This is a genomic window from Rhodococcus sp. BP-160 (assembly GCF_019836205.1).
In the GTDB taxonomy this organism is placed as follows: Bacteria; Actinomycetota; Actinomycetes; order Mycobacteriales; family Mycobacteriaceae; genus Rhodococcoides.
This window is the reverse complement of the sequence record NZ_JABUEK010000003.1, coordinates 279458-334699: the sequence shown is the minus strand read 5'-3', so window position 1 is coordinate 334699 and position 55242 is coordinate 279458. Positions and strand designations below refer to the sequence as shown.

Annotated in this window: 65 protein-coding genes (2 of these 65 only partly in view); 46 read left to right on the top strand and 19 right to left on the bottom strand. The window is 69.6% G+C overall.

Translation table 11 applies throughout. The annotated features are described in order from the left end of the window. A protein-coding gene (locus HQ306_RS13425; protein WP_222631918.1) for a carboxylesterase/lipase family protein crosses the window boundary here: on the top strand, positions 1–87 show its 3' end. Its footprint begins 1380 nt before the window's first position; the window shows 87 of its 1467 coding nt (coding positions 1381–1467); its start codon lies beyond the left edge, outside the window; its stop codon occupies positions 85–87. On the opposite strand, the gene HQ306_RS13420 is transcribed toward HQ306_RS13425, so the two are convergent. Further along, complete coding sequence (locus HQ306_RS13420) at positions 84–902, bottom strand: triacylglycerol lipase (RefSeq protein ID WP_222631915.1); 819 nt, start codon at positions 900–902, stop codon at positions 84–86. The two genes, HQ306_RS13425 and HQ306_RS13420, sit on opposite strands and share 4 nt — an antisense overlap. Before the next feature lie 125 nt (positions 903–1027). Between HQ306_RS13420 and HQ306_RS13415 the strand changes: the two genes are divergently transcribed. From HQ306_RS13415 to HQ306_RS13405, 3 genes are all read left to right on the top strand, one after another. Next, complete coding sequence (locus HQ306_RS13415; RefSeq protein WP_027504492.1) at positions 1028–1783, top strand: phosphoglyceromutase; 756 nt, start codon at positions 1028–1030, stop codon at positions 1781–1783. Positions 1784–1888: 105 nt separating this feature from the next. Beyond that, a complete protein-coding gene (locus tag HQ306_RS13410; RefSeq protein WP_027504493.1) occupies positions 1889–3058 on the top strand; it encodes a cell wall metabolism sensor histidine kinase WalK in 1170 nt (389 codons plus the stop codon). Positions 3059–3074: 16 nt separating this feature from the next. After that, positions 3075–3758, top strand: coding sequence for a response regulator transcription factor (locus HQ306_RS13405; protein ID WP_027504494.1), 684 nt, complete (start codon positions 3075–3077; stop codon positions 3756–3758). 80 nt (positions 3759–3838) lie between these two features. Here HQ306_RS13405 and HQ306_RS13400 read toward each other — a convergent pair whose 3' ends face one another. Then, entirely contained in the window at positions 3839–4708 is an 870-nt protein-coding gene (locus HQ306_RS13400) for a DUF559 domain-containing protein (protein WP_222631913.1), read from the bottom strand. 123 nt (positions 4709–4831) lie between these two features. Continuing rightward, complete coding sequence (locus HQ306_RS13395; protein WP_027504496.1) at positions 4832–5632, bottom strand: hypothetical protein; 801 nt, start codon at positions 5630–5632, stop codon at positions 4832–4834. 154 nt (positions 5633–5786) lie between these two features. Here HQ306_RS13395 and HQ306_RS13390 point away from each other — a divergent pair, with 154 nt between their 5' ends. From HQ306_RS13390 to HQ306_RS13345, 10 genes are all read left to right on the top strand, one after another. Further along, positions 5787–6743, top strand: a complete 957-nt coding sequence (locus tag HQ306_RS13390) for a Ppx/GppA phosphatase family protein (protein WP_027504497.1) — start codon at positions 5787–5789, stop codon at positions 6741–6743. Further along, complete coding sequence (locus tag HQ306_RS13385; RefSeq protein ID WP_222631911.1) at positions 6740–7756, top strand: hypothetical protein; 1017 nt, start codon at positions 6740–6742, stop codon at positions 7754–7756. Before HQ306_RS13390 ends, HQ306_RS13385 begins: the two co-directional genes overlap by 4 nt. Next, the gene (locus tag HQ306_RS13380; RefSeq protein ID WP_231476212.1) at positions 7753–8607 is read left to right on the top strand and encodes a sugar phosphate isomerase/epimerase; all 855 of its coding nucleotides are present in this window, start codon (positions 7753–7755) and stop codon (positions 8605–8607) included. Before HQ306_RS13385 ends, HQ306_RS13380 begins: the two co-directional genes overlap by 4 nt. 104 nt (positions 8608–8711) lie before the next feature. Continuing rightward, positions 8712–9452: a MerR family transcriptional regulator gene (locus HQ306_RS13375; protein WP_261769953.1), complete on the top strand. Its 741-nt coding sequence runs from the start codon at positions 8712–8714 to the stop codon at positions 9450–9452. Then, complete coding sequence (locus HQ306_RS13370; RefSeq protein WP_027504500.1) at positions 9449–10300, top strand: thioesterase family protein; 852 nt, start codon at positions 9449–9451, stop codon at positions 10298–10300. Before HQ306_RS13375 ends, HQ306_RS13370 begins: the two co-directional genes overlap by 4 nt. Positions 10301–10361: 61 nt before the next feature. Then, the gene (gene proC / locus HQ306_RS13365) at positions 10362–11177 is read left to right on the top strand and encodes a pyrroline-5-carboxylate reductase (protein WP_056441616.1); all 816 of its coding nucleotides are present in this window, start codon (positions 10362–10364) and stop codon (positions 11175–11177) included. 123 nt (positions 11178–11300) lie between these two features. Next, positions 11301–11546, top strand: coding sequence for a helix-turn-helix domain-containing protein (locus tag HQ306_RS13360; RefSeq protein ID WP_027504502.1), 246 nt, complete (start codon positions 11301–11303; stop codon positions 11544–11546). Positions 11547–11809: 263 nt separating this feature from the next. Next, positions 11810–11911: a 30S ribosomal protein bS22 gene (locus HQ306_RS13355; RefSeq protein WP_003402602.1), complete on the top strand. Its 102-nt coding sequence runs from the start codon at positions 11810–11812 to the stop codon at positions 11909–11911. A 190-nt stretch (positions 11912–12101) separates the two neighbouring features. Then, complete coding sequence (locus HQ306_RS13350) at positions 12102–13214, top strand: NAD-dependent epimerase/dehydratase family protein (protein WP_261769952.1); 1113 nt, start codon at positions 12102–12104, stop codon at positions 13212–13214. Further along, entirely contained in the window at positions 13211–14317 is a 1107-nt protein-coding gene (locus HQ306_RS13345) for a lysophospholipid acyltransferase family protein (RefSeq protein ID WP_222631906.1), read from the top strand. The genes HQ306_RS13350 and HQ306_RS13345 overlap by 4 nt, the downstream gene beginning before the upstream one ends. Here the strand turns inward: HQ306_RS13345 and HQ306_RS13340 are convergent. Together HQ306_RS13340 and HQ306_RS13335 are read right to left on the bottom strand one after the other, a co-directional pair. Beyond that, on the bottom strand, positions 14314–15804 hold the full coding sequence (locus HQ306_RS13340; RefSeq protein ID WP_308115352.1) for a phytoene desaturase family protein: 1491 nt from the start codon (positions 15802–15804) through the stop codon (positions 14314–14316). The two genes, HQ306_RS13345 and HQ306_RS13340, sit on opposite strands and share 4 nt — an antisense overlap. 50 nt (positions 15805–15854) lie before the next feature. Beyond that, on the bottom strand, positions 15855–16820 hold the full coding sequence (locus HQ306_RS13335) for an HAD family phosphatase (protein WP_222631034.1): 966 nt from the start codon (positions 16818–16820) through the stop codon (positions 15855–15857). A gap of 180 nt (positions 16821–17000) precedes the next feature. On the opposite strand from HQ306_RS13335, the gene HQ306_RS13330 reads away from it, so the two are divergent. From HQ306_RS13330 to HQ306_RS13265, 14 genes are all read left to right on the top strand, one after another. Continuing rightward, positions 17001–17261, top strand: coding sequence for a glutaredoxin family protein (locus tag HQ306_RS13330; protein ID WP_222631902.1), 261 nt, complete (start codon positions 17001–17003; stop codon positions 17259–17261). A 200-nt stretch (positions 17262–17461) separates the two neighbouring features. Further along, positions 17462–18343 carry a redox-sensing transcriptional repressor Rex gene (locus HQ306_RS13325; RefSeq protein WP_037184687.1) on the top strand — a complete coding sequence of 294 codons (882 nt, stop codon included), beginning with the start codon at positions 17462–17464 and terminating at the stop codon, positions 18341–18343. Next, positions 18340–19734 carry a glutamyl-tRNA reductase gene (locus HQ306_RS13320; RefSeq protein ID WP_056441625.1) on the top strand — a complete coding sequence of 465 codons (1395 nt, stop codon included), beginning with the start codon at positions 18340–18342 and terminating at the stop codon, positions 19732–19734. Before HQ306_RS13325 ends, HQ306_RS13320 begins: the two co-directional genes overlap by 4 nt. Before the next feature lie 29 nt (positions 19735–19763). Beyond that, a complete protein-coding gene (gene hemC / locus HQ306_RS13315; protein ID WP_027504508.1) occupies positions 19764–20762 on the top strand; it encodes a hydroxymethylbilane synthase in 999 nt (332 codons plus the stop codon). Continuing rightward, positions 20755–20964 carry a hypothetical protein gene (locus tag HQ306_RS13310; protein WP_155956936.1) on the top strand — a complete coding sequence of 70 codons (210 nt, stop codon included), beginning with the start codon at positions 20755–20757 and terminating at the stop codon, positions 20962–20964. Before hemC ends, HQ306_RS13310 begins: the two co-directional genes overlap by 8 nt. Continuing rightward, the gene (locus tag HQ306_RS13305) at positions 20961–22523 is read left to right on the top strand and encodes a bifunctional uroporphyrinogen-III C-methyltransferase/uroporphyrinogen-III synthase (RefSeq protein WP_027504509.1); all 1563 of its coding nucleotides are present in this window, start codon (positions 20961–20963) and stop codon (positions 22521–22523) included. The genes HQ306_RS13310 and HQ306_RS13305 overlap by 4 nt, the downstream gene beginning before the upstream one ends. A 69-nt stretch (positions 22524–22592) precedes the next feature. Next, positions 22593–23567, top strand: a complete 975-nt coding sequence (gene hemB / locus HQ306_RS13300; protein ID WP_222631900.1) for a porphobilinogen synthase — start codon at positions 22593–22595, stop codon at positions 23565–23567. Next, the gene (locus HQ306_RS13295) at positions 23564–24229 is read left to right on the top strand and encodes a DUF5336 domain-containing protein (RefSeq protein ID WP_222631898.1); all 666 of its coding nucleotides are present in this window, start codon (positions 23564–23566) and stop codon (positions 24227–24229) included. Before hemB ends, HQ306_RS13295 begins: the two co-directional genes overlap by 4 nt. Before the next feature lie 89 nt (positions 24230–24318). Further along, entirely contained in the window at positions 24319–24456 is a 138-nt protein-coding gene (locus HQ306_RS13290) for a hypothetical protein (protein ID WP_155956937.1), read from the top strand. Positions 24457–24513: 57 nt separating this feature from the next. Beyond that, a complete protein-coding gene (locus HQ306_RS13285) occupies positions 24514–24723 on the top strand; it encodes a hypothetical protein (protein ID WP_027504511.1) in 210 nt (69 codons plus the stop codon). Between the two features lie 52 nt (positions 24724–24775). Further along, positions 24776–25243 (top strand): hypothetical protein, encoded by a 468-nt coding sequence (locus HQ306_RS13280; protein WP_051613085.1) that lies wholly within the window; start codon positions 24776–24778, stop codon positions 25241–25243. Beyond that, positions 25240–25737, top strand: coding sequence for a hypothetical protein (locus HQ306_RS13275; RefSeq protein ID WP_222631895.1), 498 nt, complete (start codon positions 25240–25242; stop codon positions 25735–25737). The genes HQ306_RS13280 and HQ306_RS13275 overlap by 4 nt, the downstream gene beginning before the upstream one ends. Then, positions 25734–25973 carry a hypothetical protein gene (locus HQ306_RS13270; protein WP_156380452.1) on the top strand — a complete coding sequence of 80 codons (240 nt, stop codon included), beginning with the start codon at positions 25734–25736 and terminating at the stop codon, positions 25971–25973. Before HQ306_RS13275 ends, HQ306_RS13270 begins: the two co-directional genes overlap by 4 nt. A gap of 36 nt (positions 25974–26009) precedes the next feature. Then, the gene (locus HQ306_RS13265) at positions 26010–26285 is read left to right on the top strand and encodes a metal-sensitive transcriptional regulator (RefSeq protein WP_027504515.1); all 276 of its coding nucleotides are present in this window, start codon (positions 26010–26012) and stop codon (positions 26283–26285) included. Positions 26286–26380: 95 nt separating this feature from the next. On the opposite strand, the gene HQ306_RS13260 is transcribed toward HQ306_RS13265, so the two are convergent. Together HQ306_RS13260 and HQ306_RS13255 are read right to left on the bottom strand one after the other, a co-directional pair. After that, on the bottom strand, positions 26381–28390 hold the full coding sequence (locus tag HQ306_RS13260) for an acyl-CoA dehydrogenase (protein ID WP_222631893.1): 2010 nt from the start codon (positions 28388–28390) through the stop codon (positions 26381–26383). Between the two features lie 42 nt (positions 28391–28432). After that, positions 28433–28687 carry a hypothetical protein gene (locus HQ306_RS13255; protein ID WP_056441640.1) on the bottom strand — a complete coding sequence of 85 codons (255 nt, stop codon included), beginning with the start codon at positions 28685–28687 and terminating at the stop codon, positions 28433–28435. Positions 28688–28783: 96 nt separating this feature from the next. Here HQ306_RS13255 and HQ306_RS13250 point away from each other — a divergent pair, with 96 nt between their 5' ends. The 8 genes from HQ306_RS13250 (at position 28784) to HQ306_RS13215 (ending at position 36495) form a co-directional block, all read left to right on the top strand. After that, on the top strand, positions 28784–29278 hold the full coding sequence (locus HQ306_RS13250) for a GNAT family N-acetyltransferase (RefSeq protein WP_222631886.1): 495 nt from the start codon (positions 28784–28786) through the stop codon (positions 29276–29278). Positions 29279–29344: 66 nt separating this feature from the next. Then, a complete protein-coding gene (hemL, locus tag HQ306_RS13245; RefSeq protein WP_056441647.1) occupies positions 29345–30682 on the top strand; it encodes a glutamate-1-semialdehyde 2,1-aminomutase in 1338 nt (445 codons plus the stop codon). 95 nt (positions 30683–30777) lie between these two features. Further along, positions 30778–31383, top strand: coding sequence for a histidine phosphatase family protein (locus HQ306_RS13240; protein ID WP_051613157.1), 606 nt, complete (start codon positions 30778–30780; stop codon positions 31381–31383). Next, complete coding sequence (locus HQ306_RS13235; protein WP_222631884.1) at positions 31380–31988, top strand: TlpA disulfide reductase family protein; 609 nt, start codon at positions 31380–31382, stop codon at positions 31986–31988. The genes HQ306_RS13240 and HQ306_RS13235 overlap by 4 nt, the downstream gene beginning before the upstream one ends. Next, entirely contained in the window at positions 31981–32772 is a 792-nt protein-coding gene (locus HQ306_RS13230; RefSeq protein ID WP_027504522.1) for a cytochrome c biogenesis CcdA family protein, read from the top strand. Before HQ306_RS13235 ends, HQ306_RS13230 begins: the two co-directional genes overlap by 8 nt. A 16-nt stretch (positions 32773–32788) precedes the next feature. Beyond that, positions 32789–34432, top strand: a complete 1644-nt coding sequence (locus HQ306_RS13225; RefSeq protein ID WP_222631882.1) for a cytochrome c biogenesis protein ResB — start codon at positions 32789–32791, stop codon at positions 34430–34432. Between the two features lie 2 nt (positions 34433–34434). Continuing rightward, positions 34435–35412, top strand: a complete 978-nt coding sequence (ccsB, locus tag HQ306_RS13220) for a c-type cytochrome biogenesis protein CcsB (RefSeq protein ID WP_056441651.1) — start codon at positions 34435–34437, stop codon at positions 35410–35412. A 33-nt stretch (positions 35413–35445) separates the two neighbouring features. Further along, positions 35446–36495, top strand: a complete 1050-nt coding sequence (locus tag HQ306_RS13215) for a MinD/ParA family protein (protein ID WP_307091221.1) — start codon at positions 35446–35448, stop codon at positions 36493–36495. A 39-nt stretch (positions 36496–36534) separates the two neighbouring features. Here HQ306_RS13215 and HQ306_RS13210 read toward each other — a convergent pair whose 3' ends face one another. Both HQ306_RS13210 and HQ306_RS13205 read right to left on the bottom strand, forming a co-directional pair. After that, the gene (locus HQ306_RS13210) at positions 36535–36744 is read right to left on the bottom strand and encodes a hypothetical protein (RefSeq protein WP_027504525.1); all 210 of its coding nucleotides are present in this window, start codon (positions 36742–36744) and stop codon (positions 36535–36537) included. Positions 36745–36916: 172 nt separating this feature from the next. Then, entirely contained in the window at positions 36917–37126 is a 210-nt protein-coding gene (locus tag HQ306_RS13205; RefSeq protein WP_042574081.1) for a BldC family transcriptional regulator, read from the bottom strand. Positions 37127–37294: 168 nt separating this feature from the next. Between HQ306_RS13205 and HQ306_RS13200 the strand changes: the two genes are divergently transcribed. Continuing rightward, the gene (locus tag HQ306_RS13200) at positions 37295–37612 is read left to right on the top strand and encodes a DUF4229 domain-containing protein (RefSeq protein WP_027504527.1); all 318 of its coding nucleotides are present in this window, start codon (positions 37295–37297) and stop codon (positions 37610–37612) included. Here HQ306_RS13200 and pepN read toward each other — a convergent pair. Continuing rightward, a complete protein-coding gene (gene pepN, locus HQ306_RS13195; RefSeq protein WP_222631879.1) occupies positions 37592–40069 on the bottom strand; it encodes an aminopeptidase N in 2478 nt (825 codons plus the stop codon). The two genes, HQ306_RS13200 and pepN, sit on opposite strands and share 21 nt — an antisense overlap. 75 nt (positions 40070–40144) lie before the next feature. Here pepN and HQ306_RS13190 point away from each other — a divergent pair, with 75 nt between their 5' ends. Continuing rightward, complete coding sequence (locus HQ306_RS13190; protein WP_027504529.1) at positions 40145–40537, top strand: phage holin family protein; 393 nt, start codon at positions 40145–40147, stop codon at positions 40535–40537. Positions 40538–40555: 18 nt separating this feature from the next. Here HQ306_RS13190 and HQ306_RS13185 read toward each other — a convergent pair whose 3' ends face one another. Further along, positions 40556–41038, bottom strand: coding sequence for an FBP domain-containing protein (locus HQ306_RS13185; protein ID WP_222630305.1), 483 nt, complete (start codon positions 41036–41038; stop codon positions 40556–40558). A 59-nt stretch (positions 41039–41097) separates the two neighbouring features. After that, complete coding sequence (locus HQ306_RS13180) at positions 41098–41967, bottom strand: 1,4-dihydroxy-2-naphthoate polyprenyltransferase (RefSeq protein ID WP_222631877.1); 870 nt, start codon at positions 41965–41967, stop codon at positions 41098–41100. Positions 41968–42165: 198 nt separating this feature from the next. Here HQ306_RS13180 and HQ306_RS13175 point away from each other — a divergent pair, with 198 nt between their 5' ends. After that, positions 42166–42360 (top strand): hypothetical protein, encoded by a 195-nt coding sequence (locus HQ306_RS13175; protein WP_037184696.1) that lies wholly within the window; start codon positions 42166–42168, stop codon positions 42358–42360. A 23-nt stretch (positions 42361–42383) separates the two neighbouring features. Here the strand turns inward: HQ306_RS13175 and HQ306_RS13170 are convergent, their stop codons facing one another. The 4 genes from HQ306_RS13170 to HQ306_RS13155 all read right to left on the bottom strand — a co-directional run bounded on the left by HQ306_RS13170 (position 42384) and on the right by HQ306_RS13155 (position 46061). Beyond that, positions 42384–43505: a GAF domain-containing protein gene (locus HQ306_RS13170; RefSeq protein WP_222631875.1), complete on the bottom strand. Its 1122-nt coding sequence runs from the start codon at positions 43503–43505 to the stop codon at positions 42384–42386. A 115-nt stretch (positions 43506–43620) separates the two neighbouring features. Then, positions 43621–44784: an o-succinylbenzoate--CoA ligase gene (gene menE, locus HQ306_RS13165; RefSeq protein WP_222631873.1), complete on the bottom strand. Its 1164-nt coding sequence runs from the start codon at positions 44782–44784 to the stop codon at positions 43621–43623. Beyond that, positions 44777–45139 (bottom strand): VOC family protein, encoded by a 363-nt coding sequence (locus HQ306_RS13160; protein WP_222631871.1) that lies wholly within the window; start codon positions 45137–45139, stop codon positions 44777–44779. Before HQ306_RS13160 ends, menE begins: the two co-directional genes overlap by 8 nt. A gap of 13 nt (positions 45140–45152) precedes the next feature. Beyond that, a complete protein-coding gene (locus HQ306_RS13155; protein ID WP_373425200.1) occupies positions 45153–46061 on the bottom strand; it encodes a 1,4-dihydroxy-2-naphthoyl-CoA synthase in 909 nt (302 codons plus the stop codon). A 51-nt stretch (positions 46062–46112) separates the two neighbouring features. On the opposite strand from HQ306_RS13155, the gene HQ306_RS13150 reads away from it, so the two are divergent. From HQ306_RS13150 to HQ306_RS13135, 4 genes are all read left to right on the top strand, one after another. Next, a complete protein-coding gene (locus tag HQ306_RS13150; protein WP_222631869.1) occupies positions 46113–46724 on the top strand; it encodes a PaaI family thioesterase in 612 nt (203 codons plus the stop codon). After that, positions 46721–47704, top strand: a complete 984-nt coding sequence (locus tag HQ306_RS13145) for an o-succinylbenzoate synthase (RefSeq protein WP_222631867.1) — start codon at positions 46721–46723, stop codon at positions 47702–47704. Before HQ306_RS13150 ends, HQ306_RS13145 begins: the two co-directional genes overlap by 4 nt. A 71-nt stretch (positions 47705–47775) precedes the next feature. Further along, positions 47776–48219, top strand: a complete 444-nt coding sequence (locus HQ306_RS13140) for a hypothetical protein (protein WP_037184699.1) — start codon at positions 47776–47778, stop codon at positions 48217–48219. Between the two features lie 74 nt (positions 48220–48293). Beyond that, positions 48294–50498 carry a glycoside hydrolase family 3 C-terminal domain-containing protein gene (locus tag HQ306_RS13135; protein WP_261769883.1) on the top strand — a complete coding sequence of 735 codons (2205 nt, stop codon included), beginning with the start codon at positions 48294–48296 and terminating at the stop codon, positions 50496–50498. Here HQ306_RS13135 and HQ306_RS13130 read toward each other — a convergent pair. Together HQ306_RS13130 and HQ306_RS13125 are read right to left on the bottom strand one after the other, a co-directional pair. Next, positions 50495–51559 carry an AbrB family transcriptional regulator gene (locus HQ306_RS13130; RefSeq protein ID WP_222631861.1) on the bottom strand — a complete coding sequence of 355 codons (1065 nt, stop codon included), beginning with the start codon at positions 51557–51559 and terminating at the stop codon, positions 50495–50497. The genes HQ306_RS13135 and HQ306_RS13130 overlap by 4 nt on opposite strands. Further along, positions 51556–52149: a flavin reductase family protein gene (locus tag HQ306_RS13125; protein WP_027504541.1), complete on the bottom strand. Its 594-nt coding sequence runs from the start codon at positions 52147–52149 to the stop codon at positions 51556–51558. The genes HQ306_RS13130 and HQ306_RS13125 overlap by 4 nt, the downstream gene beginning before the upstream one ends. 83 nt (positions 52150–52232) lie before the next feature. On the opposite strand from HQ306_RS13125, the gene menD reads away from it, so the two are divergent. Further along, entirely contained in the window at positions 52233–53843 is a 1611-nt protein-coding gene (gene menD, locus HQ306_RS13120; protein WP_222631857.1) for a 2-succinyl-5-enolpyruvyl-6-hydroxy-3-cyclohexene-1-carboxylic-acid synthase, read from the top strand. Here menD and HQ306_RS13115 read toward each other — a convergent pair. Next, positions 53840–54340: a DUF2505 domain-containing protein gene (locus HQ306_RS13115; RefSeq protein ID WP_222631855.1), complete on the bottom strand. Its 501-nt coding sequence runs from the start codon at positions 54338–54340 to the stop codon at positions 53840–53842. The two genes, menD and HQ306_RS13115, sit on opposite strands and share 4 nt — an antisense overlap. A gap of 117 nt (positions 54341–54457) precedes the next feature. Here HQ306_RS13115 and HQ306_RS13110 point away from each other — a divergent pair, with 117 nt between their 5' ends. Further along, the gene (locus HQ306_RS13110) at positions 54458–54907 is read left to right on the top strand and encodes a DUF3592 domain-containing protein (RefSeq protein WP_051613160.1); all 450 of its coding nucleotides are present in this window, start codon (positions 54458–54460) and stop codon (positions 54905–54907) included. Positions 54908–54994: 87 nt separating this feature from the next. Continuing rightward, positions 54995–55242, top strand: the 5' portion of a protein-coding gene (locus HQ306_RS13105) for a glycosyltransferase family 1 protein (RefSeq protein WP_027504545.1). It continues 898 nt past the right edge of the window; only the first 248 of its 1146 coding nucleotides appear in the window; the start codon lies at positions 54995–54997; its stop codon lies off the right edge, out of view.

Here is a 55242-nt window from a genome sequence, read left to right as displayed (position 1 = left end):
CGCACGGTGAAGATGTTCGGGACGGAGTCGGCCGTGGTGAACGACCCGCGGCCCGACACCCGCACGGTGTGGGACGGTGCGCGCTAGCCGGTGAAGGGCGGGACGAACTCGCAGGGCACGGGTCGCGGGTGCGCGGGGTCGAGAGCGTTCAGCACGAACGCCGCGGCCCTCGGCGACCCGACGATGCCGGCATGCTCGGAGAAGTCGACGTCGCACGTGTCCTGTACGACGATGTTGGTCGCGTTCGGAGCCTCGACGTAGCCGTCCGTGTACGGCACGACCACCTCGTCGTACCGCGTCATGATGTTGGTGTACGTGATGCCCGGCGCGTAGCGGTACGACGCGTCGGGCCACGCGAACTGCGACGGGCCCGACCCCTTCCACAGCGGGGCCAGCGAGACGTACCTGTCGATGTCGTCCGCTCCGCCGAGCACCTGCGCGTAGTAGTTGGGCAGCACCGTGCCCTGCGAGTGTCCGACGATGTCGACCTTCTCGGCGCCCGTCGCGGACAGCACCTCGTCGACGAACGCCGCGAACTGTGCTCCCTTCTCGGGAACCGGCCCGAGGCCACCGATCGCGCTGATCGGCCACGCACCCGGCAGCGCACCGTACGTCGGAGCGAAGACGCAGTACCCCTCGTTCTTCAGCAGCGGCGCGTACACGCCCCACCCTGTCTGCTGCCCGGTCCCCGTGCCGTGCACCAGGATCACCGGATTCGGGTGCTCCGCCGTGGGCGCGCACGAGAAGTCGTTGGTTCCGGGCAGCGATCCGCCCGGGTTCGCGATCTCCGCCGGGAAGCCGCTGAAGAAGTTGTAGTCGACGGGCAGCGGATCGGCCGTGGCGGTCGGCGCGCACGCGAGCCACGCGCACGCCGCCAGCGCCACTGTCCAGCGGGTTCTCATCAGCAGAGGCTAGCGGTCACGCCGGTTCGGCTCGGCGGAAGCGCAGTTCCCGCTGCGCACCCCGCACGACCTGCGGCGCGCCCGACCGGTCGTCCCGTCGACGGCATCGTGAGAAACTGGGCGGCATGAGCATCGGAACTCTGATCCTTCTCCGCCACGGCGAGAGCGAGTGGAACGCGTCCAACCAGTTCACCGGATGGCAGGACGTGCGCCTGACCGCCAAGGGTGAGGCGGAGGGGAAGCGTGCCGGCGAGCTGATCAAGGAGGCCGGTGTGCTTCCCGACGTGCTGTACACATCGCTTCTGCGTCGCGCCATCAGCACTGCGAACCTCGCGCTCGACGCGGCCGATCGGCACTGGATCCCGGTCGTCCGCGACTGGCGTCTGAACGAGCGGCACTACGGCGCACTGCAGGGTCTCGACAAGGCGGCGACCAAGGAGAAGTACGGCGACGAGCAGTTCATGCTGTGGCGTCGTAGCTACGACACCCCGCCGCCCCCCATCGAGGTCGGCTCCGAGTACAGCCAGGACGCCGATCCGCGCTACGCCGATCTCGACAGCGTGCCGCTGACCGAGTGTCTGAAGGACGTCGTCGAACGCTTCGTTCCGTACTACGAGGACGTCATCGTCCCCGAGCTGCGGGCAGGGAAGACGGTCATGATCGCCGCCCACGGCAACTCGCTGCGCGCCCTCGTCAAGTACCTCGACGGCATCTCCGACGCGGACATCGCGGGGCTCAACATCCCCACCGGCATCCCGCTGCAGTACGACCTCACGGAGTCGGGCGACAAGCTCGTTCCCACCGTGCCGGGCGGCACCTACCTCGACCCGGAGGCCGCTGCGGCCGGAGCCGCGGCAGTGGCGAACCAGGGCAAGAAGTAACGACTCGATGAACGCGGTGCGAACGTGCGCCGGACGTGCGGTGACGGCCGGAAAACCCGGCCCACCGTGCGTCGGTGCACGGTCGTGTGACCGTACGATCGGCCCGTGACCACTCCGACCGTCGTACTGATCGCCGCCGTCGCGGCGTTCGGTGGGTACCTCGTCGGTGGAGTGCTGATCCCGTATCTGAACTCCCGCCACGTCCTGCGTCAGACCCGCGACAACGGGCTGACGATGTCCCAGGTCCTCGACCTCATCGTGCTGGCCGCGCACAGCGGTATCGCCGTCGTCGACCAGTTTCACGACGTCGTGCTGTTCAATCCGCGCGCCGAGGAGCTCGGTCTCGTCCGCGGTCGGTCGCTCGACGATCGGGCCTGGAAGGCCGCCACCAGGGTCCTCGAGACCGGTGACCACGTCGAGGTCGACCTCACGGTTCTCGACGCCCGCGGGCGCGCCGGCATCGCCGTGAAGGGGCACGCGCAGCTGCTCTCCCAGGAGGATCGCCGGTTCGTCGTCCTGTTCGCCGACGACGACTCCGAGCAGGTCCGCATGGAGGCCACGCGGCGGGACTTCGTCGCGAACGTCAGCCACGAACTCAAGACCCCCGTCGGCGCCATCAGCCTGCTGGCCGAGGCGCTGCTGCAGTCGCGCGACGATCCCGAGTCGGTGCAGCGCTTCGGTGAGCGGATGCTCGACGAGTCCACGCGCCTGGGCAACATGGTCAGCGAACTCATCTCGCTGTCCCGGCTGCAGGGTGCCGAGAAGCTCCCCGATCTCGACGTCGTCGACGTCGACACCGTGGTCAAGAGCGCGCTCTCGCGTTCGGCCCTCAAGGCCGAGGCCACGGGCATCGTCGTCACGACTGACCGACCGAGCGGACTCGAGGTGCTCGGCGATCAGACCCTGCTGGTCACCGCACTGTCCAACCTCGTCGAGAACGCCATCGCGTACTCCCCGAAGGGGTCTCCCGTGTCGGTGACGCGGTCCCTGCGTGACGACGATGCGACGGGCCCACAGAGCATGGTGGCCTTCTCGGTCACCGACCGCGGCATCGGCATCGCCAAGGAGGACCAGGAGCGCGTGTTCGAGCGCTTCTTCCGCGTCGACAAGGCGCGGTCGCGGGCCACCGGCGGTACCGGTCTGGGACTGGCCATCGCCAAGCACGTCGCCGCCAACCACAACGGCCGCATCGAGCTGTGGAGCAAGCCTGGGACGGGCTCGACCTTCACGCTCCTCATTCCTGCTCACATCGAAGACGACGGCGAGCCGTCATGACCGAGAAGGACACCCCATGACGAGCGTGCTCATCGTCGAAGACGAAGAATCGTTGGCCGACCCGCTGGCGTTCCTGCTCCGCAAGGAAGGTTTCGACGCGACCGTCGTCGGCGACGGCCCCTCCGCCCTCGCCGAGTTCGATCGCGTGGGAGCGGACATCGTCCTGCTCGACCTCATGCTGCCGGGCATGAGCGGCACCGACGTGTGCAAGCACCTGCGCAGCCGCTCCGGTGTGCCGGTCATCATGGTCACCGCGCGCGACAGCGAGATCGACAAGGTTGTCGGCCTCGAGCTCGGTGCCGACGACTACGTCACCAAGCCGTACTCGTCGCGCGAACTCATCGCCCGCATCCGCGCGGTCCTGCGCCGCGGATCCGACACCGAGGAGATCGACGACAACAGCATCCTCGAGGCCGGGCCAGTGCGCATGGACGTCGAGCGCCACGTCGTCATGGTCGGCGGGCAGCAGATCACGTTGCCGCTCAAGGAGTTCGACCTGCTCGAGTACCTGCTCCGCAACTCCGGACGAGTGCTCACCCGCGGACAGTTGATCGACCGTGTGTGGGGCGCCGACTACGTGGGCGACACGAAGACGCTGGACGTCCACGTGAAGCGGTTGCGCTCGAAGATCGAGACGGACCCCGCGAAGCCCGTGCACCTCGTCACGGTGCGTGGACTGGGGTACAAGCTGGAGGAGTGAGGCCGTTCGGTTTCGGCGAGTACGTCGAAAGTGTCGCTGCGGATCCGTTGATCACGACACTTTCGGCGTATTCGCGGACATCAGGCGGCGAGTAGCCGGCGGACACGACCGACCAGGACATCAGGTTCGCGCCGCACATCGTCCGACGTGATCTGCAGAACGCGCCAGCCTTCATCAGCGAGCAGCGCAAGACGGGCCTTGTCGCGTCGGACGCTATCGGGCGTTCCGTGGAATTCGTCGCCGTCGTATTCCACCGCGAATCGTCGTGCTGGCCAAGCGAGGTCGAGATAGAAGATGCCGAGTCCGTGCATCACGGGCCACTGCAACTCGGGTGCCGGAAGGTGGCCGTCGTGCAGCACCAGGCGGGTCTCCGACTCCATCGGTGAGCCGGATCTGCAGTCGACGAGCGGTGCGAGGCGGCGGACCTCGACGATGCCCCGCCGGCCCCGTTGCGAGACGACAGCCCGTTCCAGCGAGCGGGGACTACAGCCCACCTGCGCCGCGGCATCGAGAACGGCGAGCGCGCGACCGGGAGAACGTTGCCGTGCGACCTCGACAGCAGTCCAGGCCGGCTCCACGACCAATCGCGTGCCGACCGCCACCAGTGGTGCACCCCGCCGCTGATGCACCACTACCCCTGGTCTGCTCTCGATGCGCCGATCGTCCGGCTCCACCACATGTAATTGCTGCGTCTGGTCGAGGTCGAAACCGTGCATCGCCGCCGCCGTGTCCATGGATGCGGCGACCCGCGTTCCGAGCTCGATGCTCAGAGCGTCGAGTCGCGCCGAGACAGGGAGCGTTCCGACCGCGTACAGCCCGTGCCGTACGCGGGTCAGCTGACGAGTGTGCACCAGCCACCGCACGCGGCTCGGGGACATGCGTCGGAGGAGATCGGTCGTGTGCAGGAAGCCGCCGTTGGCTCTCATTGCGTCGACGAGTGTGGGGTCCATGGCGCAGACCGTCACGAGCTGCACCGACAGGCGCCGCGTCGATCGAGCAACTCGCCAGTGCCGTGGGGATGACGGGGTGCCTGTGGATGAAGCTTGACCAAGCCCCGCGGGGCATTGACGGGACTACGTGCGCTGAGCCTCGCGGGTCGCGGGGTGCACGGCGATCAACCCCAAGCCTTGTCGACGACGGCACAGCGCGGCGAGTTCGGTGTAGACGTCCTTGCCGAGCAGCTCCGTCAGCTCTGGCGCGTACGACTGCCAGACCGCCTTCGAGCCGACGTGTGCGTCGGGGGAGGCGGTGCAGTACCAACTGAGGTCGGCGCCGCCCTCACCCCAGCCACGTCGGTCGTACTCGCCGACGACGGTCTGCAGGATCTCGACACCGTCGGGGCGCGTCACCCAGTCCTGGGTGCGGCGGATGGGCAGCTGCCAGCAGACGTCGGGCTTCACCTCGAGAGGTTCGACGCCGGTGCGCAGCGCCATCCGGTGCAGTGCGCACCCGATGCCGCCCTCGAAGCCCGGTCGGTTGAGGAAGATGCACGCTCCCTTGTACTTGCGGGTGCGCAGCGCCTGCTCGCCTTCGAGATCGTCGACCTCCACGAAGCCTTTCTTGCCGTGTCCCTTGTCGAAGAACTGCCAGTCGTCCGGCGTGAGCATCTCGACGGAGGCGACGAGCTTGGCGTGGTCGTCGTCGTCCGACAGGAACGCCCCGTGCGAGCAGCACCCGTCGTCGGGCCGATCGGGGACCGTTCCCTGGCACGCGGGGGTTCCGAAGACGCACGTCCAACTCGACAGCAACCACGTCAGATCTGCGCGGACGACGTGCTCGGGGTTGGTCGGATCGACGAACTCGACCCACTCGCGCGGGAAGTCCGGCGCCACCTCGGGTGCGGGATCGAGTTTGTGGGTCGCCGCGGGTTCCAGCACGTCCGCGGGCCGTCCGGTGGCCTCCCCCGACCGCCGTCCGGCCTCGTCGCCCACGCTCGTCGTCTGCTTTGCGGCCCGGCCGGCCTCCGGCCTACCCGCCTTCTCAGCACGTGTCACAAGCCACGACGCTAGACCCAGTACGGTGTTCCCTGTGCGGTTAGGGGTGCTCGACGTCGGAAGCAACACGGTTCATCTGCTCGTGGTCGACGCTCACCGCGGCGGTCACCCGACACCGATGAGCTCCACCAAGGCTGCCCTGCGCCTGGCGGAGAACACCGACGACGCCGGTGACATCACCCAGTCCGGCTCCGATCGACTGGTGCGGACGGTCGCCGACTTCTCGTCGATCGCCACATCGTCGGGCTGCGGCGAGCTCATGGCCTTCGCCACGTCGGCCGTCCGCGACGCACGCAACTCGACCGCCGTGCTGAACCGAGTGCGTGACGAGACCGGCGTGAGCCTGCAGGTTCTCTCCGGCGAGGACGAGTCGCGACTGACGTTCCTGGCCGTGCGTCGGTGGTACGGCTGGAGTGCCGGGCGCATCCTCGACCTCGACATCGGCGGCGGATCCCTCGAGCTCAGCACCGGGATCGACGAGAACCCGGACGTGGCGATGTCGCTTCCCCTCGGGGCCGGCCGACTGACGCGCGACTGGCTGGCCGAGGATCCTCCCGGCAAGCGGCGGGTCGCCGTGCTGCGTGACTGGCTCGACGCGGAACTCGTCGAACCGGCGAAGAAGCTGCTCGAGCCGGGGCTGCCCGACCGGGCGGTGGGAACGTCGAAGACGTTCCGCTCGTTGGCTCGATTGACCGGCGCCGCTCCGTCGGCTGCCGGCCCCCGTGTCGTCAGGACCCTGACGGCCGACGGTCTGCGTCAGGTCATCTCGTTCATCTCGAGGATGACCTCGGCGGACCGTGCAGAATTGGAAGGCGTGAGCGCGGATCGATCACGACAGATGGTGGCCGGAGCACTGGTCGCCGAGGCGAGCATGCGCGCGCTGTCGATCGATTCGTTGGAGATCTGTCCGTGGGCGCTGCGTGAGGGATTGATCCTGCGCAAGCTGGACACGGAGACGTTCGGCGATGTGGTGGAGACTCGAGAGACATGAGTGACGACAACAACGGAAGTGGCGCGGCCGACACCGGACAGGTGTCGGTGGCGGAACTGCTCGCGCGCAACGGCGCCAAGGTGGACACGCAGTCCGGTGGCGGTCGACGTCGACGCGGCATGGCCGGCGGTATCTCCGTCGCCGAGCTGACCGGCGAGATCCCGATCGTCCGCGACGAGCCCCCGGCCGAGGCGCCCGACGACGAGACCGACGCGTCGCCCGAGACCGAGTCGCCGCAGGACCAGCCGCGGCAGGCCGAGGCCGAGGAGTCGACCCGCGACGCCGAGCCCGAGCGGCCCGCCCCGGCACCCGAGCCCACACGGACCACGCCCCGGATCGACGACCGCCGCCGTGAGCAGCAGGCCCGCCCGACCCCCGCGTTCGGTGCCGCCCGTTCCGCTCGGCCCGAACCCGCGCTGTTCTCCGGCGCTCCGTCCGTGGCGGTCGACCGCCTGCGCGCCTCCACCGAGGAGCGTGCGCTCGCACCCGAGCGGCCGGCGCAGGAGCGTCCCGCTTCCGATCGGCCCGGCGCTCCTGAGCAGCAGCGGTCGACGCCGGCCGAGCCGGAGGTCGACGCCGACGAGGTCACGGCCGAGAACGACGCGGTGACCACGATCGTCCCGGCAGTGACCGAGGATTCCGAGAACCCGGACACGATCGCCACCGACACGGCCGACGAGGCCGATCTCGCGACCCCCACCGATGCGGAACCCGTCGAGGACGCACCGGTGGCGCCGTCGAAGTCCCGCAGCCCGGTCAAGCAGTGGTTGTCGCTGATCGGCCAGGGCATCGTGGCTATCGTGCTCGGCGCGCTCCTGTTCAAGGGGTTCGAGCGACTGTGGGAGATGCTGCCCTGGGTCGCCCTGGTCCTCGCGTTCTTCGTCATCGTCGGACTCGTGGCCGTGGTGCGTGTGCTGCGCCGCACCGACGACATCGTGTCGATCCTGCTGGCGGTGGTCGTGGGCGGATTCGTCACTCTGGGCCCGCTGGCCTTCATGCTCAGCACCACGTGACGACGCCCGGTCGCCGGCACGTTCCGGTGGGGTTGTCCACGGCCTCGGTCTATCCGCAGAACACCGAGTCCGCGTTCCGCTTCGCCGCGGAACTCGGCTTCGACGGGATCGAGCTCATGGTGTGGGCCGAGCCGATCAGCCAGGACGTCGGTGCGATCAAGCAGCTCAGCCGCGCGTACGGCGTTCCGGTTCTGGCGCTGCACGCACCGTGCCTGCTGATCACCCAGCGGGTGTGGGGTTCGGATCCGGTCTCGAAGCTGGTGCGCTCGGTCCACGCTGCCGAGGCGCTCGGCGCGTCCACCGTGGTGGTGCACCCGCCGTTCCGGTGGCAACGCATCTACGCCGACGGTTTTCCCGACCAGGTCGCCGAGCTCGAGTCCGACAACGAGGGCATGGTCGTCGCCGTCGAGAACATGTTCCCGATGCGTGCGGACCGGCTCTTCGGTGCGGGCACCGGCTCTGTGAAGCGGCTCGAGAAGCGCGGCGGGAAGCCCGGCATCGGGTTCACCGCATTCGCGCCGTCCTACGACCCGACCGACGTGGGCCACCAGCACTACACGCTGGACTTCTCGCACACCGCGACGTCCGGGCTCGATGCCGTGGCGCTGTCCGAGCGCATGGGCGCCGGGCTCAAGCATCTGCATCTCGCGGACGGCCGCGGCGCCTCCGTCGACGAACACCTCGTGCCCGGCGACGGCACGCAGCCGGTCGCGGAGGTCTGCCAGGCGCTGGTCGCGCGAGGCTTCGACGGTCAGGCCGTGCTCGAGATCAACACCCAGAACGCGCGGACCGCCACCGAGCGGTCGGCCGCACTCGAACGATCGTTGGCGTTCGCCCGGCAGCACCTCTGACGTCCCTCACCTCCGAAGTCCGCACCTCTGAAGCCCGCACCCTCGGAAGTTCGCACCTGGGATAGTGGCACTATCCACTGTGGTCTAGAGTTCGACCGGTGCGCATGTCCGAGCTGGTCGAGCGATCCGGGGTCCCGCGACCCACGATCAAGTTCTACCTCCGCGAAGGGCTCCTCATGCCCGGGGTCGGCGCGGCGACGGTGTCCGAGTACACCGACGAGCACCTCGACCGCCTCCGGTTGATCAAGGCCCTGACCGGCGCCTCCCTTCCTCTCGGACGGATCAGGACGGTGCTCGCGGCCCTCGACGAGGCGACCGGCGACGTCCATCCCGCGATGAGCCGGGCACTCGGTGCGCTCCCGCCCTACCTCGACGACGCGGGGCACGACGGACTCGACCAGGGTCCCGCGCCGCGTACGTCGCGGATCCTGGAACGGCTCGGCCACGCCGCCGCCGATCTCCCGACCGACAGTTCGGCGGCTCGTCAGCTCGACCACTCCCTCGCCGCCGCCGACGCTGCGGGCGTCCCGCTCTCGGACGACGACGTCGTCGCGTACGCCCGTGCCGTCCGCGTGATCGCGGAGGGGGAGTGGGCGCGGGTGCTCGACCACACCGAGCCACGCGCCGCCGTGCGCTTCGCCGTCCTCGGGACGGTGCTCTACGAACCGGTGGTCACTGCCCTGCGCCGCCTCGCGCACCACGACCTCGCCCAGCAGCACTTCGCCCCGACCGGCTCTCCCGACCAACTCACCCGGGCGACCTCCGGCCTTCCCGACCAACTCACCCGGCCGGCCTCCGGCCTTCCCGACCGGCCCCACCCGACGACAGATTCGAGCGACCAGTGACCGACGCCCCGTTCCGCACCCTCACCACACTCGACCGCACCGACACGGATCTGTTCGAGGGCAGCATCGACCCGACGTGGACCATCGGCCCCAAGGTGCACGGCGGCGCCATGATGAGTGTCTGTGCCGCGGCCGCCACTCAGCGTCTCGCGCTGGACGACGACCCGATCGAGCTCACTCCGCTCGCCGTCAGCGCCAGCTACCTCGCGGCGCCCGATCCCGGCCCGGTGACGGTCGAGACGACGGTGCTCAAGCGTGGTCGGCGCGTGGTGCACGTCGACGCGGTGTTGCTGCAGAACGGTCGTCCCGCGGTGCGGAGCGTGGTCACGCTCGGCACGCCGGACAGCGGAGCGCCCGTGCACCAGGAGCACGAGTCGTCCCTGGCGTCGGTCCTCGACATGGCCGTCGAGCCGCCGGACTCGGCCGCTCGAGTGGCGCCCGGTCACCCGATGGCGGACGTCGTCCACGTCGCGACGGGCTGCGACATGCGTCTCGATCCCACCGCCGCGCACTTCCTGACCGGCGCGCAGGGGTCGGCGGAGATCCGCATGTGGGTCCGGCCGCGGCCCGACGACGAGAACGATCCCGTCACCGCGGCGCTGTTCGCCATCATGGCCGGCGACATCTGCCCGCCCGTGACGATGAATCGCGGCCTCTTCGGCTGGGCTCCGACGGTCCAGCTCACGACGTACCTGCGTCACACCCCGGCACCCGGCTGGCTGCGCGTGAAGTCGTCGAGCACCGTGCTCGGCGGTTCCTGGTTCGAGGAGGACCACACCATCGTCGACTCGACCGGTGCCGTGGTGGTGCAGAGCCGACAGCTGGCCATGGTGCCGCTCGCGACCTGAGCCCGACCGAGGGACCGCGACACCCTGCCGATCGCCACCCGCGGCATGGCACGCTGAGCGCATGACGAGAATTGCGGTGATCGGCGGCGGCCGGATCGGTGAGGCGTTGATCGCAGGACTGATCGAGGGCGGGTTGCCCACCGGCAACGTGGTGCTGGCGGAGAAGTACCCGGCCCGCGCGGACGCGGTGGCCACCCAGTTCGGCATCCGGACCACCAGCGTGATCGACGCGATCGAGGGCGCCGACGTCATCGTCGTCGCGGTGAAGCCCGACGACGTCGACTCGGTGATCACCCAGATGTCCAAGGCCGAGCTCAACGGGGAGCGCGAGCAGATCATCGTGACGATGGCCGCCGGCGTCACCGCGTCGCGCTACGAGCCGAAGCTGCCCGCGGGCATCCCGATCGTCCGTGTCATGCCCAACACCCCGATGTTGGTGGGCGAGGCGATGAGCGTGCTGGCCCCCGGCCGCCATGCCCGCTCGGAGCACATCGAGACGGTGCGCAAGCTGCTCGGCACCGTCGGGAAGACGGCCGTCGTGTCCGAGGACAAGATCGACGCGGTCACCGCCGTCTCCGGATCCGGACCCGCCTACTTCTTCCTCATGGCCGAGGCCATGATCGACGCCGCCGTGGGTCTCGGACTGCCTCGCGACACCGCCACGACACTGGTCGTCCAGACGATGGTGGGCTCCGCGGCGATGCTCGATCGCTCGGACGAGTCACCGCAGGAGCTCCGCGCCGGTGTGACGTCTCCCGGCGGCACCACGGCCGCGGCCATCGCCCAGTTGGAGCGAAAGGGCTTCCGAGCTGCGCTTCTCGACGCGATCGACGCCGCCAAGGCGCGGGGAACGGCTCTCGGTTCACCGGTCGAATAAATATTGGTCCCCCCACCCGTCGCTTTTGTCACTCGAGTCCCGCTAAGCTCGCTGCAGCACGTGCGTGTCTGTTCTGCCGGAGGGGAAGCCGGCAGCGCGGGCGTGCCGGAGGTATGTGGATTTATGGAATCCGTCAACAAGCCGTCCGGGTCGAGCAAGAGCTCGTCCCACGACGGCCAACCGGCTGTGGCCGGAACCCAGTTCCTCACGGTGGCAGAAGTTGCCTCACTGATGAGGGTGTCCAAGATGACCGTGTACCGCCTGGTGCACGGTGGCGAGCTGCCCGCCGTTCGTGTGGGCCGTTCGTTCCGAGTGCATGCGAAGGCGGTGCACGACTACCTGGAGACGTCCTACTTCGACGCAGGCTGACGCACGCCTCGTCCCGTCTGTTCCACGTGGAACGGTGCATGCCCGGGGAAGGGCATCGGCACGGTTCACCGGAATCGGACGGTTCGGGCGTGCGCCGCTGCTGCGGAGGCCGGTCGAGAGTGGTCGTGTGAGCTGGGTATGATGGGGCTGAGTCGCGTGAGCGCGCAGTCCCGTCACTGCCGTGTCCGCCGACGACCGAACAGCACCAGCAGCGGTATCAGCAGTGCAGCTGTACAGAGACGAAAGAACGCGAGGACACCCGCATGGGTTCAGTGATCAAGAAGCGTCGCAAGCGCATGTCGAAAAAGAAGCACCGCAAGCTGCTTCGCCGCACCCGCGTTCAGCGCAGGAAATTGGGTAAGTGATCCGGTAGGGATCGCGACGACTTCCGCCCGTGAGGATCGAGTTTCGACCGTCCTCGCGGGCGTTGTCGTATCCGGTCCCGCGGGTGTCGCGTGCCGGTTCTTCTCGTGCCGGAGCGCGCACGCGGGGTTCGTGACACCATGGCGTGTGCGGCGCCGCGCGAGCGGTGGCCACGGGAGAAACCGAGGGGGTCTGGTGAGCTCTGACGACACCGGGCGCGACGCTCCACGTGTCGTGCTCGTCACGGGAGCGAGCCGATTCCTGGGTGGATACCTCACCATGCGACTGGCGCAGAACCCGTCGATCGAGCGGGTCGTCGCCGTCGATGCCGTGGCACCCACCAAGGACATGATCCGGCGGATGGGTCGCGCCGAATTCGTGCGGGCGGACATCCGCAATCCGTTGATCGGCAAGGTCATCCGCAGCGCGGGCGTCGACACCGTCGTGCACGCGTCGCTGCTGTCCCGGCCGCCCAGCGGCGGTGGCCGCACGGTGATGAAGGACCTCAACGTGCTCGGGGCGATGCAGCTGTTCGCCGTCTGCCAGAAGTCGCCGACGGTGCGGCACGTGGTGCTGCGCTCGTCGACGGCGGTGTACGGCTGCAGTGCGAAGGATCCGGCGCAGTTCACCGAGGAGATGGGCGCGCGGTCACGTCCGCAGGGCGGCTTCGCCCGCGACGCCATCGAGACCGAGGGCTACGCCCGTGGGCTGGGCCGTCGTCGTCCGGACATCGACGTCAGCATCCTGCGCAACGCCCCCATGATCGGACCCCGGTTGAACGGATCCGTCTCGCGCTACCTCACCTCGCCGGTCACACCGTCGATTCTCGGTCGCGATGCGCGCATGCAGTTGCTGCACGAGGAGGACGCGCTCTCCGCACTCGAACGCGCCACGTTGGCCGGCCCCGCGGGCACCTTCAACATCGCGGCCGACGGCATCATCATGCTGTCGCAGGCCATCCGCCGAGCCGGCCGCGTGGAGCTGCCGGTGCCCATGGCCCTGTTCCGCACCACCGGCAAGGCGGTGATGGGATCGCTGATGCGCGACTTCTCGGCGGAGCAGCTCGACTACTTCAACTTCGGATGCGGGGTGGACACCACCAGGATGAAGAACGTCCTCGGATTCACCCCACGGTGGACCACCGTGCAGGCGTTCGACGACTTCGTGCGCGGAGTCGCGCTGACGCCCGTGATTCGGCGTGAATGGGTCGACGCGATCGAGAACCGCGTCATCGGACTGTTGGGCGGTGCAACCTCCGGGGTGCACCCGTCGCCCGTGTCGTTGCCGGCCGGAGCGGGAAGGTGACCGACGTGGCCAAAGTGATTCCGCTGCACGGTAAGTCGTTCGATCGCCTCCGGCAGTCCACGCCCGACGGTGGGCCACGCGCCGGCAGCGACCCGGCGGACGTCCGCGGCCGGCACCCCTCGTCCTACGCGTCCCCGTCGCCCTCGCCCTCGATGGTGCCGAGTGTCGAGGTGCCGACGCCTCTGGTGGTGCCCGAGACGGCAGCACCGCATGCGACGCCGGACGTCGGCGAGTTCCCGTCGGCCGTCGAGTCGGTACGGCGTGCGCTCGTCGACCGTGTCGCCGGGGGAGCAGACTTCCTGCGGACACGCCTGTCCGGCGACTACGAGGTCGACGAGTTCGGTTACGACCCCCACTTCGCCGATTCCGTCTGGCTTCCGGCGTTGCGACCGCTGTTCGAGAAGTGGTTCCGCGTCGAGGTGCGTGGGATCGAGAACGTACCCGCCGAGGGCGGAGCCCTGGTGGTCTCGAACCACGCGGGTGTCATCCCGATCGACGGACTCATGGCCTCGGTCGCCATGCGGGATCACCACCCGCAGCACCGCGCGCTGCGCATGCTCGCCGCGGACCTCGCGTTCGAGACCCCGCTGGTCGGCAGCATCGCGCGCCGCGCCGGCCACACCCTGGCCTGCCAACCCGACGCCGAGCGACTGCTGCGTGGCGGCGAGGTCGTGGCGGTGTTCCCGGAGGGGTTCAAGGGCATCGGCAAGCCGTTCAGTGAGCGCTACAAGCTGCAGCGTTTCGGCCGCGGTGGCTTCGTCTCCGCCGCGCTGCGCACCCAGACGCCCATCATCCCGTGCTCGATCGTCGGGTCCGAGGAGATCTACCCGAAGATCGGCGACCTGACGACGCTCGCACGCGTCCTCGGCATGCCGTACTTCCCGGTCACGCCGCTGTTTCCGCATTTCGGTCCGCTGGGTCTCGTTCCGCTGCCGTCGAAGTGGTACATCGAGTTCGGCGAGCCCATCGAGACCACGTCCTACGAGCCGTCCGCCGCCGACGACCCGATGGAACTGTTCGAGGTCACCGACCGCGTGCGCGAGACGATCCAGCAGACGCTCTACCGGCTGCTGACCCGTCGCCGGAACGTCTTCCTCGGCTAGAGGACGTCGGCGATCAGCTCGTCGACGATCTGTGCCGAGAGCGTCACCAGCGGGAGTCCACCGCCGGGGTGCGACGATCCACCGACCAGGAACAGGCCGGGGATCGGCGAGCGATTGGCGGGGCGCAGGAACGCGGCCGTCGCCCCGTTGGACGACGTTCCGTAGATGGACCCGCCCGGAGTCATGGTGCGGCGCATAAGATCTGCCGGGGAGATGATCTCCCGCCACAGCACCCGCTCGCGCACGTCCACTCCGCGCGACGCCATGACGTCGAGAATGTGGTCGGCGTAGCCCTCCGACAGTCCGGGAGCATCCCAGTCGACCAGTGCCGCGGATCCCGTCCCGTGTCGCGCCGCGTTCACCAGGACGAACCAGGCCTCGGTGTCGTCGTCCGGGCGCAGAGCCGGATCGTCGGGGGCGCTGACGTAGACGGTCGGGGCATCGGCGGGGTGCGCCGGCCGCGTGTGGGTGCCGAAGACGGCGTCGAACTCGGCGTCGTAGTCGTCCGGGAACAGCACCCGGTGGTGCGGGGTGTCGGCGTCGCGGCCCCGCAGAGCCAGCAGGATCACGAATCCGGACAGGCTCGCGGTGGTCGCGTCGAGGCGCCGCCGGGCGAGCGCGGTGCGCCGCGTGGCGGGGACCAGAGACCGGTAGACCTGCTCGGCATCGGCGTTCGCGACGACGATGTCGGCCGCGACGGGTCCGTGCGTGGTGTCGACGCCGGTGGTGCGTCCGTTCTCGACGCGCACGCCGGTCACCGTGACACCCGTGCGGATCTCCGCTCCGAGCGACGTCGCGCGGTCGGCGATCGCCTCGGCGATGCGGTGCAGCCCACCGGGAACGTGCCACGATCCCCAGCGCTGCTCGACGTGCGGCACCGTGGCCAGGGCCGCCGGGGCGCGCCGCGGATCCGAGCCGGTGTAGGTGGCGTACCGGTCGAGCATCATCGCGAGCCGCGGATCGGAGAGGTACTGCCGACCCAGATCACGCAGCGACGACCACGGGCTGATGGTGCGGAGGTCGCCCACCCGTCGCGACAACGACACCAGTTCGCGGGGGCCGATGGGCGACTCGAGGAACGCCTCGTGGGTGGCGTCCCAGATCTGCTCGGCACGCCCGGAGAACCGGGACCACTGCGCACCGGCACCGGCTCCGAGCGCCGAGTCCAGAGCGCCGGGGATCTCCTCCGCGCGACCGGGCATGTCCAGCTCGGTGCCGTCGGGAAAGCGGTAGCGACACGCGACCGGGAGCCGGTCGAACGTGAGGTCCGACGGCCCACCGGTCTGCGCGAAGAGATCGTCGAACACGTGCGGCATGGTGACCAGTGACGGCCCGGTGTCGAACGAGAAGCCGTCCCGCCGGACGATGCCGAGCTTCCCGCCCAGATCGTGCGACTGCTCGAGCACGACGGTCTCGACACCGCGGTGGGCCAGGCGGGCGGCCGTGGCGAGTCCGCCGACACCCGCACCGATGATGACTGCTCTCACAGGTAGGCCGGAGGCCGGTCGGGTGGCGGGTAGGCCGGAGGCCGGTCGGTTCATACGTTGCGTCGGCCGAGCACCGCGGCGACGCCGCCGCCGACGGCACCGAGTGCGAGAGCGGTGGGGACGCCGATCTTGGCGGCCTTGCGGCCGGTGCGGAAGTCGCGGATCTCCCACCCGCGGTTCTTCGCGAGCTCGCGCAGGTCCGCGTCGGGATTGACCGCGACGGCCGTCCCGACGAGGGACAGCATCGGCACGTCGTTGTGGCTGTCGGAGTAGGCGGTGCAGCGTCGCAGGTCGAGGCCCTCGCGCACGGCGAGGGTCCGCACGGCGTGGGCCTTGCCGCGACCGTGCAGGATGTCGCCGACGAGGCGCCCGGTGAAGACGCCGTCCTTGCTCTCGGCGACGGTGCCCAGCGCGCCGGTCAGGCCGAGGCGTTTGGCGATGATGGACGCCAGCTCCACCGGGGTGGCGGTGACGAGCCACACCTGCTGGCCGGCGTCGAGGTGCATCTGCGCGAGAGCACGGGTGCCGGCCCAGATGCGGTCGGCGATGATCTCGTCGAAGATCTCCTCGCCGAGCCGCACGATCTCCGCGGTCGAGCGGCCCTCGACGAAGGACAGTGCCTTCTCGCGGCCGGTGCTGACGTCGCCCAGGTTCTCCTTGCCGCTCACGCGGAACTTGATCTGCTGCCAGGCGAACTCGGAGACGTCCTTGGACGTGAAGTACTTGCGGGCCGCGAGCCCGCGGGCGAAGTGGATGATCGACGCGCCCTGCACCATCGTGTTGTCGACGTCGAAAAACGCGGCGGCGGTGAGATCACGCGGAACCGTACTGACGTGGTCGTCGGCGGCCTCGGCGCTCTCGGCCTGCAGCGCGATGGCGGCATCGGCGCTCGCCTCGCCGGCGAGCTTGGCGCGGATCTGGGCGGCGGTGGGGCCGAGGGGATTGCGGATCCGTCGACGGACCTGCTTCTCGGCCGCCTCCGGGTCGACGAGTCGACGTTCCCGCGACTCGTCCATCACCTCGGGCGACTCGGTGAGTTCCGAATCGGGCGTGACAGCAGCATGTGCGTCGTCCGGATCATGCTGATCGGGCACGGTGCACCTCCCCACCTCGACCGGTCGTCCCACGGGCGCGGGCCGTCCCGGTCCTGCCGATCCACCCTAACCGCGTGCGCGAGGCGGTGAGACACTCGACTCATGACCAGCCCGGTACGCACCGTGACGTTGCTGACACGCGCCGGATGCGGGGCGTGCGACGCCGCGCTGCGCGTGCTCGTTCCCCTGTGTGCGGAGTACGGCGTGGCCTGCGAGTCGGTCGACGTCGACGCGGTGGCCCCGCAGGACCCTGACCTGCGGGCGGAGTACGGGGACCGGCTGCCGGTGGTGCTGCTGGACGGCCGCGAACACAGCTACTGGGACGTCGACGTGCCCCGGCTGCGGCGCGATCTGGAGAACTGACCCGGGCCGCTCGTCACCATCGGTGCACGCGGCCGTCGGATCGCCGGGCGCGGGATCGTACTACACGGGTCGGCGACTTTGTTCATCCCTCCACGAGAGGTTACCGTGGAGAGAAGAAAGGGGTCGGCGACGAACCCTGCGTCACAGGTACCACGGTCCTGTGCGTGGCCCGCCGATCCTCGGATGACCGTGGAGACCGCATGCCTGTCATTAGGCGTGCCGTCGGACGAGGAGCCTTCGACGTGACCTCACAACGCCGCCTGCCCGGCGTCGGTATCGCGCGCTCCGGCGCCGTGTCCGACTCCGGCCGCGACGGTGGTGCTGTGTCTCGTGACGGTGGTGCGGTCTCTCGCGCTGTGCCCCAGGCTACGGTCACCCGATTCGCGGGGTATCTCCGGGTACTGAGTTCGCTGACCGACACCCGAGTGATGATCGTCTCGAGCGAGGACCTCGCGACGGCCGCCGGGGTCGGTTCGGCCACGCTGCGCAAGGACCTCTCGTTCCTCGGCCCGATGGGCGTGCGCGGAGTGGGATACGACGTCGCTCGCCTGCGGGCGCGCATCGAGCTGGCGCTCGGTCTGGATCGCGGTCACCGCGTCGTGCTGGTGGGCACCGGCAACCTCGGCACCGCACTGGTGGGGTACGACGGGTTCAGTCGTCGCGGGTTCACGATGGTCGCCCTGTTCGACAGCGATCCGGCCGTCGTGGGCCGCGAGATCACCGTCGGCAACGCCGACGACGGTTACTCGCAGCTCACCGTTCTGCACGTCGATCGGCTGGTCGAGGTCGCCGCCGAGCTCGGCGCCACCGTCGGCGTCGTCGCCACGCCGGACGCTGCCGCCCAGTCCGCCGTCGACGCCCTCGTCGAGGCCGACATCGACTGCATCCTCAGTTTCGCGTCCACCGATCCGGTGACGCCCCCGCACGTCGATCTCCGCCGCGTCGATCTCGCCGTGGAGCTGCAGGTCCTCTCGTTCGCGAACGCCCACAAGGCACCGCGCATCCGTCCCGCCCGCCCGGTCTGTCGTGATCCCCGGACGGTCACCCCCGCTAGTAGAAACGGATCGGTGATAGCACCGTGAGTGTCCTTCTCCTCGGGATTTCGCATCGAAGCGCTCCCGTCTCGGTGCTCGAACGTATCGCTGTCAGCGACACGGAACGCCCGAAACTGACCGACGAGATCATGATGTCGCCGCATGTCTCCGAGGTCATGATCGTCTCGACGTGCAACCGCGTCGAGGTGTATGCGGTGGTCGACGCCTTCCACGGCGCCCTGACCGATCTCGGTGCACTGTTGTCCGAGCACTCCGGTCTCGAGCTCGCCGAGCTCACGAAGTACGCCTACGTGCGCTACAGCGAGGCCGCGGCCGAGCACCTGTTCGCCGTCGCCGGCGGACTCGACTCGATGGTGATCGGTGAGCAGCAGATCCTCGGGCAGATCCGTGCCGCCTACGCGGCGTCGGACGCTCAGCAGGCATCCGGCCGCGCGCTCCACGAGCTGGCGCAGCAGGCGCTGCGCGTGGGCAAGAAGGTCCACTCGGAGACGGGCATCGACAAGGCGGGAGCCTCCGTGGTCTCCGTCGCGCTCGATCGCGCCTCCGACGTGCTCGGTGGTCTCGCGGGCAAGAAGGCCGTCGTGCTCGGCGCCGGCGCGATGGGCGGTCTCTCCGTCGCTCATCTGACGCGCACCGGAATCGGCAGCATCGCGGTCGCCAACCGCACCCAGAGCCGCGCGCAGCACCTGTCCGAGACCGCGGCCGCGGGCGGCGTGACGTCGTTCGCGATCACACTCGACCAGCTCTCCGCGACGGTGGCGGACGCCGACATCCTCGTCACCTGTACCGGTGCGGTGGGTGCCGTCGTGACCATCGCCGACGCCCATCGTGCGCTCGCCCAGCGCGACACGCAGGCTCGCCCGCTGGTGATCTGCGATCTGGGCCTGCCTCGCGACGTCGAGCACGCCGTCGCCGGCCTCCCCGGCGTGACCGTCCTGGACATGGAGTCGCTGCAGCACGATCCCGCGGCCGGCGCCGCGGCGTCCGACGAGCGTGCGGCCCGCGACATCGTGGCCGCCGAGCTCGCCTCCTACCTGTCCGGACAGCGCCTCGCCGAGGTCACCCCGACCGTCACGGCGCTGCGTCAGCGGGCCGCCGAGGTCGTCGAGTCGGAGCTCATGCGGCTCGACTCACGACTGCCCGATCTGGCCGACCCGCAGCGCGACGAGGTTGCCCGCACCGTGCGCCGCGTCGTCGACAAGCTGCTGCACGCGCCCACCGTGCGCGTGAAGCAGTTGGCCACCACGCCGGGCGGCGACTCCTACGCCGAGGCGCTCCGGGAGCTCTTCGAGCTCTCGCCGAGCACGGTGCAGGCCGTCGCGTCGCCGATGGAGGTCGCCACCGCCGTCGACACGGACAATCCCACCGCCGCCCTCGCGGACGACTTCACCCTCTCCCACGAGCGGGGTACGGAATGATCGCGAATGCCGCTGCGCTGGGTGATCGCGTGGTGCGTATCGGTACCCGCGGCAGCCTGCTCGCCACGACGCAGGCCGAGACCGTCCGCGCTGCCATCACGGCCGCCGGTGTCCGCACCGAACTGGTCGTCGTGACCACCGCGGGCGACAAGTCGGCCGCACCGGTGCAGGAGATCGGCGTGGGCGTCTTCACCGCCGCCCTCCGGGAAGCATTGGCGGACAAGACCATCGACGTCGCCGTGCACTCCTACAAGGATCTTCCGACGGCGGAGGACGAGCGTTTCACCATCGGCGCGATCCCGCAGCGCGAGGACGCGCGTGACGCCCTGGTGGCGCGCGACGGACTGGTGCTCGGCGAACTGCCCGCCGGTTCCACCGTCGGCACGTCCGCACCGCGGCGTATCGCCCAGCTGCGCGCACTCGGCCTCGGCCTGGACGTGCAGCCCCTGCGTGGCAACCTCGACACCCGCATCGGCAAGGTCACCAAGGGTGAGCTCGACGCCGTCGTCGTGGCCCGTGCCGGACTGGCGCGGATCGACCGTCTGGACGTCGTCACCGAGGCTCTCGAGCCGGTGCAGTTCCTGCCGGCTCCCGCTCAGGGGGCACTCGCAGTGGAGTGCCGCTCCGACGACCACGATCTGGCTTCCGTGCTCGCGACCCTCGACGATCCCGCGGCCCGCGCCTCGGTGACGGCGGAGCGGGCCCTGCTCGCCGAGCTCGAGGCCGGCTGCACAGCTCCGGTCGGGGCCATCGCCGAGGTCGTCGAGTCCATCGACGAGGACGGCCGAGTCTTCGAGGAACTGTCCCTGCGCGGCTGCGCCGCCGCGGTGGACGGCTCCGACGTGATCCGAGCCTCCGCAGTGGGGCCCGTCGACGACGCCGACGGCATCGGCCGCCGTGTCGCCCGTGAACTTCTCGAACTCGGCGCCCGAGACCTGGTCGCCGTCACCGAGCCCTCCAGTTCGTCCACCGCCGCCTCGACCCAGAGACCGGGCGGTACCGAGAAAGGCGAGTCGATCGATGCGTGAGCAGAGGGCGCTGAGCGTCGTCGGGACCGCGAGCCGACACAGACGTGGCGGCCTGCCCGGGCGACGCGTGACACCCCGTCCGGGACGGTACGAGCGCATCGCCACATCGCGGTTGATCCCCAAGCGGGGTCCCGCCACCGAGATCGAGATCCGCTTCCGCGACAAGTACGCGGAACAGACTGCACTGGAGAACGAATCATGAGCCGAGTCCGCAAGAACACCCCGGGACGGATCCTGTTCGTGGGCTCCGGACCGGGCGACCCGGCCCTGCTCACCGTCCGGGCGAGGGACGCGCTGGCGATCGCCGAGATGGCCTTCACCGATCCCGACGTCGACAAGGGTGTCATCGCCCTGGTGGGCACCGCAGTCCCGGCCGACGCCGAGACGGGCGAGAACGGCGTGGACGTGCGTCCGGCGCTCGGCGAGCCCGCCGAGGTGGCCAAGACGCTGGTCGCCGAGGCGAAGAACGGCCACGACGTGGTGCGGCTCGTCTCGGGTGATCCGCTGACCACCGACTCCGTCATCGCCGAGGTCACCGCCGTGGCGCGGACCCAGGTGCAGTTCGAGGTCGTTCCCGGCCTTCCCGCGGGGTCTGCGGTGCCGAGCTACGCCGGCATGGCACTGGGCTCCGAGCACACCGAGGCGGACGTCCGGGGCGACGTCGACTGGGCGTCGCTCGCCGCGGCACCCGGACCGCTCGTCCTGCACGCGACGTCCGGCCACCTCGCCGAGACCGCCAGTGCGCTCGTCGAGCACGGCCTGGCCCCGCAGACGCCTGTCGCCATCACCGTCCGCGGTACGACGCGTCAGCAGCGCACCGTCGAGGCGACCCTCGCGACGCTGAACGACGCGGGATCCGAGCTCGTGGGATCACTCATCGTCACGGTCGGCAAGGTCGTCTCGCAGCGCAGCCGGATGTCCTGGTGGGAGAGCCGCGCGCTGTACGGCTGGACCGTCCTCGTGCCGCGCACCAAGGACCAGGCCGGCGAGATGAGCGAGCGTCTGGTGACGCACGGCGCCATCCCCATCGAGGTGCCGACCATCGCCGTCGAGCCGCCGCGCAGCCCCGCGCAGATGGAGCGCTCGGTCAAGGGACTCGTGGACGGCCGCTACCAGTGGGTCGTCTTCACCTCCACCAACGCGGTGCGCGCGGTGTGGGAGAAGTTCGAGGAGTTCGGACTCGACGCTCGCGCGTTCTCCGGCGTCAAGATCGCCTGCGTCGGCGAAGCGACGGCCGAGAAGGTCCGCTCGTTCGGCATCAACCCCGAGCTCGTCCCGTCCGGCGAGCAGAGTTCCACCGGGCTGCTCGAGGACTTCCCGCCGTACGACGAGGTCTTCGACCCCGTCAACCGGGTCCTGCTGCCGCGCGCCGACATCGCGACCGAGACTCTCGCCGAGGGCCTCCGCGAGCGCGGCTGGGAGATCGACGACGTCACCGCGTACCGCACGGTGCGCGCTGCGCCGCCGGCCGCCGAGACCCGCGAGATGATCAAGACCGGCGGCTTCGACGCCGTGTGCTTCACGTCGAGCTCCACCGTGCGCAACCTCGTCGGCATCGCCGGCAAGCCGCACGCGCGCACCCTCGTGGCGTGCATCGGACCGAAGACCGCCGAGACGGCCGTAGAGTTCGGCCTGCGTGTCGACGTGCAGCCCGAGACGGCTCAGGTCGGACCGCTGGTCGAGGCACTGGCCGAGCACGCTGCACGACTGCGCGCCGAGGGTGCACTGCCGCCTCCGCGCAAGAAGTCTCGTAGGCGCTGACCCGCCCGTGCGCCCTTTGCGCATCCAGGGATACGCAAAGGGCGCACGGCCGAACGAAGTGAGGGTTCCGTGTTCCCCGTAGACCGTCCCCGGCGACTGCGTCGTACCCCAGCCATCCGCCGGTTGGTGGCGGAGACGTCGCTCGAACCGCGGCACCTCGTGCTGCCGATGTTCGTGGCCGACGGCCTCGATGCCCCGCGCGAGATCAGCTCCATGCCGGGCGTCGTCCAGCACACCCTGGACTCGCTGTCCGCCGCTGCCGACGAGGCCGTGCGGGCCGGAGTCGGCGGTCTGATGCTCTTCGGGGTTCCGCGTCCGGAGGACAAGGACGGACAGGGGTCGATGGCCTCGGATCCCGACGGCATCCTGAACACAGGTCTGCGTCGGCTCCGGGACGGCCTCGGCGACAGCACCGTCCTGATGGCGGACACGTGCCTCGACGAGTTCACCGACCACGGTCACTGCGGTGTCCTCGCCGCGGACGGCAGCGTCGACAACGACGCGACGCTGGTGCGCTACGTGGACATGGCTGTGGCGCAGGCGGAATCGGGCGCTCACCTGCTCGGCCCGAGCGGCATGATGGACGGGCAGATCGGCGCGATCCGCGAGGGCCTCGACACCGCCGGATTCGCCGACGTGGGTCAGCTGGCCTACACGGCGAAGTACGCCTCCGCGTTCTACGGCCCGTTCCGCGAGGCCGTCGGGTCTACGTTGCGCGGCGATCGCCGGACCTATCAGCAGGATTCGGCCAATCGGCGCGAGTCGATGCGCGAACTCGACCTCGACATCGCCGAGGGTGCCGACATGGTGATGGTGAAGCCCGCGATGAGCTACCTCGACATCCTGCGCGACGTGGCCGACGCGTCGCCCGTGCCCGTCGCCGCCTATCAGATCTCGGGGGAGTACGCGATGATCACCGCCGCCGCGCAGAACGGGTGGATCGACCGCGACGCGGCGATCATGGAGTCCGTCACCAGTATTCGCCGAGCCGGCGCCGACATCGTCCTCACCTACTGGGCCACCGAGATCGCGACGCGGCTGTGAACGACCAGCGCCCGGGCGGCAACCCGGAGGACCCTCGCCACGACCCCCACGATCCGCAGGGTCAGCCGCAGTGGGGTCAGCAGCCGCAGTGGGGTCAGCAGCCGCAGGGCAACTGGCACCCCGAGGGTCTGCCCCCGAGTGCGATGCAGCCGATGCGGTCACCGGAGAACAGCGAGGCGCCGGTCGACATCGAGACGGCGCGCCACTTGTGGTTCGGCGTGATCGGCATCGGTCTGCTCTCGATGCTCATCGGGCTCTACTCCCTGTTCACCGACCGTGACGCCTTTCTCGACGCGTTCCTGACGGACCTCGAGGCGCAGGACCCGTCGTTGGCACTGCCGCCCGAGACCGCGGACACCGTGCTCGTCGTGGCCATGGTGTTGTCGTTGATCGTCGGGGTGCTGATCGCTGGGCTCGTCCTCCTGGTGGTGCGGAAGATGCGGGCCGGGAAGCTCTGGGCGCGCGCGGTTCTCACGGCGATCGGCGTGGTCATCGTCGTCACCACGATTCCCACGCTGTTCGGCCTCGGTTCCGGAGGCGCGATCGCCCTGGTCACCGCGGTGCTCGGGATCCTGCAGGCCGTCGCGGCCGCGGGTGCGGTGTATCTGATGCATCGACGCGAGTCGTCGGAGTACTTCCTCTCCCGGAGATCACCGCGCTGACCTGCGACACGCCGTGACAGATGTGACCTGAGTTACAGAAGTGGCGTTATGGTTCTGACGATCGGACACACCCTGATCGGAGGATCTTCATGACCCCACGACAGACGGTCGGGCACGACGCCAACGACCGCCGCAACCCTCTCGCCGAGGTGTTCGCCCTGCTGCTCCTGACGTCTGCCGTGGTGGTGGTCGTCCTCGTCGTCGCCAGCGGCTTCTCGGGCGCCTGAGACGCCCGTCCTGCCTGGTCAGGCTGTCTTTTTGCGTCAAACATCGATCGGTGTATCGTGACCACTGTCACAAGCATTCTGATCAGTACGGAGACAGTGTTGCCCGCCGATTTCTCCTCCACCTCCGCCGGTTCCACGGCGCCTCGCACTCGTATGCAGACCGTCGAGTGCAGCAGTGGCCGACGCGAGTTGTGGTTGCTCGCCATCGTGCTGATCACGGGCATTCTCATGGCTGCCGCAGTGCTTCTGCCGGCCGTCCTCACCTGATCGAGAGACGCCTGGACTCCACCGTGTGGAGGCGTCTTGGCAGGATGGTCGAGTGAACGTCGAGAAGCCCGAGCCCGCGTCGCCCGCCCGTCCCCGGATCGTCACCGTCGCGTTCGCCGTGTGGGTTCTCGGGGCCGTCCTCGTCGTGCTGCTCGGCCTCATCTCGCTGACGTTCCCGGCCGACTCGCTGCGGACCCAGCTGACCGAGACCGGGGGCGAGCCGGATGCCGTGGAGAGCGTCATCACGGTGCTGCGCACGGTCGGTGTCCTCGAGATCATCGTCGGACTGGCCATCGGATTCCTCGCGGGGCCCGCGTGTCGACGCGGCGATCCGCGGTTCCGCCGGGCACTGACGGTCCTGTCGATCGTCTTCGGGCTGGTGCTCCTGGGCTCGGTGACCGTCGGCTTCGCCATCGTGCCCCTGTTGGCGACGCTCGGGGCGATCCTCTTCTTCGTGGCCTGCGTGCTCGTGTACCGACCGTCCGCGGCGCCGTGGTTCGCGGCACCGGAGGCCCCGTGAGCGACGAGACGGAACCGGTGATCTTCGCCGAGTACGGCGCGAAGTGGCGCGCCCTGGCCTGGGGACCGATCTTCTGTCTCATCGCTCTCGGCGTCGAGATCTACACGGGACCCGTCGTGCACTACGTGGCGCTCGTCGTGATCGCGCTGGTTCTCATGGCCTTCACCTACGTGCAGATCGTGGCCGCCCGTCGGCACGCCACGGTGATCCTGACGCCGACGACGCTGAGCCAGGGCACGGAGAACGTCGCCATCGCGGACATCCTCGAGGTGTACCCGGAGCCCGACTACGACGCCAACGGGAACACCCTGGAGAAGTGGCAGGCCGCGCGAGTGCTGGGGGAGCTGTCCGGGGTGCCGCGCAAGCGGACCGGCGTCGGCCTGAAGCTGCGGGGCACCGGCCTGGTCCAGGCGTGGGCGAAGGACGACGAGACGCTCCGCGAGGAACTGCTCGCACTCGTGGCGCCCGCCACCGACGCGGAGCCCGACGCGTGATGCGCCGGTTCGCTCCGGTGGTGGTCGCGGTCGTCCTCGCCGTCGTGGCCGTGGTTCTGTGGGTGCAGTCGAGGACCACGACCACCGTGACCGAGCAGTTCCCCACCACGTCGTCGTTCGAGGGGTTCTCGGTCACGTACGACTCGACCCGTGTCGCGGGGCCGTGGGCGGCTCTCTCCGTGGTCGCGGCGGCCGTCGCGGTGTACCTGGTGATGCGCGTCGTGCGGCGGCGCTGACCTCTACCCGTTACCCCCTGGGGGTACTCTGGACGCATGAGCAGTTTCGATCAGGACGACCTCCTCAAGCGCTTGCGCCGCATCGAGGGACAGGTGGCCGGCATCTCTCGCATGGTGGCCGACGACCGGTACTGCATCGACGTGTTGACGCAGGTCTCGGCCGTCACCAAGGCGCTGCAGTCCGTGTCGCTGAAGTTGCTGGACGCCCACCTCGCGGGCTGCGTCGTGGACGCGGCCCGCGAGGGCGGACCCGAAGCGGACGCGAAGGTCAGGGAGGCGTCCGAGGCGATCGCTCGCCTCGTCCGTTCCTGAGCCCCGCCCCCGGCGAGTACGCCCATAGTGTCGTTGTGGAGCACTGAATCACGACATCCTGGGCGTACTCGCGAGGGGGCCGAAGGGGTGCCGGCCTAGTCGGCGGTGACGGATTCCTTCACTTCACCCGGCTCGTCGTCGGCGAGCATCGCCGCACCGAGCAGCGCCTCGGGAACGCCGAACGCGTCGATCAGCGTGTGGGCGTGCGGGCGCAGCGTGCGGCAGCGCTCGTTGATCCCGCGCGTGACGGCCTTCGACCGCTCCGTGGAGATGTAGCGGTGCTCGATGAACCAGGCCTTGTCGGCGTCGATCGTGGTGAGCGCGTAGAGGTCGCACACCTCGCCGAGCAGTTCCTTGGCGTCGTCGTCCTCGCAGTTGTCGATGCCGGCGACGAACGCCTCGAGCACCACGCGATCGACGTGCGCCGTGGCCGCGTGCAGGATGTGGTCCTGCACCGCGTTGAACGCGTCGAACTGGCTCATCTTCTTGGACAACCCGTTCAGACGCTTCGCGGACGTGGAGATGAGGTACTCCTCGCGCTCCTCGAACATCGAGATCTGGGTGCCGCGGTTGAAGAGGCTGCCCTCCTCCTCGTTGTCCTGACGCGAGTCGACGAGGGTCTGGATGATGGGCGCCGCCGCCGTGCGCTTCTTCACCACGTCGCCGACCGTGCCGGCGGCGAACTTCACCCAGTCGGCCGCACCGAACGAGCGGACCTCGTGGGCGTACGCGGTGAGCAGCTCCTTCGCGACGAGCTGCGTGAGCACCACGTTGTCGCCCTCGAAGGTGGTGAAGACGTCCGAGTCCGCCTTGAGCGCGATGAGTCGGTTCTCCGCGAGGTAGCCCGCGCCGCCGCAGGCCTCGCGGGACTCCTGGATCGCCTTCGTCGCGTGCCAGGTGTTCGCTGCCTTCAGGCCGGCCGCGCGCGACTCGAGTTCCCGCTGCTCGGTGGCGTCGGGGTCCTCGGCGCTCTGGATGTCGTGCATCTTCGAGACGAGCTCGTTCTGCGCGAACTGCAGCGCGTACGACTTGGCGATGAGCGGGAACAGCCGACGCTGGTGGACGAGGTAGTCCATGATCGTGACCTCGTCGTCGGTCCCGGGCGCGCTGAACTGCTTGCGCTGCAGCGCGTACTTCGTCGCGATGGTCAGCGCGACGCGCGCCGCGGCGCCCGCCGAACCGCCCACGGTGATGCGGCCGCGGATGAGGGTGCCCAGCATGGTGAAGAAGCGCCGGTTCGGGTTGTCGATGTCCGAGGAGTAGCTGCCGTCGGCCGCGACGTCCGCGATCTTGTTGAGCATGTACTCGCGCGGGATGCGGACGTGGTCGAACATGATGCGGCCGTTGTCCACGCCGGGCAGGCCGCCCTTGTAGCCGATGTCGAACGTGGTGACGCCGGGGAGGTCGCTGCCGAAGTTCTCGTCGCGGATCTGGACGACGAAGCAGTGCACGCCCTTGCTCTCGGGCTCCTCACCCGGTCCGGCGGTGATCAGCTGCGCGAACACGGCGGCGTACTTCGCCGACTCGGCGGCGCCGCCGATGTAGTCCTTGCGCGAGGACTTGTCCGGCGTGTGGATCACGAATTCCTGCGTCTCGCGGTCGTACGTCGCGGTGGTGCCGATCGACTGCACGTCGCTGCCGTGGCCGGTCTCCGACATCGCGAAACAGCCGAGCGTCTCGAGATCGATCAGGGGCTTGATGAACTCCTTGTGGTGCTTCTCGGTGCCGAGGTTCTCGATCGCGCCACCGAAGAGGCCCCACTGCACGCCGGCTTTCACCATGAGCGATAGATCCGACATGGCGAGCATCTCGATCATCGTGACGGCGGCGCCGATGTCGCCCGTGCCGCCGACCTCTTTGGCGAAACCGGACTCTGCCGCGCCGGCCGCGGCGAGCACACGCAGCTGCTCGAAAGCCTTGGTCCGCGCGATGGCGGTGTTGGGTGTGTAGTGCGGTGCGAACTCGTGACGCGCGAGCTGCTCGCGCGTCTGGTTCCGTACGTCGCGCCACCGTCCGTCGAGAGTCCTGCGCAGGTGATTCGCCAGCTGAGCAGCGTTGTCGGAGGACGTGCCGGTGTCAGTGGTGCCGGTCTCGGTAGTGGTCATACTCGACGGTAACCAAAACTCGAGTTGCCCGGGAGGGACTTGTCAGCGCGGCCACAGAAATTCACGCCACACCGCGCGAATCTTGCGAAACATCACACTCGTGGCGTCCATCGACGCAGCCTGCGGGGTCGACGGGGCGTAGGGGCCGTCGCGGAAGAGCGAGGCGCCGTTGTCCGCGATGGCGCGCGACATGATCGAGCTGAAGCCGTCGCACTGCTCGACGAGGTGCTCGCGGAACCCCTCCGGCCAGGCCAGTCGGGATCCCGGGTGCCGGTCGGGCTCGTGTGGTGCCGTCATGGCAGAAGGATATGCCCGGTGTAACACAGATTTAACACTTTCGACCAAGTCGATTCTCGTCGATCGTGCCTCCCTGCAGCCGACTACCGTGTCGCTGTGCTGATTCGCGACGCCGTGCCCGCCGACCTGCCCGAGATCCTCACCGTGCACAACGCCGCCATCGCGGACACGACCGCGATCTGGGACGAGGAGCAGGTGGGACTCGCGGACCGGCAGGCCTGGTTCGACCAGCGCACCGGCGCCGCCCTGCCGATCCTCACCGCCGAGATCGACGGGCGGGTCGCGGGCTACGCGTCCTACGGGCCGTTCCGTCCGAAGTCCGGCTACCGGCACACCGTCGAGAACTCCGTGTACGTCGCCGACGGCTTCCATCGGCGCGGCGTCGCGACCGCGTTGATGGCGGAACTGATCGAGCGCGCCCGCCGTGGGGACGTCCACGCGATCGTCGCGGGAATCGAGTCCTCGAACACCACCTCGATCGCCCTGCACGCGAAGTTCGGCTTCACGGTGGTGGGTGTCATGCCGCAGGTCGGCGTCAAGTTCGGGCGGTGGCTCGACCTGACCTGGATGCAGCTCCTGATCGAGGCGTGAGACAGCCGGTGTGAGACTGCTCCTTATCAGAAAGAGCACTCCGCGTCCTGTGAAAGACTGGAGGGCGTGACTCCTTCGAGCGGAACCGACACCGGCGTCCCCACCGCCCGATCCGCAGAACTCTTCGCACGCGCGTCCGCCGTCATCCCCGGTGGCGTGAACTCGCCCGTGCGGGCCTTCCACTCCGTGGGCGGAACCCCGCGGTTCATGGCCGAGGCCAGCGGATACACCCTGCGCGACGCCGACGGCAACAACTACGTCGACCTCATCTCCTCGTGGGGACCGATGATTCTCGGTCACGCCCACCCGGCCGTGGTCGAGGCGGTGCAGAAGGCGGCCTCCACGGGACTGTCCTTCGGCGCACCCACGCTCGGCGAGATCGAGTTGGCGGAGGAGATCGTGCGCCGCGTCGATCCCGTCGACGAGGTACGCCTGGTGAATTCGGGCACAGAGGCGACCATGAGTGCGGTGCGTCTGGCCCGCGGGTTCACCGGTCGCAGCAAGATCGTCAAGTTCTCCGGCTGCTACCACGGCCATGTCGACGCCCTGCTCGCCGACGCCGGCTCGGGCGTCGCCACCCTCGGGCTGCCGACGTCGCCCGGCGTGACGGGTGCGCAGGCGGCCGACACCATCGTCGTTCCCTACAACGACCTCGATGCGGTAGCGAAGGCGTTCGCCGACCACCCGGGGCAGATCGCGTGCGTCATCACCGAGGCCGCGGCGGGCAACATGGGTGCGGTGGCGCCGCAGCCCGGCTTCAACGAGGGTCTGCAGCGCCTGACCCGTGCGCACGACGCACTGCTGATCATGGACGAGGTCATGACAGGCTTCCGCGTCAGCGCGTCGGGGTGGTACGGCGTCGACGGCATCGCCGGAGACCTCTACACCTTCGGCAAGGTCATGAGCGGCGGCCTGCCCGCGGCCGCGTTCGGTGGCCGGTCCGACATCATGAGCTACCTCGCCCCCGCGGGCCCCGTCTACCAGGCCGGCACCCTGTCGGGTAACCCCGTCGCGGTCGCCGCCGGTCTGGCGACGCTGCGCGCGGCGGACGCCGACGTCTACGCGGCACTCGACGCGAACTCCACCCGTCTGGGCGGCATCCTCGGTGACGCGCTCACCGCGGCGGGCGTCCCGCACCGCGTGCAGTACGCCGCCAACATGGTCAGCGTCTTCTTCTCCGAGGAACCGGTGATCGACTACGCGGGCGCCAAGGCGGCCGCCACCTGGCGCTTCCCCGCGTTCTTCCACGCGCTCCTGAGCCGCGGCGTGTACCCGCCGCCGAGCGCGTTCGAGGCCTGGTTCGTCTCCGCGGCGCTCGACGACCGCGCGTTCGAGATCATCGAGGCGGCCGCTCCCCACGCCGCCGCCGCAGCAGCCGCTGCCGAGCAGAAAGCACCGTCATGACCGAGTCGTCCCCGACCGACCCGACAAACAGCGACGCGTCCGGTATCGACACTTCCGGGCACCCGCACGCCGACACCCGCACGATCGTGCACGTGATGCGGCACGGCGAGGTGCACAACCCCAAGGGAATCCTCTACGGGCGCCTCCCGAACTTCCGGTTGTCGGTGAACGGTCAGGCCCAGGCGCGCACGGTGGCGAACGTGCTCGCCGGGCACGACGTCACGCACGTCGTCGCCTCCCCGCTGCAACGCGCGCAGGAGACGGCGGCGCCCATCGCGTCGGCGTTCGGGCTCACCATCGAGACGGACGAGAACCTCATCGAGGCCGGGAACGACTTCGAGGGTCTGAAGGTCGCCGTCGGAGACGGTGCGCTTCGCCGGCCCCGCCACTGGCTCAAGCTGCGTGACCCGTTCACCCCCTCGTGGGGCGAGCCCTACCTGCAGATCGCCCACCGGATGTTGGCCGCCGTCAACGCGGCTCGCGTCGCGGCCGTGGGCCACGAGGCCGTGTGCGTGAGTCATCAGCTGCCCGTGTGGACCCTGCGCCGCTTCCTGCAGGGCGACCGGTTGTGGCACGACCCCCGCAACCGCCAGTGCGGCCTCGCGTCGCTCACCTCGCTGATCTACGAGGGCGACACCCTCGTCGACATCGTCTACTCCGAGCCCGCAGGGGCGTCGGACCCCCTCCAGACCGGCGCATGAGACCCGCCCGCCTGCTCGCGCCGCTGCTCGTGGCCGCCACCGTTCTCACCGGGTGCGCCACGGGTACCGACGCCGTGGCACAGGGTGGGACCTTCGAGTTCGTCTCACCCGGCGGCAAGACGTCGATCTTCTACGACCCGCCCGCCGACCGCGGCACCGTGGGGAACCTCTCCGGACCCGACCTCATGACCGAGGGCACGACGACGTCGCTGTCCGACTACGAGGGCCAGGTCGTCGTCCTCAACATCTGGGGTCAGTGGTGTGGCCCCTGCCGTGGTGAGGCCGACGATCTCGAGCAGGTCTTCGAGGCGACGAAGGACCAGGGTGTGCAGTTCCTGGGCATCAACGTGCGCGACAACCAGCAGGACAAGGCGCAGGACTTCGTCATCGACAACAACGTGACGTACCCGTCCATCTACGACCCGCCGCTGCGCACCCTCCTCGCTCTCGGATCGAACTACCCGACCACCGTCGTCCCGACCACGATCGTGCTCGACCGTGAGCACCGCGTCGCCGCGGTGTTCCTGACGGAGCTTCTCGCGAGCGACCTGCAGCCCGTGGTCGAGCGCATCGCAGCCGAGCCACCCGACGTGTCCGATGGGTGAGGCGTTCCAGTCGGCTGCCGCGTCGGGGCCGCTGTTCCTGGCTCTCGGTGCCTGCCTGCTCGCCGGTCTGGTGTCCTTCGCATCGCCCTGCGTCGTCCCCCTGGTTCCGGGTTACCTGTCCTACCTGGCCGGAGTCGTCGGAGCGGACTCCCCGTCCGTCACCGCCGACGAGGCGGCCACCAAGACTCTGGTGCGGGGTCGCAGCCGCGTCGCCGGTGCCGCGGCCCTCTTCGTTCTCGGATTCACCGTGGTGTTCGTCCTGGCCACGGCCTCGGTCTTCGGCGCCATCTCGGTGCTGTCGGTGAACCGCGAGATCCTGCAGCGTGTGGGCGGCGTCGTCACCATCGCGATGGGTCTCGTCTTCCTCGGTCTGATCCCCGCCCTGCAGCGCGACACGCGCTTCGAACCGCGCCGCGTCGGCAGCATCCTCGGGGCACCGCTGCTCGGTGGCGTGTTCGCGCTCGGATGGACCCCGTGTCTCGGACCCACGCTGGCGGGCGTCATCTCGCTGACGGCCGGCACCGAGGGCACCACCGCGGCGCGCGGTGTGGTGCTGATCGTCGCCTACTGCCTGGGACTGGGACTGCCCTTCGTCGTTCTGGCGTTCGGCTCCGTCAGCGCGTTGCGCGGCGTCGGATGGCTGCGCCGCAACGCCCGTGCCATCCAGGTGTTCGGCGGTCTGATGCTGGTGGCTGTCGGCATCGCACTGGTGACCGGCGCCTGGGACCTGTTCGTCAGCTGGATCCGCGACGGAGCGGTGACCAGCGTGACCCTGCCGATCTAGTGGACGAGAAAGAGATATGAGCACTGACCTGTCGGCCCGCCCGGACGCCGAGGCGCGCCCGCCGCGGCAGTCTCCGGCGGGGCGCGTCGTCGCCGCAGTCCGGAACACCTGGCGCGGCCTGACCTCGATGCGCACGGCACTCGTGCTCCTGTTCCTCCTCGCCCTGGCCGCGATCCCGGGTGCGCTGCTGCCGCAGCGCAGCCTCAACTCGGGGAAGGTGGACCAGTACATCGCGGACCGCCCGTCCCTGGGGCCCGTCATGGACCGGCTGGAGTTGTTCGACGTCTTCGGCAGCTTCTGGTTCACGGCGATCTACGTCCTGCTGTTCGTCTCGCTGGTCGGCTGCATCCTGCCGCGGTGCGTCGACCACGCCCGCGCGTTGCGCACCTCGCCGGTCGCCACCCCGCGCAACCTGGGGCGGCTGCCCCACCACCTGCGCACCGAGGTCGACACGGCACCCGACGTTCTCCTCGACGAGATCGACGGCCGGATGCGCGGCTGGCGGAAGATGCGGCGCACCGAGGAGAGCGGCGCCCTGACGCTGTCCGCGGAGAAGGGGTACCTGCGCGAGGCAGGCAACCTGGTGTTCCACCTGTCGCTCGTCGGTCTGCTCGTGGCCATCGCCGTCGGGAAGCTCTTCAGCTACGAGGGCAACGTCGTCGTCATCGCGAACGACGGCCCGGGCATCTGCACCACCTCGCCCGCCCAGTTCGACTCGTTCCGGGCCGGCAACAGCGAGGACGGCACGGGCATGACCCCGCTCTGCGTGCGGGTGAAGAACTTCACGGCCGACTACCTCGAGAACGGGCAGGCCGAGCAGTTCACGTCCGACATCGAGTACCAGGCCGGCGACGACCTGGTCACGAACACCTGGCGCCCGGACACCCTGCAGGTCAACCATCCGCTGCGGGTCGCCGGTGACCGCGTCTACCTGCAGGGACACGGATACGCGCCGACGTTCACGGTGACGTTCCCCAACGGGGAGACCCGTACCGAGACGGTCCAGTGGGAGCCCACGGACGGCACCACGTTCCTCTCCAGCGGAGTGCACCGCTTCGATCCGCCCGGAGGTCTGTACCCGGATCCCGATGTCCGCCGCCAGAACCAGATCGCCATCGAGGGGTTGTTCGCGCCCACCGCGTTCTTCCACGGCTCGCTGTTGTCGTCGAGCTTCCCCGCCCCGAACGATCCGGCGGTGGCCGTCGACATCTACAAGGGCGACACCGGCCTCGACACCGGTAATCCACAGTCGCTGTTCTCGCTGAGCCAGGTGCTGGTGGAGCAGGGCCGGCTGGTGAAGCAGGATCGCGTCAACCTGACACCGGGGGAGTCGACGACGCTGTCCGACGGCACGCAGGTGCGATTCGACGGTGCCGAGGAATTCGTCAACCTGCAGGTCTCGCACGACCCCGCGCAGACGTGGGTGCTGGTGTTCGCGCTGTCGATGATGGCCGGTCTGCTGGTGTCCCTGGTGATCAAGCGCCGTCGCATCTGGGTCCGCGTGAGCACGGACGACGACCGACGACGTACCGTAGTAGAAGTGGGCGGACTCGCCCGGACCGATCAGGCCGGCTGGGGTGACGAGTTCGACCGCCTCACCGCGCGGGTGCTCGACCGACCCGACGCCGATGACGTACCGACCTCGAACAACAGGGAGTGACCATGCCGATCGACGCCACACTCGCGCAGTTCAGCGACTGGTCCTTCCGGTCGGCGTTCGGTGTCTACCTGCTCGCGGCGGTGTTCCTCATCGCCCAGTACGCCACGCAGACCGTCACGGCTGCGGAGCAGAAGTCCGAGCGGCAGCTCGTCGCGGCGGGCAAGGCGCCCGTGCGGCCCACCGGTCCCGGTCGGATCGAGGAGGCGCCCCGGCGTCCCGCGTCCGAGCGCTACGGCGGCATGGGCTACGCGCTGGTGGTGCTCGGTCTGCTGCTCACGGTCACGTCGATCGTGCTGCGCGGATTCGCCACCGACCGGTTCCCGCTCGGCAACATGTACGAGTTCGTGACGATGGCCACGGCCGCCGCGACGGCGACCTCGATCATCGCGCTGCGGAAGATGCGCCCGACGCTGATCTTCGTGGTCGTCCCGGTCATGATCCTGATGTTCCTCGCGGCGACGGTCCTCTACGCCGACGCGGCCCCCGTGGTCCCGGCCCTGCGCTCGTACTGGTTGCCGATCCACGTGACCATCGTCAGCATCGGCAGCGGAATCTTCCTGGTGGCCGGCGTCGCGTCGCTGCTGTTCCTGCTGCGGATGCGCTTCCCCGCCACGGAGGACGGCGCGAACACGGGTGCACTCGCCCGGTTCGCCCAGCGTCTTCCGGACGCCCGCACGCTCGACCGCCTGGCCTACAAGACCACGATCATCGGCTTCCCGCTGTTCGGCGCCGGCGTCATCCTCGGTGCGATCTGGGCCGAGGCCGCGTGGGGACGTTTCTGGGGCTGGGATCCCAAGGAGACGGTGTCCTTCATCGCGTGGGTCGTCTACGCGGCGTACCTGCACGCACGGGCGACGTCGGGCTGGCGGAACACCCGCGCGGCGTGGATCAACGTCGCGGGCTTCGTCGCCATGCTGTTCAATCTCTTCATCATCAACATGGTCGTCTCCGGTCTGCACTCGTACGCGGGTCTGAACTGACCGTCGGCTCGACATGACCGCCGGGGGGAATCGGTGACGGACGATCGTTGGGACGGGTGGTCGCCCGGCCCGCAGGACGACGGGCGGATCCCGTCCGCGTCGACGCCGACGGATCCGGCGATCCAGCAAATACCTGCCTCGCCGATGCAACCGCCCACGGCGCACGACCTCTCGACATCACGGCTGCTGCGGACCTCGCCGCCCCCACCGACGGGCGGCTGGCGCCGCACGCTCTTCGACGTCACCGGTGGCCGGGTGAACGTGGGCAACAGTGCCAAGGAGCAGCGGCGGCTCGCCTTGATCCGTCAGGTCGGCAACCCGTTGCACGGGTGTCATCGCATCGCGATCCTGAGCCTCAAGGGAGGCGTCGGGAAGACCACGGTGGCGGCGGCGCTGGGATCGACGTTCTCGTCGGTCCGGGGCGACCGTGTGATCGCCGTGGACGCGAACCCCGACCGCGGAACGCTGAGCTCCCGGGTTCCGCTGGAGACCGAGAAGACGGTGCGCGACCTGCTGAAGGATGCCCGCGACATCGACAAGTACAGCGCGGTCCGCGACTTCACGTCCCAGAATCACCACCGGCTCGAAGTGCTGGCGTCGGAGTCCGATCCGGCCATGTCGGAGGCGTTCGACGCGTACGACTACGAGACCACGGTGGCCGTGCTGGAGCGGTTCTACAACATCGTGCTGACCGACTGCGGAACGGGACTTCTGCACTCGGCGATGCGGGCGATCCTGCGCAGCGCCGACGGGCTGGTGATCGTGAGCAGCGGATCGGTGGACGGTGCGCGGAGTGCATCGGCGACGATGGACTGGCTCGACGCGCACGGTTACCGGCATCTGGTGGAGCAGTCGTTGACAGTGGTCAACATGGTGCGGCCCGGGTCGAAGGTCATCGACGTCTCGAAGATCGTCGACCACTTCGGTCAGCGATGCCGCGCCGTGCGGGTGATCCCGTACGACGACCATCTCGCTCAGGGGGCGGAGGTCGACCTCGACGCTCTCGCGCCGGCGACGCGCACGGCGCTTCTCGAGACGGCAGCAGCGATGACCGCCGAGTTCCCGCCCCACGTCACGCGGTGACGGTCGTCCGCTGCACCGCACCGCACCGCGTGACGGGACTCAGTCGACGGAACCGGGCGTTCCCGCATCGGGACGCTCGGGACCGTTGCCACGATCACGTGCAGGGTTGTTCCTGATCTTCCACAGGAACTCCGGGTCGTCGTCCGGTCCGGTGACGCGTCCTCTGGGTGCCCCGGTCTCGGGGCCGAAAGACTTCCAGAGGAGCACGATCACGACCACGAGCCCGATCAGAGCCAGAACATAGATCATCACGCACCTCCACTACCGAGCGTAGTCGTGGCGGAGCGCCGGGGCACTCGAGTCGAGCTCGCAAGATCCTGAGAATCTGCTCGCACGCACTGGTGTCCGGCACGAACACCGCGAGTGGCGACCGATGGTCGACTCGGTGACGAGTGGGTGGCGCTCTAGGGGTGACGCGTGATCAGCGGTGCGCCTCGGTGGTGAGCGAGGTCAGGAGCTGCATGACCTCGGACTCGCGGAAGCGACGGTGGCCGCCGGGAGTGCGGAGCGATCCGAGCCGGCCGGCGTGGGCCCAGCGCGTGACGGTCTTCGGATCGACATGGAAGAGTGCGGCCACCTGGCCGGGGGTGAGCAGGTTCTCCTGCGTGGGGGTGTAAGCCGGTGCACTCATCGCGATCCTCCAGGGACACAGTCTTCATCTCGGTCGAATGCGGCTGTATGTCCGCATCCGTTGCCCATGGTGGCACCGAGACCCCCGGGTACTCGACTCTTCTAATGTTGGTAAAGGGGAGGTAATGGACAAATCGGATACGTCGAACGGCTCCGGTAATCTGTGTCCATGACCGATCCCATCCCCACCGGCAGCACCCCGAGCGGGTCGGCGAAGGGCCGACTGGTCCGCGATCTCGGCCTCTACACCGCCGCCCGGCTCGGTCTCATCGCTGTGGTCGCGGCCGTCATCTACTTCGGTGCCGCGCTGGTCGGGGTGACCGTGCCGCTGCTGATCGCCATGGTGTTCGCCCTGGTCGTCGCGTTCCCCCTGTCGCTCGTGCTCTTTAAGGGACTGCGCCGACGCGTCAACGAGGACATCGCCGCCGTCGACGAGAAGCGTCGCCGCGACCGCGAGGATCTGCACTCACGCCTGCGCGGAGAGTGACCGTGCGGCGAGAGCGCGGGCCAGGTGGTCGCGCTGCTCTATCACGCACCGTCGCAGAGCCGCGGGTACGTCCGGGTGACCCGAGAGCCAGCGATCGGCGTCCTCGCTGTGGGCGGCCGACGGGAAGAGCCCGATGACGAGTCGTCGAGCGATCTCGATGCTCCGCTCCCGCCAGAAGGTCTCCAGCAGGGCGTAGTACTGCTCGTCGAAGCGCTCGATCAGCGTGCGTGACGGTCCGGCGGTGAAGCCGCGGATCAGCGCCCCCACCCGCTCGTTGCTCAGGGCGTCCGAACCGGTCAGGGCGGCCCAGGTCGCCTCCTTCACCGACGCGACGGGCTGCGCCGCCACCGCGGCGGCGTACTGCACCTCACCGGCCCCCGTGCGGTCGGACTCGAGCACCGTCGCCAGCTCGGCCTCGTCGGTGTGACCGGTCGCCGACAGGGCGAACCACAGGCCCCAGCGCTGCTCGGCGTCCAGTTCGAGACCGTCGACGGAGTCCTCGCCGGAGAGCAACGCGCGCACCCTTCCGGCGTGCGACGGGTCGTGTGACGCCGCGGCGGAGAACGCCCGGAACCACTCGAGCTGCGCGTCCGACCCGGCCGGCGCCCCGGCGAGCTGCTCGGCCGCCGTCGCGGTCCACCGCTGCCGGACACCGTCCCGGTCCGCGGCGTAGTGCTCCACCGCGACCGCGGTGTCCGCGAGAATCGATCCGAGCACGGCCGGATGCGACTCGGTGGGTGCGAAGCGGACGGCGAGATCGACGTACGTCTGCGCAGGCAGTTCGGCATCACGCGTCGCGTTCCACCAGGAGGACCACACCAGCGCGCGGCGCAGGTCGTCGGGGATGCGGTCCAGCGACTGCATCGTCGCCTCCATCGACCGCGCGTCCAGGCGCACCTTCGCGTACGTGAGATCGCCGTCGTTCGGCAGGATCACCGCGGCGTCGGGCAGTGCGAGCGGGGTCTCCGCGTCGGTGATGTGCACCGAGATCGGTTCCGCATCGACGAGGTGGCCGTTCTCGTCCGGCGACAGGCACGCGATGTCCAACCGCTGAGGACGCGGATCCGTCTGCGTGAGAACACCTCTGGTGCGGTCGTACAGCACGGTCGACACGCCGGTGGTCTCGAGCCAGGCGGCCGACCAGTCGTCGAGCGACCGACCGGCCGGTGCTGCCAGGGCGTCGAGCAGGTCGCGCAGGGTGGCCGTCCCGAAGGCCCGAGCGCGGAAGTACGCGCGGGCGCCCTCGAAGAAGGCCTCGTCACCGACGAAGGCCCCGAGTTGTTTGATCACGCTGGCGCCCTTGGCGTAGGTGATGCCGTCGAAGTTGAGCTTGGCCGCCTCGAGGTCGACGATGTCGGCGACGACCGGGTGGGTGGTCGGGAGCTGGTCCTGCGAGTAGGCCCAGGCCTTGCGGCGCAGGGCGAACGACACCCACGCGTCGGTGAACCGGGTGGCCGCGACCGAGGCGTACGCGCCCAGGTAGTCGGCGAGGGACTCCTTGAGCCACAGGTCGTCCCACCACTGCATGGTCACCAGATCGCCGAACCACATGTGCGCCATCTCGTGCATGATCGTGTTCGCGCGCCGTGCGTACTGCGCTCGGGTGGCCGCGCTGCGGAAGACGTACGACTCCGTGAACGTGACGCAGCCTGGGTTCTCCATGGCGCCGAGGTTGTACTCGGGCACGAACACCTGGTCGTACTTCCCGAAGGGGTAGGGGAACTCGAACGCATCGTGGAAGAAGTCGAGCCCGGTGCGCGTGACGTCGAAGATGTCGTCGTGGTCGAGGTGCTCGCCGAGCGACGCACGGCACCACGCGCCGAGTTCGATGGTGAGGTCGCCGCGGCGGTACTCCGACGTGGCGCGGTGGTACGGGCCCGCGACGACGGCCGTGATGTACGTGGAGATCGGCTGCGTGGCGGCGAAGACACGGGTGGACGACCCTGCGTCGTCGGTGGTGGTCTCCTCCACCCGCTCGTTCGACAGCACCGTCCACTCGTCCGGTGCGCTCACCCGGAAGACGAACGGTCCCTTGAGGTCCGGCTGCTCGAAGTTCACGAAGACGCGCCGCGCGTCGGCGGGCTCGTACTGCGTGTAGAGGTAGGTCTCGCCGTCCGCCGGATCGACGAATCGGTGCAGGCCCTCACCGGTGCGGCTGTACGAGCCGCGGGCGTGGATGCGCACGGTGTTGCGGCTCCCGAGATCACGCAGCAGCACCCGCGCACCGTCGTACTGCACCTCCTGTTCGTGGTCGTTGACGATCACGCGGTCCACGCCGGCACCGAGGAAGTCCATCCACGTCGACGACGCGGTGGCCGCGAAGCTCACGGTGGTGACGGTGCCGAACTCGGCTCGGGTCCGTGCCTCGGTCAGGTCCAGCGCCACGTCGTATCGCACGTCGGACACCACCCGGGCGCGGTCGGCGGTCTCGGCGCGGGTCAGGTTCGCGGTACTCACACCTTCATGCAACACCACCGGAGGCGCGGCTCGCGACACACCACCGTCGCGGCGACCCGTGCCATCATGGGGCGCATGATTCTGGTGCTCAGATTGATCGTCACGGCGTTCGCGATCTGGCTGGCGGCGTCCTGGGTGGACGGCATCTCGATCGCGAGTTCGGGGCGCGGGCAGGGCTGGGACCTGGTGGTGCTGATCGGGATCGCCGCCGTGTTCACCGTGATCAACGCCTTGGTCAAGCCGATCGTGCAGTTGTTGTCGCTGCCCCTCATCGTGCTGACCCTCGGGCTGTTCCTGTTGGTGATCAACGCGTTGATGCTGCTGCTCACCGCCGCCATCACCGAGAGCACCGGGTACGGGCTCACCGTCGACGGTTTCGGGTCCGCCTTCTGGGGCGCGGTGATCGTGTCCATCGTCAACTGGGTTCTCGGTGGACTGGTGCCGGACCGGCGATCGGCGCGCCGCTGAGGCTGCCGCCGACCGCGGTCAGTCCAGCCGCGCCACGAATGCCGTGATGGTCTCGCGAAGCTTGCCGACGCGCTCCTCGACCGGGGTGTCGTCGCGGTACTGCCGTCCCAGCGTCGGGGTCTTGATCCGCCGCGCGTACAGGGAGCAGGCCAGATCCGAGCACAGGTAGGTGCCGACGGTGTTGCCGCGGCGGCCGGACTCACCGGTCTTGCGGGCCACCATCAACGTGACACCGCCGTTCTGATGCCCGGTGGTGCAGATGCTGCACATCTGAGATCGGCGAGAACTGCTCTCCGAACGCAGGGCGACTCCGACGAGCCGATCCGCGGTCGGCACGACGAGGAAGCTGCGGCCCGGATACGCGGGGTCGCTCCAGCCGAGGAAGTCCAGGTCGTCCCACGGGCGACCGTCCAGATCGGTGGGGACGGGGATGCGCTTCGCCTCGCCCTTCGAGCAGTTGACGAACGATGCCCGGATCTCGGGTTCGGTCACGGGGTCCATGGGACGACCGTAGAGGGAGATCATGACCGTCGGCAACGGAATTGCCCGTCGCGCGGCGACTATCCGAGCAGCAGGCCGACGGTGGTCGCCACCGCCCAGACGAGCATCGCGAGACCCGAGTCGCGCAGCGCCGGAATGAGCGCGAGACCCTGCTGCCGGGTGCGGACGGGGGCGTTGGCACGCCAGGCCAACGGGAAGGCGACGACGCCCAGCACGGCCCACGGCGAGTGCAGGAGCAGCAGCAGGCTGACGAGGAACGGCACGCCGAGCAGCGCGGCGTGCAGACCGCGGCTCCGGGCGTCGCCCAGCCGGACCGCGAGGGTGAGCTTGTCCGCCTCGGTGTCGGTGGGAATGTCGCGGATGTTGTTGGCCACCAGGACGGCGCTCGAGAAGCAGCCCATCGCGACGGCGCACGCGAGTCCCACGAGGTCGACGCGATCGGTGAGCACGAACTGGGTGCCGAGCACGGCGACGAGGCCGAAGAAGACGAAGACGGCGATCTCTCCGAGGCCGCTGTAGCCGTAGGGCTTCGATCCGCCCGTGTAGTACCAGGCTCCCGCGATGCACACGACACCGACGAGAACCAGCCACCAGGCCGTCGTCAGGGCGAGGACGAGCCCCGCGACGGCAGCGAGTGCGAAGCACGCCACGGCCGCGCCGCGGACGGCCGACGGCGTCGCCAGCCGGGAGCCGACGAGGCGGATCGGTCCGACTCGGTCGTCGTCGGTTCCGCGGATGCCGTCGGAGTAGTCGTTGGAGAAGTTCACGCCGACGATGAGGGCGACCGACACGAGCAGTGCCACCGGGGCCTTCCACCACGTCACGTCGCCGGCCGCCGCTGCCGCACCCGCCGCGGCCACGACCGGTGCGATCGCGTTCGGAAGTGTGCGCGGCCGTGCGCCTTCGAGCCACTGGGATGCTGTCGCCATGTGTGGATCATTGCCTACGCATGCCGATGCGGCCCCGCGCGGTCGTGTTGTGAGGCCCACCGCTCCCGGCGTACACTCCGGATGCGCCCTCGACCTCGGGGGTTTCTCACAGGCTTGTCGCCGTCGGCCGTGAACGTGGCACACGAATGCGGAACCGGTTCTTCGATCGGTTCACCTGTCGCACCCCGGGGATGAACGATGGACGACATCACCAGTTCCACGATCGACGACGCCGTCGCGGCCATGACGGACGTCGAACTCGACCGCGCCATCCGCGCGCTCACACTGCGCCAGCGGTCACTGCTGCTCGGCGGTGACCTCGACACGGCCTGGGCGGTCACCGAAGATCTCGAGCGCTGCCTCGCCGCCCGGTGCGGTATGCCGCGAACCTGACACGCTCGAGCCCCAGAAGAGGCTCAGCTGGACCGCCTGCGCGGCCCACGACCCGGGTATCCGGTGTCGGTGGGCGGGACGGGATCGTCCTCGTCGGAGAATCCGACCGGTTGGAATTCCACCATCAGGAAGCGTTGTCCCGGAACACGTGTCGCCCGCAGGTCGACGACGGTCCACCCGCCGTCGACACGGCGCAGTCGCACGCCGGGGATCTCGGTGCGATGGTCCGCCCACTCGTGCATCCGGCGATAGGCCGACACGATGCGCGCGATGTCCGAGGGGTGCGGGGTGTCGCGCTGATCGACCTGCCCCTTCCACAGGATGTTCTCCACCGGATCTGTCAGCCACCGCACGACGCGCACGCGCTCGGTGTCGATGAGTGCGATCGCGGTGGGGGAGTTGCGCGTCAGCGACCGCAGCGCGAACGCCTCGACCGACGGTCCGGCCACCACGAGTTCGTCCGCGCGGAGCGAGATCGCCAACGCGTGCGACACGGTGTCGACGTACCGGCTGGCGTCGTCGGCGGACGAGGTGTCGAGCACCGTCCGCACCGCATTGCGCAGGGGCCGGGCACCGCGCGGGGTACGCAGCGCCACGGTGCCGTCCCAGCGGGTTCCGGGTTCCGCGTCGAGCAGAGCGACGAGGAGATACATCGCGCTGTCGGCGTCGTCCGCGTGGTCGAACAGCTCGAATGCCGGTGCGGCGAGCTTCGATGCCGGCTCCCGGCCCGTGACGCCGGCGATGCCGGGCGTGAACGCGAACTGTCGACGTGACGAGGACCAGTCGTAGCCGACGACGAGGGGCGGCGGTGCGTCGGAATCGTCACCGGCGTACAGCATCACACCGTGGACGGCCTTCCGGGGACCCGGTACCGCGACGGCCCGCAGCGGACTGTGCAGTCCCGGCACGGTCTCGGCCGCGTCCTCGCCGCTGGTCGCGACGAACGCGGTCATCGCACGCGCCGCGTCCGCGATGCGCTTGCTGCCGACCGCGCGGGAGAGCGCCGTCCAGTCCTTCGCCCGACCGTCCTTGGCGACGACGGTCCCCACGGGACCGGCATCGCCGTCGGGCGGTTCGGCGAGTGTCTCCACGACGATCCAGCCGTCGTGCGCGTCGGGAGCTGCTCCCGTCGCCTGCCTCGCCATCGTCACTGTCCTCCGAACCCGCGAACAACCAAGCCCCCGACCCGGATGTACCGGGAGGACCTTACTCACCGTCACGGTCTCGGGCGGCTCGCCCCTCGGCGTGCGGGGGAAGATGTCATTCGGTCGGACTACACGCGACCAGCGTCGTTCGCGCGGCCGCGCGGTCCACCTTGCCCGGGCCGCGGGCCGGGAGCGCGTCCACGAACAGCACCTGCCGGGGTGCCGCGGCAGGGCCGAGCGCGTCGGCGACGGCCGCCCGGAGAGACTCCGGCGACAGCTCGACACCGGGCCGCAGCACCACCAGTGCGCCCACCCGTTCGCCCAGGCGCGGATCGGGAACACCGACCACGACGCACTCGGCGACCCCGTCGATCCCCGCGACGGCGTCTTCCACCACTCGCGGTACGACGGTGAGTCCGCCCGTGGTGATGGCGTCGTCGGCCCTCCCGAGAATCTGCAGACGGTCGCCCTGCAGGCGTCCGAGATCATCGGTGCGGAACCACCCCGCCTCGGCGAACGCCGGGTGATCAGGCATTCCGCGGTAACCGTTCGCCAGTGTGGGTCCGCCGAGGCGCACCCGGCCGTCCGCCTCGAGGCCGACGGTCACGCCGTCCAGGGGAACGCCGTCGTAGACGCACCCGCCGCAGGTCTCGCTCATCCCGTAGGTGCGGACCACGGTGATCCCCGCAGCGAGTGCGCGGTCGAGCACGGGAGCCGGGGTCGCGGCCCCGCCGAGCAGAACGGCGTCGAGGGACGCGAGCGCCGCGACGGCGTCCGGACGATCGAGCGCCTTCACCATCTGGGTGGGGACGAGGGAGGTGTAGCGCCGGGGCCCGCTCATCGACGCGACCGCGCGGACGAGGTGCGCGGGGTCGAATCCCGTCGACACGTCCACCACCGCGGGTTCGTGGCCGGCGGCGAGGGAGCGCAGCACCACCTGCATCCCGGCGATGTGATGGGCCGGCAGCGCGAGCAACCACTGTCCCGGCCCACCCAGCCGGGCATGGGTGGCGGCGGCGCTGGCCCGGAGTGCGGCCGCCCCGAGCAGGGCCCCCTTCGGGGTTCCCGTCGACCCGGACGTGGCGAGCACCATCGCGGTACCCGGCTCCGCGGGAGTGCCCGGTGACAGCGCGTCGGCGAGGCGTCGACGCTCACGATCGTCGTCGGCGGGGACCGGCAGGACCGGCTCGGCGGTGCCGTCGAGCACGGCGCGCAGTCGCGGCAGCAGACCCAGCACCGCGTCGCCGCCGGGCACCGGGAGGACGGTCAGATCAGCCACGGCGTTGCGGGTGGTCGGGCGGAACCTCGACCACGACGATGCGCGTGCCGTCGGGGTCGGCGATCCACATCTCCGTCAGTCCCCAGGGCTCGGTCTGCGGGGGCCGCACGATCTCGACGCCCGCCGCCTCGAGCTCGGCGCGTGCCGCCTCGACGTCACGCACCTGCAGCAGAATCGTCGCCCCCGCCGTCGGCTCGCCGTGTCCGGCCACCTCGATCAGCGACTGCCCCGCGAAGAACACCACGCCACCGGGATACTCGCGGAAGATGCCGAGCCGCAACCGGTCCCGATAGAAGCTCAGGGTCTCGTCGACGTTTCTCGGCCGCAGGATGATCCGGCTCGCCAGCACCTCCATCGTCGGTCGCCTCTCAGAAGTACCAGGGGTAGGGAGACCAGTCCGGCTCACGCTTCTCGAGGAACGAGTCGCGACCCTCCACGGCCTCGTCGGTCATGTAGGCCAACCGCGTCGCCTCGCCCGCGAACAGCTGCTGCCCCACCAGCCCGTCGTCCTGAAGATTGAACGCGTACTTGAGCATTCGCTGCGCTTGCGGGGACTTGCCGTTGATCGTGCGCCCCCACTCGATGGCGACGGTCTCGAGGTCGGCGTGATCGACCACCTTGTTCACAGCACCCATCCGGTGCATGTCCTCGGCGGTGTAGGTGTCACCGAGGAAGAAGATCTCGCGAGCGAACTTCTGCCCCACCATCTTCGCCAGGTACGCGCTGCCGTATCCGCCGTCGAAGCTGCCCACGTCGGCGTCGGTCTGCTTGAAGCGGGCGTGTTCCCGGCTCGCCAGAGTCAGGTCGCAGACTACGTGCAGGCTGTGTCCGCCGCCCGCGGCCCACCCGTTGACGAGGCAGATCACGACCTTGGGCATCGTGCGGATCAGGCGCTGCACCTCGAGGATGTGCAGGCGTCCCGCGCGCGCCCGGTCCACGGTCTCGGCCGTGTCGCCGCTGGCGTACTGGTAGCCGGACCGCCCCCGGATGCGCTGGTCGCCGCCGGAACAGAAGGCCCACCCGCCGTCCTTCTCGCTGGGCCCGTTGCCCGTGAGGAGGACGGCGCCGACGTCGGAGGTCATCCGGGCGTGGTCGAGCGTGCGGTACAGCTCGTCGACGGTGCCGGGGCGGAAGGCGTTGCGCACCTCGGGGCGATCGAACGCGATGCGCACGGTGCCGTCGGTGACGTGGCGGTGGTACGTGATGTCCACCAGGTCCTCGAAGCCGGGGACCGCGGTCCACTGCTCGGGCTGGAACGGCGAGGTCTGATCGGTCACCCTCGACAGCCTAACGACGGACCGAATCGGACTCCGCGTTACCGTCGTCCGATGACCGACGATTCCCCCCACGGCGGATTCCCGAAGTTCATCAGGGCCACGCCGCCGCCGGACTACGGCCGGTTGATCGAGGCGTTGCGCACCGTCCAGGACCTCGCGGTGTCCACGGACCTGCCGGACGACCAGCTCGCCCTGGCCGCCGACCAGGCGGAGAAACTCGCTGCGACCATGGCGCCGTACGTGGTGCCGGAGGGTCTGTCACCGGCGGGCCGCGCGCTGGAGCTCCCGGGCCGCGGCAGTCTGCTGATGCTGCCGTGGACCATCGAGAAATACGGCGCCGAGGGCGTGCGGTCCACCGGTGTGTTCCGCCGGTTCCATCTCGGCGGCAACGGCGCAGCCCACGGCGGCACGCTGCCGTTGCTGTTCGACGACCTCTTCGGGCTGATCCAGCACGCGTACGGTCGCCCGATCAGCCGCACCGCTTTCCTGCACATCGACTACCGCGCCGTGACCCCGTTGAACGAGCAGCTCGTCGCCGAGGGGCACGTGACGAAGGTCGAGGGCCGCAAGACGTTCATCGAGGCCCGGTTGACCAAGCAGGACGGCACGCTCGTTGCCGAGAGCAACGCCCTCATGGTGCAGTTGCTCCCCGGCCAGCAGTGACGGCGGCACCCGCTCCCGGGCTCGACGAGATCGTCGCGTCGGCCCACGTGCTGTCGCTGCCCATGCGCACCCGGTTCCGCGGCATCACGACGCGGGAGGTACTGGTCTTCTCCGGACCCGCGGGATGGGGCGAGTTCGGCGCCTTTCCCGAGTACGACGACGCCGAGGCGTCGGCGTGGCTGCGTGCCGGCATCGAGATGGCGTGGCAGGGCGCGCCCGATCCGGTGCGGGACCACGTCGAGGTCAACGCCACCGTGCCCGCGGTGCCCGCCGCCGAGGTGCCCGCCGTACTCGCGCGCTATCCCGGCACGCGTACGGCGAAGGTCAAGGTCGCCGAGAAGGGACAGACCCTCGCCGACGACGTCGCACGAGTCGAGGCGGTCCGGGCGCTCGTCCCCACCGTGCGTGTCGACGCCAACGGGGGCTGGACGGTCGACGAGGCCGAGACGGCCTTGCGCGCCCTCACCGAGAACGGTGATCTCGAGTACGCGGAGCAGCCCTGCGCGACGGTCGAGGAACTCGCCGAGGTGCGCAGACGCGTGCGCGGAGTGTCGATCGCCGCCGACGAGAGCATCCGGCGAGCCGAGGACCCGCTGCACGTGGTGCGGGCCGGGGCCGCCGACGTGGCCGTCGTCAAGGTGCCGCCGCTGGGCGGGGTGCGGGCGGTGCTGCGGCTCGCCGAGGAATTGGCGCAGTACGGCGTCCCCGTGGTCGTGTCGAGCGCCCTCGACTCGGCGATCGGCATGTCGGCGGGACTCGCTGCGGCGGCGGCCCTGCCGTCGAGTGCCGCGTGCGGCCTGGGCACCGGCGCACTGTTCGTCACCGACGTGGCCGAGCCGCGAGCACTCGTCGACGGTCGTCTGCGGGTCGACACCGTCGTCCCCGATGCGGATCGACTCCGTGAGCTCGCCGCCCCGGACGATCGGCGGACGTGGTGGCTGGAGCGTCTCGCCCGGTGCCATCCCCTCGCTCTGTTGTAGGGTCGCGCCGACCAGAAACCTTCTCCGAGAACGGCGTTTGCGCCCGACTCCAAACGACAGGATTGTTTCCCGTGGCATCACTGCAGACCACCCTCCTCGACGAGAACACCGCACCGGCCGTGCGCGCGGACGTCCGCGCGCTGATCGACGCCGAGGTCTCGGACAAGAAGGGCGCCTCCGGCCTGGCGGTCAAGGGCGGATACGGCGCCGTGAAGAAGGTGAGCCCCAGCGTCGTCGACGATGCGGTCGCCAAGCTGTGGCCGAGCTTCGTCGAGAAGCTCGACCCGTTCTGGCAGCGGTACCAGGCCGCGCCGACCGGCACGTTCGGTGAGTTCCTCGCCGCGAACGGTGACGAGGCGTCCGACGCGCTGCTGTCCGTCACCGACGCGCGCATCGACGAGACCAGCAAGTCGACCATCAAGAAGGCGTACTCCTCGCTCCGCCCCTCGGCGAAGAAGAACGTCACCGAGGCTCTCCCGCGCGTCGGCGCCCTGGTGCAGAAGTACGCAGCCTGACCCCCCGTGCGCCTTTCGCGTATCCCCGGATGCGCGAAAGGCGCACGGAGGGCCGGATCGTCGATGATGGAGCCATGACTCCACGCAACGATCTCGCAGCCCTCACCAGTGGACGCAACTTCTGGAGCACCGAGCAGCAGGACGGGCTCCCGGCGATCACGCTGACCGACGGCCCGCACGGCGTGCGGATGCAGGCGAGCGACAGCGACATGTTCTCCGGACGACCCGCGACGTGCTTCCCGCCGGCCACCGCCACCGCGAGTACCTGGGATCCCGACCTGCTGCGGCGGATGGGAGAGGCGCTGGCCACCGAGGCCCGGTCGATGGACGTGTCCGTCCTGCTGGGCCCCGGCATCAACATCAAGCGCAGCCCGCTCGGTGGCCGCAACTTCGAGTACTTCTCGGAGGACCCGTTGCTCACGGGCACGCTCGCCGCCGCCTACGTGCAGGGCGTGCAGAGCCGGGGCGTCGGCACCTCGCTCAAGCACTTCGCGGTCAACAGCCAGGAGACCGACCGCATGCGCGTGAGCGCCGAGGTGGACGAACGCACCCTGCGCGAGATCTACCTCCGGGCGTTCCAGCGTGTGGTGGAGCAGGCGCAGCCGTGGACCGTCATGTGCTCCTACAACCGCATCAACGGCGTCCACGCCTCGCGGAACCGGTGGCTCCTGACGGACGTGCTGCGCGGCGAGTGGGGTTTCGAGGGCGCCGTCGTGTCCGACTGGGGCGCCGTCGTGGACCGGGTCGATTCGATCGCCGCGGGCCTCGACCTGACGATGCCCGGACCCGACGCTGCCGGTGACCAGCGGGTCGCCGAGGCGGCGGAGTCCGGTGCGCTCGATCCCGGCGCTCTCGAGACGGCGGCGGCGCGCGTACGCGCACTGGTCGAGCGCGCGCAGGACGCGAGCGGTTCCGTGGACGTCGATCACGATGCCCACCATGCGCTGGCCCGAGAGATCGCGAGCCGGGCGATCGTCCTGCTGAAGAACGACGGTCTGCTGCCGCTCGAGCCGGGTTCCGGGTCGATCGCCGTGCTCGGCGAGATCGCCCGCACCCCGCGCTACCAGGGCGGCGGTAGTTCGCAGATCACCCCGACCCGGTTGGACGACGCGCTGTCGGCGATCACCGCTGCCGCGCAGGGCGAGGTGGCGTTCGCGCCCGGGTACGACGCCGACCACGCGTCGACCGAGGAGACCGACGCCGACGACGGACTGCTGAACGAGGCCGTCGAGCTCGCTCGCACGCACGACATCGCCCTCGTCTTCGTCGGCAACGACCCCGAGACCGAAGGCATGGACCGCACCACGCTGACGCTGCCGGAAGGCCATCTGGCCCTGGTCGAACGAGTGCGCGCGGTGAACGAGAACACCGTGGTGGTGCTGTCGAACGGCGGCGTGGTCCTGACGTCTCCGTGGGACACCGACGTCCCCGCGATCCTCGAGACGTGGCTGCTGGGACAGGCCGCCGGCGGAGCGATCGCCGACGTGCTGTTCGGCGTCGTGAACCCGTCGGGACGGCTCGCCGAGACCGTTCCGCTCCGGCTCGAGGACCACCCGTCCTACCTGGACTTCCCCGGTGAGCACGGGGTCGTCCGCTACGGCGAGGGCATCCACGTGGGCTACCGCGGCTTCGATGCGCGCGGGACCGACGTGTCGTACCCCTTCGGGTGGGGCCTGTCGTACACGACGTTCGAGTACGGCGACGTGACCGCGACGGTGGGGGAGCACGGCATCGACGTCACGGTGCCGGTGACCAACACCGGGGACCGGGACGGCCGGGAGGTCGTGCAGATCTACGTGTCCGCGCCCGACGAGGACGCGCACCGTGTTCCGCGTGAGCTCGCGGCGTTCGAGTCGGTCGAGATCGCCGCGGGTGCGACCGAGACCGTGACTCTCACCGTCCGGCGTGCCGACCTGGCGTACTGGGACACCCGGGTGTCGTCCTGGATCGTGGCGCCGGGCGAGTACGTCGTGGCCGCGGCGGCATCGTCGCGCGATCTCCGGAGCGTCGCGATCGTCTCCGTGACGGGCGACGACGTCCGCCTGCCGTTGACGGCCGAGTCGACCGTCACCGAGTGGCTGGACGATCCGCGCGGCGGTGACCTGCTGCGGACGGCCATCGACGACGGCGACGGACCGTCGGTGGCACAGGCGATGATGGGCAACCCGGAGACGGCAGTCTTCCTGTCGAGCGTCCCGCTCGCCCGCATGGTGGCCTTCGGCGACGGAACCCTGACACCCGATGTCGTCGCGCGGCTCGTGCAGGACGCGAACGGCTAGCCGCGCCCGCGTGCCCGGGTGAACAGCGGGACCACCAGCAGCATCATGAACACCCGGAGCACCTGGGCCGCCACGACGAAGGTCACGTTCACGCTGCTCGCCGCCGCCAGCGCGAGCACCGCGTAGATACCGCCCGGCGTCGTGGCGAGGTAGGCCTCGTACGGGGTGATGCCGGTGGTGCCCACCAGGATCAGGCCGAGCAGCGCGCAGCCCACCGCGATGGCGATGATCAGCAGTACCGCCCACGGGATGATGCGGCCGATGGACTTCAGGCTGTCGAGGGTGAACTGCAGGCCGGCCTGCCACCCGATGACGATGTAGACGAGCTGGAGCAGCAGAAACGGCACGCCGGCGTCGCCCGTCCACCCCAGCAGGTCCGCGGCACCGGAGATCAGCAACGGTCCGAGCAGGGCGGGCGCGGGCAGGCGGATCAGTCGGCCCAGCGGGATGCCCACCAGCAGGCACACCGCGATGAAGAGCGCGTCCGTCCAGAGCGGGGCGGAGGCGGTGTCGAGTGATCCGCCCTGTCCGGTGTCCGCCGAGAAGACCACCGTGGCGACGAACGGTAGCGACGCGGTGACCAGCAGCACCCGGACGTACTGCACCACGGCGACCACCCGCTCGTCGCCGCCCAGATCACGGGCGATCGCGACCATGCCGGACGCACCCCCGGCCACGAGTGCGAGGGCGCCGGTGGTGGCGTCGAGGTCACGATGCAGTCCGAGGAGAGCGCCGGCCGCGATGGACAGCACCAGGGTGCCGAGCGAGACGACCACCACCCAGATCCAATCGGACCCCAGCGAGGACATCGTGTCCCGATCGAGCAGGGTGCCTATCTCGACGCCGAGCACGGCCTGCGCGCCCATCGACGCGGTGCGCGGAACCTTCCCCGGGCCCCATCCGCACAACGCGAACACCGTCGCCACGGCGAGCGCGACGAACAGAGCGGCCGACGGAACGCCGACCCGCTCCGCCAGGACGGCGACGACGACGGTCGCCAGAGCGAGCGAGGCCCAGCGCACCGTGCGCGAGCGGTCGAACGGGACCCGATCCGGACTCAAGGCCTGTCGGGGCGCTGGATTCGTCGCACGGCCGGGGGCATGCCCCACTCGTCGCGGCCGAGCCGGCTCAGCGGTGCGAGGGCGCCGAAGTCGGGCAACCCGTCCTCCGCGAGGAACTCCGGACGCACCGTGATCATCGTGACCGCGCCCATGACGACGAACGAGTTGCCCACCTCGACCACCTGATGGAGCGTCGCCTCGATCGAGAGCGGGGACGCGACGACGCGCGGCGGGCGGACGGTCTCACTGGGCTCGCTCTCGAGGTCGACCGCGGTGTACTCGCTCACCGAGGCGTCGTAGTTCGCGGACGTCTGATTGATCTGCTCGAACAACGACTCGGTGGCGAGGTTGACGACGAACTCGCCCGTCTCCTCGATGTTGCGCAGGCTGTCCTTGCGGCCGACCGACGTGAACTGCACCACGGCGGGTGCGCTGGAGGAGACGGAGAAGAAGCTGTACGGCGCCAGGTTCGGTACGCCGTCCGCGGAGACCGTCGACACCCACGCGATGGGTCTGGGCACCACTGACGTGGTGAGAAGCTTGTAGTAGTCGCCGGCGTCCATGGTCTGCGGATCGAAGTGTGTGCGCACCGGTTCATCGTGCCAGGGCCACGCGCGCCCTGGAGGCCGGCCGATCATTCAGGCAGGTCCGGCATCTGTGACACTCTGAAATGGTGAATCCGTCCACCTCTCAAGCCGCCGTCGTCGTCGACGAGATGATCCGCGGCGGCGTCCAGGACGTCGTGCTGTGCCCCGGATCGCGTAACGCGCCGCTCGCGTTCGCGCTCGAGGCCGCCGACCGCGCCGGTCGCGTCCGCCTGCACATGCGCATCGACGAACGCACCGCCGGCTTCCTCGCCATCGGACTCGCCGTGTCCGGCCGCCGACCCGTCCCTGTCGTGATGACGTCCGGAACCGCCGTCGCCAATCTCGGACCCGCCGTGCTCGAGGCCAACTACGCCCGCATTCCGCTGGTCGTGCTCAGCGCCAACCGCCCCTACGAGATGCTCGGCACCGGCGCCAACCAGACGGTCGAGCAACTCGGCCTGTTCGCGGGTCAGGTGCGCGCGACCATCAGCCTCGGTCTCGCCGAGGAGTCCGACCAGGTCAACAGCCAGTGGCGGTCGGCAGTGTGCCGCGTCCTGGCTGCCGCACGCGGTACGCGCTCGGGCAACGCCGGCCCGGTCCACTTCGACATGCCGCTGCGCGAGCCCCTCACGCCCGACCTGGCCGACTCCCGCCCCGCCCCGGAGGGACGTCCCGACGGCTCCCCGTGGACCACCACGCAGTACGCGACGCTCGACGTTCCGGTGGACCTGGACCTCTCGGTGGACACCGTCGTCATCTCCGGACACGGCGCCGCCTATCGGCCGGAACTCGCCGGGCTGCCGACGGTCGCCGAGCCGACCGCGCCCCTGCACGGCCACCCGCTCAACCCGCTCGCGCTCGGTGCGCTGTCGCCGCGCCAGGCCATCATCACCGGGCGTCCCACGCTGCATCGTCAGGTCTCGAAGGTGCTGGCCGATCCGGCCGTCTCCGTCATCGCACTCACCACCGGACCCCGCTGGCCCGACGTCTCGGGCAACGTCGTGGCGACCGGAACGCGCGCGCTGGTCACCGGGACACCGTCACCCGAGTGGCTGCGTCGCTGTGCCGACGCCTCGGAGTCGGCCGATGCCGCGGTCCGCGGGCAGCTCGACTCGCTCTCGATTCCAACGGGTCTGCACGTCGCCGCCGCCGTGTCGTCGGCACGTCGGCCGGGTGACCTGCTCGTGCTCGGCGCCTCCAACCCGGTGCGCGACATGGCGCTGGTCGGCTACCCGGCGGAGGACGTCCGGGTGCTGTCCAATCGCGGTGTGGCGGGCATCGACGGCACCGTCTCCACCGCGGTGGGCGCTGCGCTGGCACACGACGGCCGCACCATCGCGTTGATGGGGGACCTGACGTTCCTGCACGACGCGTCCGGACTGCTCATCGGCACCGGGGAGCCCCGACCGCGGGACCTCACCATCGTCGTCGCGAACGACGACGGTGGCGGCATCTTCGAACTGCTCGAGCAGGGTGATCCCCAGTACGCGGGCGTCTTCGAGCGCGTGTTCGGCACTCCGCACGGCATGGACCTCGCGGCGCTGTGTGCCGCGTACCGGATCCCGCACCGGCGGGTCGATCCCGACGAGCTCGCGAAGCTGCTCACGGGTCACGCCGAGGGCACCCGGGTGCTCGAGGTGACCACCGATCGGTCCGGTCTACGCGATCTGCACGCCTCGATCCGCGCTGCCCTCTAGGCCCTGTCGGCGAGGTACTCCCGTGCCTGCTTGCTCTCGGAGTGCACCATCTTGCCGATCATCTCGGTGACCATGCCCTCGATCTTGCCGCCGACGAACGGGACCTTCACCTCGGCCGTCCCCCTCAGGGTCAGGCGCGATCCGGCGCCGTGAGGCACCAGTTCGAACGTTCCGCGCACCTTCGAGGTCAAGCCCGTCGATCCGCCTTCGAGCGTGCCGTTCGCACGGTCGCCTTCGAGCGGTCCCCAGCTGTCCTTGCGCGTGATCACCAGGTCGCCGCGAATCACCTTCCGGACGAACCCCGGCAGCACGGACGCGCCGACCCCCTCGGAGATCACCACGTCGAAGCCGCCGTCGGGCCGGTGCGAGTACTCCACGCTGGCCCGGTCGGAGACCTCCTTGGTTCGCTTGTCCCACAACGCTTCGTCCGTCAAGGCGGAGTGCGCCTGCGCCGGTGTCACGTCGAAGTCCTCGGTGTAACTGAATTTCCGCCCCATGGCAGGAGACGTTACTCGGCGTACCGCTGCCGACGTCCTGCGTGGTGCGGTCGCTAGCCTGTTCTGGTGAACCCCGTCGTCCCGAGTCCGGCCGGTGCCGAGATGTCCGGTGGCGACATGCCTGCTGTCGAGAACTCCGAGGCGGACGAGGCCCCCGTGCGGCGCCGCTCGCGCGTTCCCACCGTTCTCCTGGTGATCGCCACCGTCGTCTCGGTGCTCGCGGTCCTGTTGGTCCTCGCGGCGTGGCGCAACGACCACACCATCTCCTCGGACGAGGGCGTCGCCACGGCCGAGGTGCTGTCGGCCGGACGTCTGCGCTCGGCGGTGAGCTTCGTGACTCCCGACGGCGAGATGCACAATCCCAAGCTCGGAGTGCTGTACCCGACCAACCTCGTCGCCGGTCAGCGCATCGACGTCGAGTACTCCCGCAGCGATCCCGACCTGGTGCGGGTCGCCGGCCGCGACGCCTCGGTGGCCGTCGTGCCCGCGCTCTCCGTCATCGTCGTCACGTGGCTGATCGCCGGCCCGTCGATCCTCTACCTGCGGCGCCGCGACGCGCGCGTCTGACCCGGTACCGGAGGGTTCGCCCGGGGTTCGCCCGCTGGTCACGTCGCCCTCGCATCGCGGTCGTCGCGGCGCGGAACAGTCCACGGTGTGCGCATAGCCGTGGTCGCCGAATCGTTCCTGCCTCACGTCAACGGTGTCACCAACTCGATTCTCCGTGTGCTCGAGCATGCGGAGTCCGCAGGTCACGACGCCATGATCGTCGCGCCGGACACGCCGGCCGGGGTGCCCGCGGCACCGACCTCACACGGCTCGTTCCCGGTTCTGCGAGTGCCGTCGGTGATGGTCCCCAAGGTGAGTTCGCTGCCCGTCGGCGTGCCGAGCCCCGGTATGACCGC

Bases quoted from the DNA above. Each gene is read 5' to 3' on its own strand.
- HQ306_RS13325 (WP_037184687.1), top strand. From the start codon at position 17,462: ATGCCTGTCATTAGGCGTGCCGTCGGACGAGGAGCCTTCGACGTGACC.
- HQ306_RS13160 (WP_222631871.1), bottom strand. From the start codon at position 45,139: ATGGAGGTGCTGGCGAGCCGGATCATCCTGCGGCCGAGAAACGTCGAC.
- HQ306_RS13190 (WP_027504529.1), top strand. From the start codon at position 40,145: ATGATTCTGGTGCTCAGATTGATCGTCACGGCGTTCGCGATCTGGCTG.
- HQ306_RS13135 (WP_261769883.1), top strand. From the start codon at position 48,294: ATGACTCCACGCAACGATCTCGCAGCCCTCACCAGTGGACGCAACTTC.
- HQ306_RS13290 (WP_155956937.1), top strand. From the start codon at position 24,319: ATGACCCCACGACAGACGGTCGGGCACGACGCCAACGACCGCCGCAAC.
- HQ306_RS13260 (WP_222631893.1), bottom strand. From the start codon at position 28,390: ATGACCACTACCGAGACCGGCACCACTGACACCGGCACGTCCTCCGAC.
- HQ306_RS13385 (WP_222631911.1), top strand. From the start codon at position 6,740: ATGAGTGACGACAACAACGGAAGTGGCGCGGCCGACACCGGACAGGTG.
- HQ306_RS13265 (WP_027504515.1), top strand. From the start codon at position 26,010: ATGAGCAGTTTCGATCAGGACGACCTCCTCAAGCGCTTGCGCCGCATC.
- HQ306_RS13185 (WP_222630305.1), bottom strand. From the start codon at position 41,038: ATGGACCCCGTGACCGAACCCGAGATCCGGGCATCGTTCGTCAACTGC.
- HQ306_RS13230 (WP_027504522.1), top strand. From the start codon at position 31,981: ATGGGTGAGGCGTTCCAGTCGGCTGCCGCGTCGGGGCCGCTGTTCCTG.
- ccsB (WP_056441651.1), top strand. From the start codon at position 34,435: ATGCCGATCGACGCCACACTCGCGCAGTTCAGCGACTGGTCCTTCCGG.
- HQ306_RS13205 (WP_042574081.1), bottom strand. From the start codon at position 37,126: ATGAGTGCACCGGCTTACACCCCCACGCAGGAGAACCTGCTCACCCCC.
- HQ306_RS13355 (WP_003402602.1), top strand. From the start codon at position 11,810: ATGGGTTCAGTGATCAAGAAGCGTCGCAAGCGCATGTCGAAAAAGAAG.
- HQ306_RS13305 (WP_027504509.1), top strand. From the start codon at position 20,961: ATGAGCCGAGTCCGCAAGAACACCCCGGGACGGATCCTGTTCGTGGGC.
- HQ306_RS13210 (WP_027504525.1), bottom strand. From the start codon at position 36,744: ATGATCTATGTTCTGGCTCTGATCGGGCTCGTGGTCGTGATCGTGCTC.
- HQ306_RS13150 (WP_222631869.1), top strand. From the start codon at position 46,113: ATGACCGACGATTCCCCCCACGGCGGATTCCCGAAGTTCATCAGGGCC.
- HQ306_RS13375 (WP_261769953.1), top strand. From the start codon at position 8,712: ATGTCCGAGCTGGTCGAGCGATCCGGGGTCCCGCGACCCACGATCAAG.
- HQ306_RS13310 (WP_155956936.1), top strand. From the start codon at position 20,755: ATGCGTGAGCAGAGGGCGCTGAGCGTCGTCGGGACCGCGAGCCGACAC.
- HQ306_RS13240 (WP_051613157.1), top strand. From the start codon at position 30,778: ATGCGGCACGGCGAGGTGCACAACCCCAAGGGAATCCTCTACGGGCGC.
- HQ306_RS13235 (WP_222631884.1), top strand. From the start codon at position 31,380: ATGAGACCCGCCCGCCTGCTCGCGCCGCTGCTCGTGGCCGCCACCGTT.
- HQ306_RS13115 (WP_222631855.1), bottom strand. From the start codon at position 54,340: ATGGGGCGGAAATTCAGTTACACCGAGGACTTCGACGTGACACCGGCG.
- HQ306_RS13200 (WP_027504527.1), top strand. From the start codon at position 37,295: ATGACCGATCCCATCCCCACCGGCAGCACCCCGAGCGGGTCGGCGAAG.
- HQ306_RS13360 (WP_027504502.1), top strand. From the start codon at position 11,301: ATGGAATCCGTCAACAAGCCGTCCGGGTCGAGCAAGAGCTCGTCCCAC.
- HQ306_RS13175 (WP_037184696.1), top strand. From the start codon at position 42,166: ATGGACGACATCACCAGTTCCACGATCGACGACGCCGTCGCGGCCATG.
- HQ306_RS13330 (WP_222631902.1), top strand. From the start codon at position 17,001: ATGACCAGCCCGGTACGCACCGTGACGTTGCTGACACGCGCCGGATGC.
- HQ306_RS13415 (WP_027504492.1), top strand. From the start codon at position 1,028: ATGAGCATCGGAACTCTGATCCTTCTCCGCCACGGCGAGAGCGAGTGG.
- proC (WP_056441616.1), top strand. From the start codon at position 10,362: ATGACGAGAATTGCGGTGATCGGCGGCGGCCGGATCGGTGAGGCGTTG.
- HQ306_RS13405 (WP_027504494.1), top strand. From the start codon at position 3,075: ATGACGAGCGTGCTCATCGTCGAAGACGAAGAATCGTTGGCCGACCCG.
- HQ306_RS13225 (WP_222631882.1), top strand. From the start codon at position 32,789: ATGAGCACTGACCTGTCGGCCCGCCCGGACGCCGAGGCGCGCCCGCCG.
- HQ306_RS13170 (WP_222631875.1), bottom strand. From the start codon at position 43,505: ATGGCGAGGCAGGCGACGGGAGCAGCTCCCGACGCGCACGACGGCTGG.
- HQ306_RS13110 (WP_051613160.1), top strand. From the start codon at position 54,458: ATGCCTGCTGTCGAGAACTCCGAGGCGGACGAGGCCCCCGTGCGGCGC.
- HQ306_RS13335 (WP_222631034.1), bottom strand. From the start codon at position 16,820: ATGGACGAGTCGCGGGAACGTCGACTCGTCGACCCGGAGGCGGCCGAG.
- HQ306_RS13255 (WP_056441640.1), bottom strand. From the start codon at position 28,687: ATGACGGCACCACACGAGCCCGACCGGCACCCGGGATCCCGACTGGCC.
- HQ306_RS13180 (WP_222631877.1), bottom strand. From the start codon at position 41,967: ATGGCGACAGCATCCCAGTGGCTCGAAGGCGCACGGCCGCGCACACTT.
- HQ306_RS13400 (WP_222631913.1), bottom strand. From the start codon at position 4,708: ATGGACCCCACACTCGTCGACGCAATGAGAGCCAACGGCGGCTTCCTG.
- HQ306_RS13420 (WP_222631915.1), bottom strand. From the start codon at position 902: ATGAGAACCCGCTGGACAGTGGCGCTGGCGGCGTGCGCGTGGCTCGCG.